This is a genomic window from Streptococcus australis (assembly GCF_040226615.1).
In the GTDB taxonomy this organism is placed as follows: domain Bacteria; phylum Bacillota; class Bacilli; order Lactobacillales; family Streptococcaceae; genus Streptococcus; species Streptococcus australis_E.
Map to the genome: position 1 here is coordinate 404,485 of NZ_JBCOAT010000001.1, position 57,671 is coordinate 462,155.

The 57,671-nt window shown below is 42.3% G+C and carries 53 protein-coding genes and 1 pseudogene (2 of these 54 only partly in view); 12 read left to right on the forward strand and 42 right to left on the reverse strand.

Annotated features, from left to right (window positions below; translation table 11 throughout):
- Positions 1-215, reverse strand: the start of a protein-coding gene (locus ABT997_RS01935) for an ABC transporter ATP-binding protein (protein WP_023023871.1). It extends 481 nt beyond the left edge of the window; 215 of the gene's 696 nt are visible here — the first part of the coding sequence; the start codon lies at positions 213-215; the stop codon falls past the left edge of the window.
- Positions 199-1,356: an efflux RND transporter periplasmic adaptor subunit gene (locus tag ABT997_RS01940; RefSeq protein WP_270285295.1), complete on the reverse strand. Its 1,158-nt coding sequence runs from the start codon at positions 1,354-1,356 to the stop codon at positions 199-201. Before ABT997_RS01940 ends, ABT997_RS01935 begins: the two co-directional genes overlap by 17 nt.
- A gap of 200 nt (positions 1,357-1,556) precedes the next feature.
- On the opposite strand from ABT997_RS01940, the gene gorA reads away from it, so the two are divergent.
- On the forward strand, positions 1,557-2,906 hold the full coding sequence (gene gorA / locus ABT997_RS01945) for a glutathione-disulfide reductase (protein WP_306474679.1): 1,350 nt from the start codon (positions 1,557-1,559) through the stop codon (positions 2,904-2,906).
- A gap of 211 nt (positions 2,907-3,117) precedes the next feature.
- Here gorA and ABT997_RS01950 read toward each other — a convergent pair whose 3' ends face one another.
- Both ABT997_RS01950 and ABT997_RS01955 read right to left on the reverse strand, forming a co-directional pair.
- Entirely contained in the window at positions 3,118-3,849 is a 732-nt protein-coding gene (locus ABT997_RS01950) for a cyclase family protein (protein WP_195550009.1), read from the reverse strand.
- A 338-nt stretch (positions 3,850-4,187) separates the two neighbouring features.
- Positions 4,188-4,400, reverse strand: coding sequence for a YdbC family protein (locus tag ABT997_RS01955; RefSeq protein ID WP_006597402.1), 213 nt, complete (start codon positions 4,398-4,400; stop codon positions 4,188-4,190).
- A gap of 91 nt (positions 4,401-4,491) precedes the next feature.
- Between ABT997_RS01955 and ABT997_RS01960 the strand changes: the two genes are divergently transcribed.
- Complete coding sequence (locus ABT997_RS01960) at positions 4,492-4,821, forward strand: hypothetical protein (RefSeq protein ID WP_270285291.1); 330 nt, start codon at positions 4,492-4,494, stop codon at positions 4,819-4,821.
- 41 nt (positions 4,822-4,862) lie between these two features.
- Here ABT997_RS01960 and ABT997_RS01965 read toward each other — a convergent pair whose 3' ends face one another.
- Complete coding sequence (locus ABT997_RS01965) at positions 4,863-6,149, reverse strand: peptidase U32 family protein (protein ID WP_023023881.1); 1,287 nt, start codon at positions 6,147-6,149, stop codon at positions 4,863-4,865.
- A 162-nt stretch (positions 6,150-6,311) separates the two neighbouring features.
- A complete protein-coding gene (locus ABT997_RS01970) occupies positions 6,312-7,241 on the reverse strand; it encodes a peptidase U32 family protein (RefSeq protein ID WP_006597381.1) in 930 nt (309 codons plus the stop codon).
- Positions 7,242-7,372: 131 nt separating this feature from the next.
- Between ABT997_RS01970 and ABT997_RS01975 the strand changes: the two genes are divergently transcribed.
- Entirely contained in the window at positions 7,373-7,669 is a 297-nt protein-coding gene (locus ABT997_RS01975; protein ID WP_006595911.1) for a DUF3270 family protein, read from the forward strand.
- Positions 7,670-7,767: 98 nt separating this feature from the next.
- On the opposite strand, the gene ABT997_RS01980 is transcribed toward ABT997_RS01975, so the two are convergent.
- The 7 genes from ABT997_RS01980 to ABT997_RS02010 all read right to left on the reverse strand — a co-directional run bounded on the left by ABT997_RS01980 (position 7,768) and on the right by ABT997_RS02010 (position 13,650).
- Positions 7,768-8,238 carry a YtxH domain-containing protein gene (locus ABT997_RS01980; RefSeq protein WP_006595910.1) on the reverse strand — a complete coding sequence of 157 codons (471 nt, stop codon included), beginning with the start codon at positions 8,236-8,238 and terminating at the stop codon, positions 7,768-7,770.
- Positions 8,239-8,253: 15 nt separating this feature from the next.
- Positions 8,254-8,637 carry a DUF948 domain-containing protein gene (locus ABT997_RS01985; protein WP_006595909.1) on the reverse strand — a complete coding sequence of 128 codons (384 nt, stop codon included), beginning with the start codon at positions 8,635-8,637 and terminating at the stop codon, positions 8,254-8,256.
- A gap of 11 nt (positions 8,638-8,648) precedes the next feature.
- Entirely contained in the window at positions 8,649-9,431 is a 783-nt protein-coding gene (gene lgt / locus ABT997_RS01990; protein ID WP_006595908.1) for a prolipoprotein diacylglyceryl transferase, read from the reverse strand.
- Complete coding sequence (hprK, locus tag ABT997_RS01995) at positions 9,428-10,360, reverse strand: HPr(Ser) kinase/phosphatase (RefSeq protein ID WP_023027089.1); 933 nt, start codon at positions 10,358-10,360, stop codon at positions 9,428-9,430. Before hprK ends, lgt begins: the two co-directional genes overlap by 4 nt.
- A 388-nt stretch (positions 10,361-10,748) precedes the next feature.
- On the reverse strand, positions 10,749-11,024 hold the full coding sequence (locus ABT997_RS02000; RefSeq protein ID WP_126404577.1) for a PspC domain-containing protein: 276 nt from the start codon (positions 11,022-11,024) through the stop codon (positions 10,749-10,751).
- A 60-nt stretch (positions 11,025-11,084) separates the two neighbouring features.
- On the reverse strand, positions 11,085-11,537 hold the full coding sequence (locus ABT997_RS02005; protein WP_350018602.1) for a SprT family protein: 453 nt from the start codon (positions 11,535-11,537) through the stop codon (positions 11,085-11,087).
- Positions 11,524-13,650, reverse strand: a complete 2,127-nt coding sequence (locus tag ABT997_RS02010) for a Tex family protein (RefSeq protein ID WP_350018603.1) — start codon at positions 13,648-13,650, stop codon at positions 11,524-11,526. Before ABT997_RS02010 ends, ABT997_RS02005 begins: the two co-directional genes overlap by 14 nt.
- A 118-nt stretch (positions 13,651-13,768) precedes the next feature.
- On the opposite strand from ABT997_RS02010, the gene ABT997_RS02015 reads away from it, so the two are divergent.
- The 4 genes from ABT997_RS02015 to zwf all read left to right on the forward strand — a co-directional run bounded on the left by ABT997_RS02015 (position 13,769) and on the right by zwf (position 17,260).
- A complete protein-coding gene (locus tag ABT997_RS02015) occupies positions 13,769-13,915 on the forward strand; it encodes an SPJ_0845 family protein (RefSeq protein WP_350018604.1) in 147 nt (48 codons plus the stop codon).
- Positions 13,912-14,817 carry a permease gene (locus tag ABT997_RS02020; RefSeq protein WP_350018605.1) on the forward strand — a complete coding sequence of 302 codons (906 nt, stop codon included), beginning with the start codon at positions 13,912-13,914 and terminating at the stop codon, positions 14,815-14,817. Before ABT997_RS02015 ends, ABT997_RS02020 begins: the two co-directional genes overlap by 4 nt.
- Positions 14,814-15,629 carry a TIGR03943 family putative permease subunit gene (locus tag ABT997_RS02025; RefSeq protein WP_126404582.1) on the forward strand — a complete coding sequence of 272 codons (816 nt, stop codon included), beginning with the start codon at positions 14,814-14,816 and terminating at the stop codon, positions 15,627-15,629. Before ABT997_RS02020 ends, ABT997_RS02025 begins: the two co-directional genes overlap by 4 nt.
- A gap of 164 nt (positions 15,630-15,793) precedes the next feature.
- Positions 15,794-17,260 (forward strand): glucose-6-phosphate dehydrogenase, encoded by a 1,467-nt coding sequence (gene zwf, locus ABT997_RS02030; protein ID WP_126404584.1) that lies wholly within the window; start codon positions 15,794-15,796, stop codon positions 17,258-17,260.
- A gap of 64 nt (positions 17,261-17,324) precedes the next feature.
- Here the strand turns inward: zwf and ftsY are convergent, their stop codons facing one another.
- The 9 genes from ftsY to yycF all read right to left on the reverse strand — a co-directional run bounded on the left by ftsY (position 17,325) and on the right by yycF (position 28,452).
- On the reverse strand, positions 17,325-18,992 hold the full coding sequence (ftsY, locus tag ABT997_RS02035) for a signal recognition particle-docking protein FtsY (RefSeq protein WP_350018606.1): 1,668 nt from the start codon (positions 18,990-18,992) through the stop codon (positions 17,325-17,327).
- Positions 18,992-19,813 (reverse strand): Cof-type HAD-IIB family hydrolase, encoded by an 822-nt coding sequence (locus ABT997_RS02040; RefSeq protein WP_350018607.1) that lies wholly within the window; start codon positions 19,811-19,813, stop codon positions 18,992-18,994. Before ABT997_RS02040 ends, ftsY begins: the two co-directional genes overlap by 1 nt.
- Positions 19,810-20,607: a Cof-type HAD-IIB family hydrolase gene (locus ABT997_RS02045; protein ID WP_314368556.1), complete on the reverse strand. Its 798-nt coding sequence runs from the start codon at positions 20,605-20,607 to the stop codon at positions 19,810-19,812. The genes ABT997_RS02040 and ABT997_RS02045 overlap by 4 nt, the downstream gene beginning before the upstream one ends.
- Positions 20,597-24,142 (reverse strand): chromosome segregation protein SMC, encoded by a 3,546-nt coding sequence (gene smc, locus ABT997_RS02050; RefSeq protein ID WP_350018608.1) that lies wholly within the window; start codon positions 24,140-24,142, stop codon positions 20,597-20,599. The genes ABT997_RS02045 and smc overlap by 11 nt, the downstream gene beginning before the upstream one ends.
- On the reverse strand, positions 24,133-24,834 hold the full coding sequence (gene rnc, locus ABT997_RS02055) for a ribonuclease III (protein ID WP_126405060.1): 702 nt from the start codon (positions 24,832-24,834) through the stop codon (positions 24,133-24,135). The genes smc and rnc overlap by 10 nt, the downstream gene beginning before the upstream one ends.
- 158 nt (positions 24,835-24,992) lie before the next feature.
- Entirely contained in the window at positions 24,993-25,382 is a 390-nt protein-coding gene (locus ABT997_RS02060; RefSeq protein ID WP_414386485.1) for a YbaN family protein, read from the reverse strand.
- A gap of 211 nt (positions 25,383-25,593) precedes the next feature.
- Complete coding sequence (locus ABT997_RS02065) at positions 25,594-26,403, reverse strand: MBL fold metallo-hydrolase (RefSeq protein WP_023023917.1); 810 nt, start codon at positions 26,401-26,403, stop codon at positions 25,594-25,596.
- A gap of 8 nt (positions 26,404-26,411) precedes the next feature.
- On the reverse strand, positions 26,412-27,758 hold the full coding sequence (gene vicK, locus ABT997_RS02070; protein WP_350018609.1) for a cell wall metabolism sensor histidine kinase VicK: 1,347 nt from the start codon (positions 27,756-27,758) through the stop codon (positions 26,412-26,414).
- Positions 27,751-28,452 carry a response regulator YycF gene (yycF, locus tag ABT997_RS02075; protein WP_125374347.1) on the reverse strand — a complete coding sequence of 234 codons (702 nt, stop codon included), beginning with the start codon at positions 28,450-28,452 and terminating at the stop codon, positions 27,751-27,753. Before yycF ends, vicK begins: the two co-directional genes overlap by 8 nt.
- A gap of 574 nt (positions 28,453-29,026) precedes the next feature.
- Here yycF and ABT997_RS02080 point away from each other — a divergent pair.
- A complete protein-coding gene (locus ABT997_RS02080; RefSeq protein WP_350018610.1) occupies positions 29,027-30,076 on the forward strand; it encodes a DUF389 domain-containing protein in 1,050 nt (349 codons plus the stop codon).
- A 360-nt stretch (positions 30,077-30,436) separates the two neighbouring features.
- Here the strand turns inward: ABT997_RS02080 and thrS are convergent, their stop codons facing one another.
- The 5 genes and pseudogenes from thrS to ccpA all read right to left on the reverse strand — a co-directional run bounded on the left by thrS (position 30,437) and on the right by ccpA (position 36,185).
- On the reverse strand, positions 30,437-32,380 hold the full coding sequence (thrS, locus tag ABT997_RS02085; protein WP_350018611.1) for a threonine--tRNA ligase: 1,944 nt from the start codon (positions 32,378-32,380) through the stop codon (positions 30,437-30,439).
- A gap of 10 nt (positions 32,381-32,390) precedes the next feature.
- A pseudogene (locus tag ABT997_RS02090) lies at positions 32,391-32,578 on the reverse strand (hypothetical protein).
- A gap of 184 nt (positions 32,579-32,762) precedes the next feature.
- Positions 32,763-34,085, reverse strand: coding sequence for a glycosyltransferase family 4 protein (locus ABT997_RS02095; RefSeq protein WP_350018612.1), 1,323 nt, complete (start codon positions 34,083-34,085; stop codon positions 32,763-32,765).
- A 1-nt stretch (position 34,086) separates the two neighbouring features.
- The gene (locus tag ABT997_RS02100; protein WP_006597024.1) at positions 34,087-35,085 is read right to left on the reverse strand and encodes an LTA glycolipid anchor biosynthesis glycosyltransferase, IagA/BgsA family; all 999 of its coding nucleotides are present in this window, start codon (positions 35,083-35,085) and stop codon (positions 34,087-34,089) included.
- Positions 35,086-35,180: 95 nt separating this feature from the next.
- Entirely contained in the window at positions 35,181-36,185 is a 1,005-nt protein-coding gene (gene ccpA / locus ABT997_RS02105; protein ID WP_006595886.1) for a catabolite control protein A, read from the reverse strand.
- Between the two features lie 160 nt (positions 36,186-36,345).
- Between ccpA and ABT997_RS02110 the strand changes: the two genes are divergently transcribed.
- Together ABT997_RS02110 and ABT997_RS02115 are read left to right on the forward strand one after the other, a co-directional pair.
- Complete coding sequence (locus tag ABT997_RS02110; RefSeq protein WP_023023931.1) at positions 36,346-37,428, forward strand: M24 family metallopeptidase; 1,083 nt, start codon at positions 36,346-36,348, stop codon at positions 37,426-37,428.
- A 24-nt stretch (positions 37,429-37,452) separates the two neighbouring features.
- Positions 37,453-37,791, forward strand: coding sequence for a hypothetical protein (locus ABT997_RS02115; protein WP_350018613.1), 339 nt, complete (start codon positions 37,453-37,455; stop codon positions 37,789-37,791).
- Positions 37,792-37,888: 97 nt separating this feature from the next.
- Here ABT997_RS02115 and ABT997_RS02120 read toward each other — a convergent pair whose 3' ends face one another.
- The 4 genes from ABT997_RS02120 to ABT997_RS02135 form a co-directional block, all read right to left on the reverse strand.
- The gene (locus ABT997_RS02120) at positions 37,889-38,338 is read right to left on the reverse strand and encodes an Rrf2 family transcriptional regulator (protein WP_023023935.1); all 450 of its coding nucleotides are present in this window, start codon (positions 38,336-38,338) and stop codon (positions 37,889-37,891) included.
- 143 nt (positions 38,339-38,481) lie between these two features.
- Complete coding sequence (locus ABT997_RS02125) at positions 38,482-39,324, reverse strand: metallophosphoesterase family protein (protein WP_350018614.1); 843 nt, start codon at positions 39,322-39,324, stop codon at positions 38,482-38,484.
- A gap of 69 nt (positions 39,325-39,393) precedes the next feature.
- Positions 39,394-42,111 (reverse strand): FtsX-like permease family protein, encoded by a 2,718-nt coding sequence (locus ABT997_RS02130; protein WP_125334753.1) that lies wholly within the window; start codon positions 42,109-42,111, stop codon positions 39,394-39,396.
- Positions 42,112-42,122: 11 nt separating this feature from the next.
- Entirely contained in the window at positions 42,123-42,824 is a 702-nt protein-coding gene (locus ABT997_RS02135) for an ABC transporter ATP-binding protein (protein ID WP_048789595.1), read from the reverse strand.
- A 544-nt stretch (positions 42,825-43,368) separates the two neighbouring features.
- Between ABT997_RS02135 and ABT997_RS02140 the strand changes: the two genes are divergently transcribed.
- Together ABT997_RS02140 and nt5e are read left to right on the forward strand one after the other, a co-directional pair.
- Complete coding sequence (locus ABT997_RS02140) at positions 43,369-43,929, forward strand: TetR/AcrR family transcriptional regulator (protein WP_048789594.1); 561 nt, start codon at positions 43,369-43,371, stop codon at positions 43,927-43,929.
- 165 nt (positions 43,930-44,094) lie between these two features.
- Positions 44,095-46,293 carry a cell surface ecto-5'-nucleotidase Nt5e gene (gene nt5e / locus ABT997_RS02145; protein WP_350018615.1) on the forward strand — a complete coding sequence of 733 codons (2,199 nt, stop codon included), beginning with the start codon at positions 44,095-44,097 and terminating at the stop codon, positions 46,291-46,293.
- Between the two features lie 71 nt (positions 46,294-46,364).
- On the opposite strand, the gene ABT997_RS02150 is transcribed toward nt5e, so the two are convergent.
- The 11 genes from ABT997_RS02150 to ABT997_RS02200 all read right to left on the reverse strand — a co-directional run.
- The gene (locus tag ABT997_RS02150; RefSeq protein WP_350018616.1) at positions 46,365-47,195 is read right to left on the reverse strand and encodes a PrsW family glutamic-type intramembrane protease; all 831 of its coding nucleotides are present in this window, start codon (positions 47,193-47,195) and stop codon (positions 46,365-46,367) included.
- A complete protein-coding gene (locus ABT997_RS02155; protein ID WP_350018617.1) occupies positions 47,188-48,849 on the reverse strand; it encodes a C69 family dipeptidase in 1,662 nt (553 codons plus the stop codon). Before ABT997_RS02155 ends, ABT997_RS02150 begins: the two co-directional genes overlap by 8 nt.
- 212 nt (positions 48,850-49,061) lie before the next feature.
- Complete coding sequence (locus tag ABT997_RS02160; protein WP_350018618.1) at positions 49,062-49,757, reverse strand: LrgB family protein; 696 nt, start codon at positions 49,755-49,757, stop codon at positions 49,062-49,064.
- Positions 49,757-50,128: a CidA/LrgA family protein gene (locus ABT997_RS02165; RefSeq protein WP_061564218.1), complete on the reverse strand. Its 372-nt coding sequence runs from the start codon at positions 50,126-50,128 to the stop codon at positions 49,757-49,759. Before ABT997_RS02165 ends, ABT997_RS02160 begins: the two co-directional genes overlap by 1 nt.
- Before the next feature lie 135 nt (positions 50,129-50,263).
- Positions 50,264-51,124 (reverse strand): SAM-dependent methyltransferase TehB, encoded by an 861-nt coding sequence (tehB, locus tag ABT997_RS02170; RefSeq protein WP_343093794.1) that lies wholly within the window; start codon positions 51,122-51,124, stop codon positions 50,264-50,266.
- A 159-nt stretch (positions 51,125-51,283) separates the two neighbouring features.
- Positions 51,284-53,029, reverse strand: coding sequence for a C69 family dipeptidase (locus ABT997_RS02175; RefSeq protein WP_350018619.1), 1,746 nt, complete (start codon positions 53,027-53,029; stop codon positions 51,284-51,286).
- 184 nt (positions 53,030-53,213) lie between these two features.
- Entirely contained in the window at positions 53,214-53,681 is a 468-nt protein-coding gene (gene smpB / locus ABT997_RS02180; protein ID WP_006595871.1) for an SsrA-binding protein SmpB, read from the reverse strand.
- Complete coding sequence (gene rnr, locus ABT997_RS02185; RefSeq protein ID WP_350018620.1) at positions 53,644-56,001, reverse strand: ribonuclease R; 2,358 nt, start codon at positions 55,999-56,001, stop codon at positions 53,644-53,646. The genes smpB and rnr overlap by 38 nt, the downstream gene beginning before the upstream one ends.
- 126 nt (positions 56,002-56,127) lie before the next feature.
- Positions 56,128-56,361, reverse strand: coding sequence for a preprotein translocase subunit SecG (gene secG, locus ABT997_RS02190; protein ID WP_006595869.1), 234 nt, complete (start codon positions 56,359-56,361; stop codon positions 56,128-56,130).
- A 43-nt stretch (positions 56,362-56,404) separates the two neighbouring features.
- The gene (rpmG, locus tag ABT997_RS02195) at positions 56,405-56,554 is read right to left on the reverse strand and encodes a 50S ribosomal protein L33 (RefSeq protein ID WP_081453577.1); all 150 of its coding nucleotides are present in this window, start codon (positions 56,552-56,554) and stop codon (positions 56,405-56,407) included.
- Positions 56,544-57,671, reverse strand: partial view of a multidrug efflux MFS transporter gene (locus ABT997_RS02200; protein WP_350018644.1) — the 3' portion only. It continues 72 nt past the right edge of the window; 1,128 of the gene's 1,200 nt are visible here — the last part of the coding sequence; the start codon falls outside the window, past its right edge — the gene reads right to left on this strand; its stop codon occupies positions 56,544-56,546. Before ABT997_RS02200 ends, rpmG begins: the two co-directional genes overlap by 11 nt.

The following is a 57,671-nucleotide window of genomic DNA, read 5'->3' on the forward strand; positions in this document are numbered from 1 at the left end:
ACCTCTTCCCCTTCTAATCTGTACTCACCACTAGTCGGACGATCGAGAAGGCCAATAATATTCATTAGAGTAGATTTCCCAGAACCAGAAGGTCCCATAATGGCTAGAAATTCTCCCTCTTCTACTTCTAAATGGATATCCTTTAATACCTGTAAGGTTTGATCTCCATTTTTATAACTTTTATTGATATTTTTCAGCTCAATCAATTTTGTCATATTTTCCGACCTCTTTCCCATCTTCCAAATCTCCAGAAGGGTTGATGATCACTTGCGCATCTTTCTTCAAGCCAGATAAGACTTCCTGATTTTCTGCATCTGCATTTCCTAAGGTAACCATAACTTTTTTAGCCTTACCAGCTTCAATGGTCCAAACATAGCTTTGCTCGCCATCCGATAGGACACTTGTCACAGGAACTAAGGGATGGATGGTTGAACTTTTTACTTCAATATTGACAGAGAAACCTTGTTTCAAATCGCCGATCTCACTCGTAATATCTACAGTAAACGGATATTTGGCTCCTCCTGTTCCTTGTCCAGAACCTGCAGCACTTGCACCTGCCTGACCTGCATCCGTCGGATAGTTAGCTACATAGCTAATCTTTCCAGTCCATTTTTTCCCAGGATAGACCTTGGAGGTTAAGGTCACTTCCTGGCCAACTGAAATGTTGGCTAGATTATATTCAGACAACTCTCCTTTTACTTGAAGGTTTCCATTGCTGACGATATGAACAAGAGTTTGGTTGGTTCCTGTTGTTGATTTTGAAACATCTTTATTGACTTCTACAACCGTTCCATCTGTACTACTTTTTACGGTTGTAGCATCCAACAAGGCCTTGGCTTTTTCCATATTGGCTACTGCATCCGCACGAGCATCGCGCAAATCTCCCACTTGTGTATCCAAGGAGCGTTGGGCTTGAGAGGCCGAACTGCTATCTGCTTCCTCATCCCCTGTTGTATCAATGGTCACTCCATTGGTCAAGAGATCGTTCAATTGACGATCTGCCTTATTGACCGCACGTACCGCCGCGTCATAGGCAGATTGCGCTTCTGTACTACTATATTGAACAATAGCTTGGCCAGCGGTTACTTGATCCCCGACATTCACTAAGATCGATTGCAAATCTCCTTTGGTTCCGTCAAAGTAAATATATTGTTCTTGATTGGCTGTGACCTTACCTGTCAATAGAACAGAGGAAGCAATCGAACCTTCTTTCACGGTTTGTACCATAGGTGTTATATCGACCATTTCTTCAGGGCCACTACTTGATTTTCCAAAAGCAAGCCAGCTCCCCATTCCTACAACTGCTATTGCAGCACCTGTCGCTGTAATAATTTGCCATTTTTTAAATTTCTTCATTTCTTTCCTCCAGTATTCGAAAGCGTTTCAATTTATAAGTTTAGTATATCATATTTCCTCATTTTTCAATTCAGAATCATCTGTTTTGCACGTTTTTTTTGCTATCTTGTTTTCTCCTCCTATTCAACGATGGTAATTTCTTGATTTTTGTAACCTTTGTTGTTACAATGAAAGTGTAAATCAACAAAGGAGTACTGACCATGAAAGAATTTGATATTATCTCCATTGGTGGAGGTAGCGGAGGGATTGCTACCATGAACCGAGCTGGAGAACATGGAGCCCGCGCTGCTGTTATTGAAGAAAAGCAGCTAGGTGGGACCTGTGTCAACAAAGGATGTGTCCCTAAAAAAATTATGTGGTATGGCGCCCAAATTGCTGAAGCCATTCGTGATTACGGTCCAGATTATGGGTATACTTCTAAACAGACCAATTTTGATTTTGCTACCCTAAGGAAAAATCGCGAAGCCTATATTGATCGGGCTCGTTCTTCTTATGATGGTAGTTTTAAACGAAATGGTGTGGAGTATATCCAAGGTCGCGCACGCTTTGTCGACGCCCATACAGTTGAAGTCAACGGGGAAACCATCAAGGCTAAACACATTGTGATCGCTACAGGGGCTCATGCTTATATCCCAGATTTACCTGGAGCAGATTTAGGAGAAACCTCTGACGATGTCTTTGCTTGGGAAGAACTACCAAAATCAGTTGCCATTATTGGCGCTGGCTACATTGCGGTAGAACTAGCCGGTGTTCTTCATGCCCTTGGTGTTAAGACAGACCTCTTCGTTCGAGGGGATCGTCCCTTAAGAAAGTTTGATTCTTACATTGTCGATGGCTTAATGGAGGAGATGGATAAACAAGGATTGCCTCTCCATCCTCACAAGGTTCCTGTCCGACTCACGAAGGAAGAAAATAGTCAAATCCGAGTCTATTTCGAAGACCAAACATCTTTTGTTGCTGATCATGTGATCTGGGCGACTGGGCGCAAACCAAACGTCCAAGACCTCAATCTAGAAGCTGCAGGCATCATCTTAAATGAAAAAGGATTCATTGCAGTGGATGAATACCAGAATACGGTTGTTCCTGGCATCTATGCTCTTGGAGATGTCACGGGCGAAAAAGAATTAACTCCTGTCGCTATCAAGGCAGGGCGTACCCTATCCGAACGTCTCTTTAATGGAAAAACCGATGCTAAAATGGACTACGCAACCATTCCGACCGTTGTCTTTTCTCATCCAGCGATTGGTACAGTCGGTCTCACTCAAGAAGAAGCCGAAAAACAATATGGAAAAGACGCTATCAAGGTCTATACTTCAAGTTTCGCCTCTATGTATTCAGCAGTGACCCAGCATCGTCAGTTGGCTAAATTTAAACTCATCACTGTAGGACCGGAAGAAACCGTTGTCGGTCTCCATGGTCTTGGGTATGGGGTGGACGAAATGATCCAAGGATTTGCTGTTGCTATCAAGATGGGAGCCACAAAAGCCGATTTCGATGCGACCGTCGCTATTCATCCAACTGGATCCGAAGAATTCGTTACCATGCGCTAATATCAGAAAAGGTTTGTTTGACAAGCCTTTTTCTTCTGTTTTTATTTTAATGGATTATCATTGGAGCTACCATAGTCTAATCTTTCATTTTAACTTTCTTTCCTTACATTTTTGTAAGATAACAAGGTTTGATAAGATAACCATCAGATTCACTAATAGATTTCAACATCCATATAAAAGAGCCCGAAGATACGCTTCAGGCTCTGTTTTTTTAAGGCAAGATAGCAATGGCACGAACAGGTGAACCTGTTGCCTTGTCCCAGTGAGGGAAGGAAATTGAAATCAAGGCACCTACTGCTGGCACTTGATCCAAGTGGTTCAAGACTTCTACTTGGTAGATATTTTGCTCCAAAAGGTAGTATTCATTGACCAAGCCGTGTTCTGCTGCTGGAATACCAGCATCTGTGTCAAAGGTTTCATGACCCACAGCCTTAACATGACGTTCATGAATCAAGAATTCTAGAGCTTCACGGCTCCATCCTGGACTTTGTTGAACCCCATTTTCATCGAGGTTACGCATAGCATCTTGATCTGGCCAACGTTTTGACCAATCACTACGGAAGGCAACAAAAGCTCCTTCTACAATTTGTCCATGTTCAGCTTCAAAATCTAAGATATCTTGTTTGCTCAAGATAAAGTTTGGATTGGCTGCTACTTCTTTAGACTTGTCGATAACATAGAGTGGCAAGAGGAGATCTTTTAGGTCAATCTCATCCAACCAACGCCCCCCTTCTACAAAGTGAATCGGTGCATCAATATGTGTTCCGTATTGACCAACTACTGTAAATTTTTGGACATGGAAACCGTCTTTTAATGTGAAAAGGTCTTCTTGTTGCAAGGCAGGAAGAGCTGGGAAGTGTGGGCTTTCTGCATTGATTTGGTGACTCAAGTCCACCCATTTTTTAGCTTGCAATTCTTTATAAATACTTAGTAAATCTGACATATGGATTCCTTTCCTATAAGTGCTACATGGCATAAATGAATAAGGTTATTATAACAGTCCATCCCATCATCCACAATGATTTGCGTTAATCTTGTTTTCTTGAATGGGATATAGTTTCAAACTATAATTATAGAAAGCATCAAAAAAGAGGCTGGGACAAAAGTCCTAGCCTCTCAATTGTCTTTGGATTATCGAGCAAGACGCAGTGGTTGAGTGGGCTCTACCACGCTGATTTCATCAGCTTTTACAGCCCTACTCAACTGTGCGGAGGTGGAACGACGAAATCGAATTCTAACGAATTACCGATTTCTGTCCCACTCTCTTTCTTACTCATCCTATTACTGTTTAAATGCATCTAGCAAAACTTGGAATTCTTCGTTGGTCAAAGTGATCCCCTTGCCCATCTTCGTATGGTCAGGGCTCCAAGTTCGGATATCATACTTGGCAGGTGCTCCATTAAAGCTAACCCGGTTTAACTCCTTGGTCCATCCTTTTTCATTTTCAGATAAGACCAAGAGTTGTTCTTCAATTTCAAAACTAAAATCTGCCATTTCATACTCCTTTTCAATGTCTTTCACCTTAATAATTCGTAAAAAATTTTACAAAATGAATGAAATTTTCTATAATATATTGTATCAACTTATGGAGAATTATGCTATGAAAAGATTTCTTGAGCTTCTCAAGGACAGAGCCAATGAATTTTTCAACGATAAAACCTCTCAACCAGCTCCTTTAAAGGATGGTAAAACGATTCAGATTATTGAACTGGCCCTTCGAAAAAAACAAGGAGTCCATGTCATCTTCCAAAATAAGAGTTTTACAGGCGATATCGTGAAATATGATCAGGAACGAAAACAACTCATTGTCAAGAATTTTAAAAAGAGTATGTCAACCATCATTCGAATTTCTGACATTCAAAAGATTAGTCTCGTTCCACATACGATTCGAATCGCACAACAAAAAACACCGTAAACTTCCAAGCTTGGGAAGCATGCGGTGTTTTTTTTTACGTTTTAGGCACGAACCGTTTGGCTGGTTCCATCTTCTTTATAGAGGTTGATCAAGCCTTCTTTAAGAGCACGGATCATATCACCTGGTTCAACTGGTGTTGGCATATGAATGGTCAATAACTCCATCGGATTTGGAGCCCGATCAATTTTATTGCCCTTGGCATCATGCAAATCTTCAATCACCGTTTCAAAATGACGGAACCCAGGTCCATAAAATTCCACTTGGTCTCCTTCATTGATGACATTCCGTTGTCGAATGGTCGCAATTTGCTTGTCCGCATCATAGGCTACCACTTCTCCGACAAACTTGTACTCTGGAATCTTCCGACGAGCCCCAAACAGTTGCTCGTTTTCAGATGGTGTTCCGTAATAGAATCCGGTAGCTAACTCACGTTGGGCTACCTTCCACATCTCATCAATCAAGTCTTGCTTAATCGCTTCAAACTTCTCAGGACTTTCCAAATAAGCATCAACAGCCGCCTTGTAGCAATTCGTTACGGTAGAGACATAGTGAATGGACTTCATCCGACCTTCAATCTTAAGGCTGTCCACTCCATTTTCAATCATATCAGGGATATGGTCAATCATCGACATGTCCACAGCTGACATCGAGAATTCTTCAGGGATTTCCCCTTTGAGACTCTTGCGTTCTTGGCCAAATGGCATATCGTAGAGATCGTACTTCCAACGACAAGATTGGGAACATCCTCCACGGTTGGCATCCCGCATACTCATATGATTGGACAAAGTACAACGGCCAGAGTAGGAAATACACATTGCTCCGTGAACAAAGGCTTCAATTTCAACATCTGTCCGCTTACGAATTTCAGCTAGTTCTGCCATCGAAACTTCCCGAGCCAAAACGACCCGTGTCAAGCCCAAGTCTTTCCAAAACTCGAGAGTTTCATAGTTAGTCGCACTAGCTTGAGTAGAGAGGTGAATTTCCAAGCCAGGTGCTTCTGTCGCTGCGATGGTAATCAAGGCAGGGTCTGAAACAATGACCGCTGCGATTCCGATATCCCGTAAGCGACGAAACCATTCACCAGCTCCAACTTCATTTCCTTCATGCATGACCATATTGGCTGCAACATAGACCTTGGCTCCATACTTGGCCGCAAATTGGACTCCTTCTTCCATTTGCTCGAAAGTGAAGTTCCCTGCACGGCTACGAAGACCATAGGCCTGACCACCGATGAAGACAGCATCCGCACCATAGCGCACAGCAACCTTTAGTTTTTCAAGTGTTCCCGCAGGTGATAGAACCTCAGGACGTTTCAATTGTTTTGTCATCATATCTCCTAGTATATTACAAGTATATTAGTTAGATTATCAATCTTGTCTATTTTATAGCAAATCCAGTCGAAAGGCAATGGTTTGGGAATTGTTTTGACAATTCTCATTCTTTACCATCACTAAAAAGGAAGGCCCGCACTCCTGGCAGGCTTTTCTCCTTTATTTAACCATGTCTGGATCGTAATCATAAAATCCAGTGTCAAGGAAACGATTCTTAGGATGCAATTGGTGAATCTGCTCATCCAATAAGAAGGCTTGATCAGATGTGAAAGTCCCAGCTTCTAGAAGCTCACGTGCTTTCACAAAACACTTGGCAATTTCCACAAAGTTTTGACCAGGTGTATAAATCCCCTCTAACTTCCAGTGGGTGAAACCATGCTCCACTAACTCAGAGAGTTTGGTCATCAAATCCAGGTCATTATTGGCAAAAATATGAGTTCCATGCTTGTCCTCAAAGATAGAATAGTGGCTTTCTGGATCTCCTGGTTCTGCCAAAAAGAGATCGCGCTCTCTCGTCTTTTCGTCATCGATGTGCGTAAAATTGTAGTAATTCTGCAAAAGAGGGCGTTTGGAATGATGAATCACACTGGCCCCATAAACCAATACTTCAGCAGGAATCTCTAAGATTTCTGGCATCTTGAAAAGCTCTGCAGATGGGATTTCTCGAGCAAGAACTGCTTCTGAAGCACCAGCCTTTTGTCCCCAGAAATTGATCTGACGGCTACTTGTCACCATGGTAGAAGCATCATAAATGGTTTTAAAGCTGTAGCCATCCCGCTTCAATACATAAAAGACGCCTGCATCTCCTACCGTGATATAATCGACGTTAATCGAAGCAAGGAAATCTAAAAATGGTTTGATACGATCCATCATGTCTTGGTGCATCAAGGCATTGACAGCCACTGTCATTTCCTTACCTGCCGCATGGACTAGATCAGAAATTCGACTTAATTCGTCATACGAGAAAGTGTGAGGAAGTCGTAATCCAAATTCCTTTTCTCCGACATAAATACGGTCCACACCTACTTCTAGAAGGGCTTGAACCTGTTCAATACTTTCAGCTGTAGCTGTAATAATTATCTTTTTCATGAAAACTATTATACCAAAAAAGTCATTTTGCTCTCTAAATTTCTTAATTTTGTAAAAATTGTAACAGTTTTGTAACATTTCTATGCTTGAAAACGTGTTAAAATAATAGAGTACTGTTAGGAGAGAGAAATATGCCCGCAAGAAAACTTAGAGTTGTTGAAGAATACGACTATGTCGAAGTCCCTCTTCAACAAGAGAATACAACAACTAATTATGATTTTAACCTTGATACTGAACCAGCTCCGCAATTAAGTGAGCTACTATTTTTCCTTAATATTGCTGTGTTTTGTGTCTTAACTGTTTTATTTAGTTTCGTCTTTTTATCAATGAAGATGAATACCTTTTTTGCTTTTGCCTCAGCAATTGCTTGTAGTTTGGGAAGTATCCAAGCTTTCCGCATTTTCCAGTTAAAACGGAAAAAGGACTAAGATGAATTTTTTAGCCTCCTTCGGGAGGCTTTTTGGCATTTCCCATCCACGTTTGTCATTGTATAAGAGAAATCCCTCACCAATGGTGAGGGATTATTTTATTCTTCTTCTACAGCTGTTTCTTTGATCTCTTCTTCCACTTCTGGAAGAGCTGTTTCTTCTTCCAATTCAAGGACAATCTCTTCACTTTCTTTTTCCTGTTTAGGCTGGAAAGGACTTGCTTGATTGCCGGTCTTTTGCTGGATTTTTTCCTTAATCGTTTGGATAGCATCTTGTGAAAATTCTACCACATCCTGCGTCTTATCTTTCACTGTCTCGATAACAGTGTCTTTGTTGATCTCGCCACTTTCAACTTTTTCCTTGGTTTGCTGAATAGCGTCTGATGCTTGCTTGGATAGTTCCATTGCAGATTGTTTCACAGAATCATGAACTTCTTGTGGATTCTCTTGGTATTCTTTTACAAAACCTTTGACTTTACCAGTCAACTCTTTCCCTTTTTTGGTTGTCAGGAAGTAGGCTGCGGATGCGCCAGTGATCGTTCCAATTAATAATGATGATAAACGTCCCATAAGGTACCTCTTTTCTTATTTAAATAATTTCATAGCCATGCGAGCTGCTTTTAATCCGACGGATGTTTTAACAGTCTTTCCACCAACAACGACAGCTTTTTTGCTAATCTGACGTGCTTGATCATTCAGATCCGACACAGATACAGATAAATCTGCCACTGCTGTGAAGAGTGGATCAATGGTTGCAACTTTTTGATTCAAATCTTCTGTCAAAACATTCACTTTTGCTAACAACTCATTGGTTTGGTGTAAGGTTACATTTACATCTGATGTCAAGGTCTTAATCGTTACTTGAGTCTCATCTACAACTTTTCCAATCTTTGAAAACAAGATAATCAAGTAGATGACCAAAACTACTAAAGCTAACCCTAAAAGCCCATAGGCAATTTCAATAAACATTTCTTTTCTCCTTAATCTATTTCCGTTCTATAAAATGGTGCATTCTTTTTTCGTTGATAGATCATGATGCTGATTCCAAGCAGGATGAGGACCAGGGAAAGCCATTGTGAAACTCGAATTCCCAAAAACATCAAGCTATCTGTCCGCATTCCTTCAATAATCATTCGACCAAAGCCATACCAGATTAGATAGAAAGCAGTAATTTCGCCCTTTCTCAACAGTTTCGGACGACGACGCAAGTAAAGAATCAGCACAAAACCAAGCAAGTTCCAACAAGATTCATATAAGAAGGTCGGTTGACGGTAATGTCCATCAATAAACATCTGATTCCGAATGAAAGAAGGTAAATAATCTAAATTCTTAACAATGGCTCCGTAGGCTTCTTGGTTAACAAAATTGCCCCAACGGCCAATACTTTGAGCAATCATGACACTCGGTGCAGCGATATCTAAAAAATCAACTGGGTCAATCAAACGACTGCGTGAAAATAGGTAGAGGACTAGAGCCCCTGCCAGGAGTCCACCATAGATAGCAATCCCACCGTTCCATACGGCAAAAATCTCTCCTGGGTGTTCCCTGTAATAAGACCATTGAAAAATAACATAGTAAAGACGGGCCCCTATGATCGCTACTGGAAAAGCAATCAGAATGAAATCAATAATATCGTCTGACTCTATCCCTTTACGAGGGGCTTCTTTCATAGACAGGATAACCGCCAAAAGGAGACCGAGGACGATACAAATCGCATACCAGCGAATGCTAAAGGGACCAAGTTGAATGGCTACTGGATTCATACTTTCACCTCATTCTGATCAATCAACTGGGTCAATCGATCTTCAAAGGTTTTAGTAGCATCATATCCCATTTCTTTGGCGCGGTAGTTCATTGCTGCTGCCTCAATGACAACGGAAATATTGCGACCTGTCTTAACAGGGATGCGAATTCTTGGAATAGTCACTCCACAGAACTCAATTTCTTCTGCATTATTGCCAAGACGATCGTAGGTTTGTTCCTTGGTGTAGTTTTCTAAATAGACCGCGATTTGAACCTGTGAAGAATCTTTCACAGCACTGGCACCATAGAGACTCATAACATCAATGATCCCTACTCCCCGAATCTCTAGCATATGACGTAGAATTTCAGCAGGCTCACCCCACAAGGTCATCTCATCACGGGCGAAGACATCTACCCGGTCATCTGCTACCAAACGATGCCCTCGTTTGACGAGCTCTAAACCAGTCTCACTCTTCCCGATTCCACTATCTCCTTGGATCAGAACCCCCATGCCATAGATATCCATCAAGACACCATGGACACTAGTTCTTTCCGCAAGGAGAGAATCTAGGTAGCTTGATAGTTCACCAGATAGGCGACTAGTTGGAACGCGACTGCTTAAAATCGCGATTTGCTTTTCCTCTGCAGCACGGAGCATTTCTTCAGGAACCTCTAGATCCCGCGCGATGATGAGTACCGGTGTTTCCGGCTGGAACATCTTTCTCAAAACTTGGTGACGATTGTGGGAGGTCATCTTGATGAGGTAAGACCACTCTTTCATCCCAACCAATTGAATTCGTTCTGGAGTATAGTAATCAAAATATCCTGTCATTTCAAGTCCAGGACGTGAAATATCTGCCGTTGTGATTTCTTTTTCAAATAGGCTTTCATTGCCGTACACAACCTTCAAACGAAGCTTATCAATTAAATCTCGGACTGTTATTGCCATAGGCTTCTCCCTTTTTGTTTTCTCTTACTATTATAGCAAATTATTCCCTGGTAAGACTTGCTCAAGCATCATTTTTTAGTATCGAAACTGAGGCTATTATTCTCACACGCATTCCAGTACCCTTTGATTTCCCTATTTATCCTTTTTTCCCATTTTTCAATCGTTTCTTCTTTTGAAAAAAAGATGAGAGTGGGACAGAAATCGGTAATTCGTTAGAATTCGATTTCGACGTCCCACCTCCGCACAGTTGAGTAGGGCTGTAAAAGCTGATGAAATCAGCATAGTAGAGCTCACTCAACCACTGGGTCTTGCTCGATAATCAAAAGAAAATTGAGAGGCTAGGACTTTTGTCCCAGCCTCACTTTCTTATTCGATTCATGAAAATTCTTTAAAAGAATGGATCGTCATCTTTGATCACTTGAGCATCCTTACGTTTGCGAGGTCCGAGGCCGTACTTTTCTCTTTCAAGATCTTCTTTATAAGGCAAGGAGAAGGCACACAGGCAATAAATAGCTAAGCCTACAAGCCCATAAAAATGAAAGATACTAAAAAGCACAAAGAGAAAACGCAATAGGTTTGCATCGAGCCCAAATCGATCCGCTAGTCCAGCAAATACTCCAAAAACGATTCTGCCTCGACGTACTTTATAAAATGTTGGATTCAAGGGCCTACCTCCTATTATTTTAGAACAGTATATCCCGAAATCAAGTCACTGTCATCAGACTCAAGGCCGATTTCCTAGTTTAGTTGGACCTTGATACCTGAGTAGTCCTCTGCACCGGCCACAGCGGTACTTTTGAAGATTAATCTGCCGATTTCTTCTGAATTCTTGCCCACAGTTCGTACAAACATAAATCTTATAGTTTTCCTTACCAACTGAAGGGGCATAACGCAAGCCATCTACCTCTTTGAGCAAGGCCTTGAAATCTTGATCCTGATGACGATACCCCTTTTTCATATAGTAGAGATGATAGTGACACAACTCATGACGGACAATCTTTCGAAAAATTTCCCAGCCAAATTCTTCTAGTATTCTAGGATTGAAATCTAGATGACCATCTTTAGGAAAGAAGCGACCACCGGTCGAACGCAGACGATTATTCCAGATGGCTTGATGAAGAAAGGGGCGGCCAAAATCTTCCAACGATACTTCTTGAACGTATTTAGTCAGATTCATGTGGTACCAAGAGGGAAAGATTTACTTTTTCCCGTTCTAAATCAATCTTGTAAACCCAAACGGTCACTAGGTCGCCAACTGAAACAACTTGACTTGGATGCTTGATAAATTGCTGGCTCATTTGTGAGATGTGGATCAAACCATCTTCATGAATCCCAATATCGACAAAGGCCCCAAAGTCAACAACATTGCGGACAACCCCTTCTAGTTTTTGACCAATCTTCAAGTCCTTCAAATCAAGAACATCCTGGCGAAGGACGGGAGCATCAAAAGAATCACGTAAATCACGACCAGGTTTGAGAAGATCTGCGACAATATCTTTCAAGGTCTCAGGACCAATTTCAAGCTCCTGGGCCATAGAAACTATGTCAATTTGTTTTAATTTGGCTTGGGCTTCTTCATCCATCTCTCTAATCCCTAGTAAGGTAAAGAGCTTCTTCACTGCAGGGTAGCTTTCTGGATGGACCCCTGTCCGATCAAGAAAATTCTCACTTTCTGGAATCCGTAAGAAACCAGCTGCTTGTTCAAAGGCCTTGGCTCCCAGACGAGGTACTTTTTTAATTTGCGCCCGAGAGGTGATTAACCCTTCTTCTTCCCGATATTTCACGATGTTCTCAGAAATGGTTTTATTGAGACCAGCCACGTGAGACAAGAGGGCTGGACTAGCAGTGTTTATATTAACACCGACTTGGTTCACCACAGTATCGACAACAAAATCAAGGCTTTCAGATAATTTCTTCTGGCTGACATCGTGCTGGTACTGGCCGACTCCGATTGATTTCGGATCAATCTTGACCAACTCAGCCAATGGATCCTGCAAACGACGGGCAATGGAGATGGCTGAACGCTTTTCAACCGTCAGTTCCGGAAACTCATGGCGAGCCAATTCACTAGCTGAATAAACAGATGCACCACTTTCATTCACAATGACATAACTCACATTTGGAACTTCCTTGAGGACTTCCGCAACAAAAGCTTCGCTTTCTCGACTTGCCGTTCCATTCCCAATCGCAATGATTTCCACGCTGTATTGACGAATCAACCGTTTCAGTTCTTCTTTGGCAGCTTCAATTTGTGCTGCTTTAGCCGGTGCAACAGGATAAATCACCTGAGTGGTTAACATCTTTCCTGTTTGATCGACAACAGCCAATTTGGCTCCTGTACGGAAAGCTGGGTCAAAACCTAAGACCACGCGCCCCTTGAGGGGAGCAATCAGCAAGAGGTGACGAAGATTTTCAGAGAAAAGCTGGATGGCCCCATCTTCTGCCACTTCTGTCAATTCTGTCCGAATTCGACGCTCCATAGCTGGTAGCATTTTCTTTTTTAGAGCTTGGTTAATAACTTCTTCGATGTAGCTATTCTTCGATTTAAATCGAGCTTCAAAGTGACGAATCAAACGATCTACAGGATGCTCAAATCCAACCTTTAATACCCCCAATTTTTCTCCACGGTTTAAGGCAAGTGTTCGGTAGCCCTGCATGTTTGCAATCTTCTCAGAAAAATCATAATAGATTTGGAAGACTTGCTTCTCGTCTTTGCTCTCATCCTTCAAGCTAGAAGTGATCAAGGAGTGTTTGCGAATCTCCTGGTAGGTAAGGTTGCGCAATTGCGGATCTTCTGCAATCGCTTCGACCAACATATCGATTGCTCCAGAAATGGCATCCTTTACAGTTGGAAATCCTTCAGATAGGAATCCTTCCGCAGCTGTTTCCAAGTTCTTTTGATCTTGCAGAATCATCCGTGCAAGTGGGAAGAGTCCTGCCTCACGCGCAATGGTTGCCTTGGTCCGGCGTTTTTCCTTGTAGGGAAGATACAATTCTTCCACATCCGCCAATTTTTCAGCTTGCTCAATTGCTTCTTTTAAGGCTGGGGTCAGTTTCCCAAGCTCTTCAATCTTAGCAAGAACCGTTTCTTTCCGATCGGCTAAGGCTGTTAAAGACTTGTCCATGTCGATAATAGATTTGATAGCTACTTCATCTAAATTACCCGTAGCATCTTTCCGATACCGAGCGATAAAGGGGATGGTGGATCCCTCTGCTGTCAAGGTCAAAACAGTATCAATTTGTTTGAGACTGACGCCCAATTCTTGGGCTATTTTTTCATATTTTTCCATAGCTTCTATTATACCATAGAAGGCCTTCTATACTGCTTTTTCATCTTACTTTTGGACTTGATTTTCCCCTCTTTTTTGAGAATTTGATATAATGAGAAAAAAGAAAAGGAGACCTATCATGGCTATTAAATTTTCAAAAACAGACGATTTAGACAAACTCTTTGAGGAATTTGCTGTCTTTCCAGATTCCCCTCAAGTTCCTTTACCAGAAGCTAAGAAGAAAGTAACAGCAGGGGAAAAAGAGCAGAAGGATTCTGACAAATGAGTTTCTTCCAACAGCTGCCAACCAGTGTCCTTCAAGCTGGAGCAATTTTTCTTTCAATTATAATTGAAGCCCTTCCCTTTGTTTTGATTGGAAGTCTCATTTCAGGGGCAATCGATGTCTATATCACCCCCGAAAAAGTCTACCGAGCTCTTCCCAAAAATAAATGGGGGAGAATTCTGTTTGGGACCTTGATTGGCTTTATTTTTCCTTCCTGTGAGTGTGGTATCGTCCCCATTATCAATCGCTTTTTAGAGAAGAAGGTCCCTAGCTATACAGCTGTGCCCTTCCTAGTGACAGCTCCTGTTATTAACCCCATTGTTCTCTTTGCTACTTATTCTGCCTTTGGGAATTCCATTCAAATGGCTCTCCTACGGGCCATCGGATCGATACTGGTGGCAACTGTTCTGGGGATTTTCCTAGGATTTTTCCAAACAGCTTCTATCCAACGGGCCAACCGCAAGGAAGTCCATGTTCATGACTTTTCAAAACTATCCGCCGGTCAACGCTTCTTTCAAGTATTTGTGCAGGCCATTGATGAGTTTTTCGATACTGGACGCTATCTGGTCTTCGGTTGTTTATTTGCCAGCGTGGTTCAGGTTTATGTGCCAACTCGCGTGCTGACTTCTATCTCCGCGACGCCACTCCTAGCCATTCTTCTCCTTATGCTTCTCTCCTTCCTCCTCTCTTTATGTAGTGAGGCTGACGCCTTTATTGGCTCTTCCCTCCTCTCAAGTTTTGGCTTGGCTCCTGTCCTAGCCTTCTTGGTTATCGGACCTATGCTAGATGTCAAGAACCTCTTGATGATGAAAAATTATCTGACCAATCGCTTTATTGTCCAATTCATTAGCATCGTTAGCCTAGTTGTCTTGGTTTATGCTTGGTTTGTGGGGGTGGTCCTATGATTCGATTTCTCATTTTAGCAGGCTATTTCGAAATTACTATGTATTTGCAGCTTTCTGGTAAGCTCAACCAATACATCAATATGCATTATTCCTATTTAGCCTATATCTCTATGATTCTTTCCTTCATTCTGGCTGTCGTCCAGCTCTATATTTGGATGAAGAATCTGCCCGTTCATAGTCATCTTACCAGTAAAAAAGCCAAAGTCATGAGTATTCTTCTGCTCCTGATTCCCTTAATTGTAGGGATTGGCTTCCCGACTGTGACCTTAGATTCCCAAACGGTATCAGCCAAGGGCTATCATTTCCCCATTGCGGCTGGCTCTTCTAAGGATATTCAAAATGACGAGGGAACAACCAACCAATATCTCAAACCTGATACCAGCAGTTATTTCACCAAATCCGCTTATGAATCTGAGATGAGGGCTGCAGCTAAGAAGTACCTCAAGCAGGATCATATCCAGATCACGACAGAAAACTATATGGAAGTCATGGAAGTCATCTACGACTATCCAGATGAATTTGCAGGGAAAACCTTTACCTTAACCGGCTTCATTTATAAGGATCCCCAGGATCCGGGTAGCCAGTTCCTTTTCCGTTTTGGGATTATCCACTGTATCGCCGACTCAGGTGTCTATGGTTTGTTAACCAAAGGGGCCTCTCAAACCTATGAAGACAATACCTGGGTCCAAGCGACTGGAACTCTCAAGATCCAATACCATAAACAACTTGGCCAAAGCCTTCCTGTCTTAGACATAGAGGAAGCTCACTCAGTAGAAAAACCTACGAATCCCTATGTCTATCGAGTCTTCTAAAGGCTACTAAACATTACTCGGTTGTGACCTTTCGGTCCAACCTTTTTTCGTGGCTCCTTCTCTCATCCTTCTCTACGAAACTCAGAATCCTTTTACTTTCAAAGAGAAATTTTCTGAATTTTATGGTAGAATATGGTTTATCAAGTTAGAAAATAGGTATGAATATGTCCTCAAAAGTAATTGTAACCATTTTCGGGGCCAGTGGAGATTTAGCCCACCGCAAGCTCTACCCTTCCCTTTTTAGACTCTATAAAACTGGAAATCTTTCAGAGCATTTTGCAGTGATTGGAACTGCTCGTCGTCCTTGGAGCAAAGAATACTTTGAATCCGTTGTCGTTGAATCCATTTCGGATTTAGCAGACAGTCCTGAACAGGCGCAGGAATTTGCCAGTCATTTTTACTATCAAAGTCACGATGTTAATGACACGGAACACTACATCAAGCTTCGTGAACTTCAAAATCAGCTCAATGACACCTACCAAGCTGAGCATAATAAACTCTTCTTCCTATCCATGGCACCTCAATTCTTTGGTACAATAGCCAAACATTTGAAATCTGAAGGCATTGTGGATGGAAAAGGCTTTGAACGTTTGATCGTTGAAAAACCATTTGGAACGGATTTAGAAACAGCTAGTCAGCTCAACAAAGAACTGGAAGAAACCTTTGAAGAAGAGCAAATTTTCCGGATTGACCATTACCTCGGTAAAGAAATGATCCAGTCCATTTTTGCCCTCCGTTTTGCCAACCTAATCTTTGAAAACGTCTGGAACCGTGACTATATCGATAATGTTCAAATCACTTTCGCAGAACGACTAGGAGTCGAAGAACGTGGTGGCTACTATGATGAATCTGGTGCCCTCCGCGACATGGTCCAAAACCATACCCTCCAATTGCTTTCTCTCTTAGCTATGGACAAACCAGCCTCCTTCACCAAGGAAGACATCCGTAAAGAGAAGGTGAAAGTTTTTGAACAATTGGTTAACCCTTCTGATGAAGAATTAAAGAAACAATTCATCCGAGGCCAGTACCGTTCAGGAAAAATCCAAGGAAAAAAAGACATCTCTTATCGCAGTGAACCAAATGTCAATCCTGAGTCCATGACCGAGACCTTTGCCTCTGGTGCCTTCTTTGTGGACAGCGATCGCTTCCGTGGAGTACCTTTCTTCTTCCGTACAGGAAAACGTCTGACAAAAAAGGGAACCCATGTGAATGTGGTCTTCAAACAGATGGACTCTATTTTTGGTCAAGAAATTGCACCAAATGTGCTGACCATCTACATTCAACCGAATGAAGGTTTCTCTCTCAGTGTCAACGGGAAAGAAGTCGGCGAACAATTCCAGATTGCTCCGATATCTTTTGACTATGAAACGGATGCGACAGCGACCGGTGCTTCTCCAGAGCCTTACGAAAAGTTGATCTATGATGTCTTAAATAATGACTCTACCAACTTTAGCCATTGGAATGAAGTAAAAGCATCTTGGAGCTTGATTGACCGAATCGAACACATGTGGTCTGAAAATCAAGTACCTCTTCATGAATATAAATCTGGAACCATGGGACCTCAAGCTTCCTTCGACCTCTTGAAGGATTACAATGCGGAATGGGTCTGGCAACCAGCAATTGAAGAATAAATCGTTCAACTGACTAAAGGTGCAACATAAAAACTCATCTCTTTCTAGAGATGAGTTTTTTTGTTTATATCAAGCCTTCTAACAAGCCACGCATAAAGTTTTCAGAATTAAATTCACCGATATCATCGATTTTTTCACCAAAACCGATTAATTTCACTGGAATATCCAATTCTTCTCGAATGGCAAGAACCACTCCTCCTCGAGCTGTTCCATCAATCTTCGTGAGAACGATACCAGTAATCGGAGTAATCTTTGAGAATTCCTTGGCTTGAACTAGGGCATTTTGTCCTGTGGAAGCATCTAGGGCCAAGAAGGTTTCATGAGGGGCTGTAGGATCCACCCGTTTGATAATGCGACCGATTTTTTCTAATTCGGCCATCAGATTGTCTTTGTTCTGCAGGCGACCAGCTGTATCAATCATCAAAACATCGACTTGCTCTGCCACGGCCCGTTCCATTCCATCAAAGACTACACTTGCAGGATCTGACTTTTCTGGACCGGTGACAACAGGTACATCCACACGGCGTCCCCATTCAGCCAACTGAGCAACGGCGCCTGCTCGGAAGGTATCTGCTGCGACTAGCATCACTTTTTTCCCTTCCTTCTTGTATTTATGAGCTATTTTTCCGATAGAAGTGGTTTTTCCAACGCCGTTCACTCCCACAAAGAGCATGACGGTCAAGCCGTCTTTAAAGTTGATTTGCTCATTGTATTGGCCATCTTTTTCATAGAGATCCACCAATTTTTCAATAATCACGCGACGCAAAGCATCCGGTTTTTTGGCATTTTCCAAGCGTGCTTCATATCGGAGCTCTTCCGTCAGATTCGAAGCGACCTGGACTCCGACGTCACTCATAATCAAGAGTTCTTCTAACTCTTCAAAGAATTCTTCATCGACAGAACGGAAGTTGGCAAAGAAGGCATTAAGAGCTGCTCCAAAGCCGGTCCGAGTTTTCTTCAAGCTCCGATTGTATTTTTCTTGAACCGTTTCTGTTGGTTCAGCAATCTCTGGATCACTTGTCGTTTCTTCTACTACAGACTCTTCTTCAATCCCTTCTGAAAAATCGGATTCGTTAGTAGGGGCCTCTACTGGTGATTCTACTTCAAGCTCTTCGGTTACTGCCTCTGAACTTTCAGCTGTTTCTTCTTCAAGGATTGGTGCTTCCTTTATCACTTCCAATTCTGGCACAACTTCAGACTCTTCTTCAACTACCTCCTCAGGTTCTTTGGAAGAGCTTGAAGTCTCAGCTTCTGTATCTGGCCTTTCAAGAACTTCTTCTTCAAGGGTTTCTTGGGCAAGATCTGATGAAGAATCCAGCTGCTCCTCATTCACACTCACTTCTTGTGAAGCTTCTAGTTCTAAAGTCTGGTCTTCAGTCACAGGAGCTGGCTCAGCTACTTCCTCAGGAGAGACATCTTGCTCTAGTTGAGAAGTCATCTCTTCCTCAACAGCTGTATCCTGTTTGACAGGCTCTTCTGTAGGTGCTTCTTCACTAAATTCTTTCGACTCTTGAGCTGATCGCGCTGATTCGGCAGCCATTCGCTCTTTCAATTCCGCATAGTAGGCTTCCATTGCCGAAATCTTAGCATCATCACTTTGTGAAGCCTTACTTGTTTCTGGCTCAACTAAGGAACTTGCTTCCTCAGGACTTTCCACAAGCTCTTCTGTATGATCTTGGGCTTGTGGTTTTGCTTCTTCTTTTCTTCCAAATAGTCGGTCAAATAATCCCATTATTGACCCTCCTTCAATACATATTCTTCAATCGCTCTTCCGACTGCATCTTCATCATTGGTGTAGTCCGAAACAAGGGTAGCGATTTTCTTCACCTCATCCACCGCATTGGCCATGGCGATTCCTAGTCCTGCCCATTTTAACATGCTGGCATCGTTGGCCTCATCACCACAAGCCATGACTTGACTAGCATCGATTCCTAAATACGCAACCAAGGCCTCCAAGCCTCGATCTTTTTGAACCCCTTTGGGGCACCATTCCAAGAGCATGTCTCTGGATTTAAAAATCTCAAAACGCTCCCCTAAGTCAGGAGAAATCTTTGAAATAGCTCCATCCAAATAGTCCTGTTGAAAGGCTGTCACACACTTATTATAAGCTATCTGACTGGACAAATCCTCAATAGAAACAGGAATAAAGTTCAAGTAAGGATTATAGAGAGGGTAAAGAGATTCTTGATCAGATGCCAGTGTATAAACATCCCCCTCACTAATGGCGTCTAAGGGCAAACCAAGGGCCTCTGTCTCTTCATAAATGCGGACGACATCATCTCGAGAGAAAACTGTTTTCGCAATGATCTCTCCTGTATTCTTTTGTACCAAGCCTCCATTAAAGGTAATGGTGTATTCATCCGACAAGCCGGCTGTTCCAATCTCTTGGAGCAGAAAATCCATGGCCTTGAGAGGACGTCCCGTCGTCAAAACCACCTTGACCCCTTTTTCTTGTGCTGCACGAATGGCAGCCAGATTCCGAGGGGAGATTTTCTTTTCTGAATTTAAGAGAGTACCGTCCAAGTCTAGTGCGATAACCTTAATCTGACTCATAATTCTTCCTCCATATAGCGCAGGACAGATCCTGTCGAATGATGGGGCAATATGGTTTCAGCCAATTCCAAAATCTCTGGACGGGCATTTTCTGGTGCAATTGGATGGCCAACAACCTGCATCATATGAAGATCATTGAGATTATCTCCAAAAGCTAGGACTTGGTTTCGACTAATGCCCAACTGATCCATGAGGGCTTGAATGGCGACTCCCTTGTCCACATAATCCAAGACAATATCAATACACTCATAACCCGTCGTCATGGCCTTAACACCCTCAACATTTTGGGTAACCCAGGCCTCACCTTCCGCTAATACTTCTTGGTCAAAATTGGTGGTCATCTTAAAGACAAGATCATCAATTTCTGAAAAATCTGACACCATTTGAATGTTTTCATTGTAATTTTGCGAAGTAGTTAGATAGTCTGGATCAACGGTCTTTAAAACATAGCTCCCGCGTTTTCCCGTTAACAAGCACTTATTTTTATCAAAATAGGGACTTTCCTGCAACTTAGCAAACATGGCTTGATAAAAATCTGGACTCATGGTCGCTTCATAGACATCTTCACCATGAAACTCAACAACACTGCCGTTTTCAGCTATGAAAATAATCTGATCCTGGACCTCTTTAAAGATTGTCTTCAAAGAGAGGAGAGGCCGACCACTTGCTGCCGCAAAGTAGGTCCCTTTTTCTTGAAACTTCTTTAGTACCTTTAGGAATAAAGCTTGATCAAATTCATGATTTTCATCCAAAAAGGTCCCATCCATGTCTGTTGCGACTAATTTAATTTCCATTATCCATTCCTTCTATATCTTTCAGCTTCACAGATACAATCTTAGAGACTCCGGATTCTTGCATGGTCACTCCATAGATGGAATCTGCTGCAGCCATGGTTCCCTTACGGTGGGTAACCACGATAAACTGACTTTCCTTATCAAAACGATTAAGATAATCTCCAAACCGTTTTACATTGGCTTCGTCTAGAGCCGCTTCTACCTCATCCAAGATGACAAATGGAATAGTCTTGACACGAATGATTGAGAAGAGTAACGCCAATGCTGACAAAGCTTTCTCCCCACCACTCATCAAATTCAAGGATTGAATTTTCTTACCAGGCGGTTGGACAGAAATCTCGACCCCAGCTGACAAGAGATCTCCATCCGTCAAGATAAGATCAGCTGATCCTCCCCCAAACATTTGTTTAAAGGTGACTCGGAAGGATTCACGAATCGCTTCGAATGTAGATTTAAAGCGTTCCTTCACCTCATCATTCATGTCATTAATGGTTTCGAGAAGAAGATTCTTGGCTGCCAAGACATCTTCTCGTTGTCCGGAAAGGAAATCAAATCGCGTCTTGACCTCATCGTATTGTTCGATAGCATCAATATTGACAGGTCCTAAGGCTTTAATCGCTTTCTCCAAGTCTTTTAAGGCTTGCTCAGACTGGGCTAGATTTTCTAGCTCATTGGCCTGTTTAGACGCTTCCTCAAAACTCATCTTAAATTCATCGGTCAGAGCTAACATCAGTTTATTTAGCTTATCTGCCAGGCGATCACGATTAGATTCTGCTTTAGCCTGGAGGCGAATCCACTCCTCATTTTGACGACGGGCTTGTTCCATATGACCCGCTACATCTTCAGACTGGCCTTCCAAATCCTCTAATTCAAATTGCTTACGAATCACAGCTTGCTCCAGAGCGGTTTTCTCTTGAAGGGTTGCTTGCAGTTGTTTTTCAAGGATAGAAACATCGATTTGCTCATGTCGATCTTCTCCCTGCTCAATCGCATATTGGAGAGCTTGGATTTCCCGTTCAGTAGTAGCCAACTCTTGCTGCAAGCGTTCGGCATCTGTCTGGTCATAGGTCAATCGACTCTTCAACTCTGTTTTCTGTAATTGGAGCTTGGCAATGGCTGCTCGTAAATTTTCAATTTTCTCGACAACGACATCTTTATTGAGCTTAACTTCTTCAATCTCAGCAGTGACTTGCTCTTTTTCCGCCTCAATTTCTTTCAGTCGCGCTTGCAAGTCATCCCGTTTTTGGAGAAGCTCTTGGTCGCTACCTTCATCTAGCTCTGTACGGATAACTTCTAACAGTTCTTGGGCATCCAAGAGTTGCTGGTGAGCTTGCTCAAAAACCAGTTGAAGGCGTTGCTCTTCTAGTCGAGCCCCTTCTCCTTGGCCTTTCAAAGATTCTAGTTTTTCTTGTGATTGGGTCACTTGGTCCTGTTGCTCTTTAACTTGCCCTTCTACTTCTCGCAAATTCTTCTGAATAGAGGCCAATTCTTGGTGCAAGCGATCCAATTCTGGCTTGATAAAAATCGAATTATTGCTTCGATTCGCTCCCCCTGCATAGGAACCACCCGTGCGCAGTTCAGTTCCATCGAGCGTTACAATACGAACTTGATAGGCAACCTTGCGGGCAGCCACCTTGGCGTGCTCAATCGTATCAAAAATAGCCGTGACCCCCAAAAGGTTTTGGAAAATCGACTCGAGGGAAGGATCATAGTCCACCAAACTGCTAGCCATCCCTAGGAATCCTGGACAGGATTCAATCAGTTCTTGATTCTTTCCTGCAAGGTAGCGTGGTTTAATAGTTGTCAAAGGAAGGAAGGTTGCCCGACCCGAGCGATTCTTCTTCAGATGTTCGATTGCCCGTGTTGCTGCTCCTTCGTCTTCTACGATAATATGCTGACTGCTGGCTCCCAGAGCAATCTCTAAGGCAGTCTGATACTCTGGTGAGAAGGAAAGTTTTTCACTGACAGCTCCCACGATTCCACCTAAGCGAGTCGCTTCTTGCAAGACACTCTTCACGCCCGCATAAAAATTACTATGATTTTTTTGAATCGCCTCTAAACTGTTAATGCGAGCCTGTTTTTCCTTACTTTGATCAAGTAAATCAAACATCTTGGCTTGCGCTTCTTGATAAGCCTGGCGAGCTTCCTCAAACCGTTTTGCCTCTGATTGATAGGTCTCAAGCAAGTGTTTCAGATGCTCTTGAGCTCCTTGATAAGCTTCTTGAGCAACCTGCTCTTTTTCCTGCAACTCTGTCACCATTTGGATTTGATTTTGGTAATCTTCCTTTTTACTTTGTGACAATTGAGCTGAGGCTTCCAATTGATTTTCAATGGTTGTTAATTCGTTTGATCGCTCCGCTTCATCCTGCATCAAGGCCACGTATTTTTCACGTAAATAATCAATCACCTGGTCTGGATCTTCTGAGAAGCTGGCCAACTCTTTCTCCAGACCTTCAAGAGCTTCTTGACTCTTTTGCAATTCTTCTTGAAGACTCTTTGTATTGGCTTGTTTTTCTTCCAACTGATTCCGAAGAACTTGTAGGCGTTCTTCCAGACTATTGACCCGCTCTTGATTCTCCTGACGGCTTCGGGCCACCTGTTGCGACTCCAAGCGTGCCAATTCGATTTGTTTCTCCAAATCACTTAAGAGGCGAGTCAATTCCAAGAGGCTAGCTTGATCATCCGATAATTGGTGCTGAAGGGCCTGACGACTCTGTTTCAATCGGAGACTTTCCGCCTCATACTCTTCTCTTTTCTGGTAATAAGCCTTTAATTGTTCCTGAATGGAAGCTTCTTCTTGGACAGCTTGATCATAGTCTTTTTTATTGACTTCAATTTGTGCGATCAAAACATCCAAATAAAGAACTTGGCGTTGTTGATCCAATTCTAAGAAACGTTTGGCCACAAGCGCTTGCTTTTCAAGAGGTTTGATTTGCCCTTCTAATTCAAAAATAATGTCTTCCAGACGGTCCAAATTATCCTGGGTCTGAACCAGCTTAGCTTCCGTTTCCTTGCGACGAGTCTTAAATTTAAGAACCCCAGCGGCTTCCTCAAAAATTGCCCGTCTCTCTTCTGGTTTGGAGTTAAAGATTTCTTCAACCTTCCCTTGGGAAATAATAGAGAAAGAATCTCTACCAAGTCCAGTATCCATAAAGAGATCATGGACATCTCTCAAACGAACTTTCTTACCATCAATCTTGTACTCACTATCACCCGAGCGATAAATATGACGCTCCACTCGGATTTCCTTAGCAGCATGTTTGATAAAAGCGTCCCGGTTATCCAGTACTACCGTTACGCAGGCGTAGTTCAAGGGTTTCCTAGTTTCAGTCCCTGCAAAAATCACGTCCGGCATCTTGCCACCACGTAGGCTCTTGACACTCGATTCCCCTAAGGCCCAGCGCAGACTTTCTGTAATGTTTGATTTTCCAGATCCATTAGGGCCAACCACTGCGGTGACCCCTTGGTCAAAGATAACTCGGGTCTTATCTGCAAAAGACTTAAATCCTTGAATCTCAATTTCCTTTAAATACATGAGGGATCCACCTTATTTTCCACTGCTTTTTTTGCTGCTTCTTGCTCTGCAGCCTTTTTAGACCGGCCGCGTCCTTGACCGATTATTTTCCCATTGACAGACACTTGCACTTCAAATTCTTTGGCATGAGCTGGTCCTGACTCACTCGTCACCTCATAGGTAATCAAGACATCCCCATGGATTTGAAGAATTTCTTGCAAGCGCGTCTTATAGTCAATCACTTGCTCAAATTGACCTGCCTCGACTTTAGGAATCATGACTTGCTGAATGAAATCCCGAACAGTCTCCACGCCCTTATCCAAGAGCAAGGCTCCTAAAAAAGCTTCAAACAAATCTCCTAAGATGGTGTCGCGGTTCCGTCCACCAGATTTTTCCTCTCCCTTGCCAAGTTTGATAAATTGATCGAAACCACAATCACGGGAAAAACCTGCCAGGCTTTCCTCACGAACAATCATGGAACGCATTTTTGACAAATCACCCTCTGGCTTACTTGGATAGAGGGCAAATAAATATTCGGAAATCACTAACTGGAGAACAGCGTCTCCTAAAAATTCCAAACGTTCATTATGTGAAATTTTTAAGAGGCGATGCTCATTCGCATATGAGGTATGTGTAAAAGCTGTTTCCAACAATTCTGTATCGTCAAAAGTCAGACGAAATTTCTCAGCAAGGAGGTTATATAAGGCTTGCATCACGTTACTACTTTCTTTCTTCATTTATGCATCTGGATCGAATCCTGTAACCTATTCTGTCCAAAAGATACACCCCTCTATTATACCAAAAAAGAGTGCGTCTCGCACTCCTTTCCCTTGTTTTCACGATAGGATTTAGGACCTATTCTGTCCTTATATCATTCTTCTTTATCCGGAATCACTTTGAACAAATAATAACTGATAAAAATAGTTAATCCCACTAGACCCAATTTCACAAACCAGAGTGGTGCCAGGTAAATGGAAATCCCCATCAAAAGATAAATTTGTAGAATAATTCTTTTTTTCCGCTTTTTAGAGATCGACTTTGTTTCCCGATAATCCGCTACATAAGTTTGGTACAACTTGGTCCCATGTAACCAGTCTTCAAACCGTTGAGAACTCTTGGCAAAACAAGCCATGGCTAATAAAAGAAACGGGGTCGTAGGTAAAATAGGTAAAGGAATCCCAATAATCCCTAATCCTAAGGAAATAAACCCTACTGTTATATACACATATTTCAAACTAACTGCTCCTATCCTTCCACTCATTTCAAGCCTACAACACTGACCTAAAAGAGGCTGAGACAAAACTCCTAGCCTCTCAATTGTCTTTGGATTTCCGAGCAAGACGCAGTGGTTGAGTGGGCTCTACTACGCTGATTTCATCAGCTTTACAGCCCTACTCAACTGTGCGGAGGTGGGACGACGAAATCGAAGTCTAACGAATTACCGATTTCTGTCCCACTCTCTTTTTAATCATTTAGATATCTACTAATGGAGTCGCTGTATCTGGAGATGTATCCAAGACGTCAAAATCATGCCCCACTGCTAGATCTGCTCGAGCCAGTTGATTGACCATGGTCATATGGGCCAATTCCTTGATATTGTTTTCCTTGGATAAGTGGCCCAGATAAATCTTTTTGGTCTTATTGCCTAGAGTCCGAATCATGGCATCTGCACCATCTTCATTAGAGAGGTGGCCCAAATCAGATAAAATCCGCTGCTTTAATCGCCAAGCATAAGAGCCAGCTCGTAGGATTTCCACATCGTGGTTGGACTCGATCAAATAGCCATCTGCATTTTCAACAATCCCTGCCATTCGATCACTGACATAACCTGTATCCGTCAGCATGACAAAACTCTTCCCATCCTTCATGAAACGATAGAACTGGGGAGCTGCAGCATCATGACTGACACCAAAACTTTCCACATCCAAATCCCCGAAGGTTACGGTCTTGCCCATTTCAAAAAGATGTTTCTGGGAGTCATCAACCTTCCCAAGGTACTTGCTTCCCTCCATGGCCTTCCATGTAGCTTCATTGGCGTATAGGTCCATCCCGTATTTACGAGCTAGTACACCAACACCATGAATGTGATCTGAATGTTCATGTGTAATCAAAATAGCGTCAAGATCTTCGGGTTTTCGATCAATTTCTGCAAGCAAACCTGTAATCTTCTTCCCGGACAAGCCTGCATCTACTAGAATTTTTTTCTTAGGTGTCTCTAGGTAAAATGAATTACCACTCGAACCCGAAGCTAAAATACTATACTTAAACCCTTTTTCATCCATTTGTTTTCTTATTCACCTTCATTATCCCATCCATCATCCAGGATAGCATCTTTATCATATGGTAGAACAATCGTGAAAGTAGAACCTTTTCCATATTCACTCTTGGCCCAAATAAATCCTTTGTGCTGCTTGATAATTTCCTTCGCAATGGCAAGTCCTAAACCAGTCCCACCCTGGGCGCGACTACGTGCCTTATCCACGCGATAAAAGCGGTCAAAAATACGAGGAAGGTCCTTTTTAGGAATCCCTAATCCCTCATCTGAAATCGAAATAATCAACTGGGCATCCGTTGTTTTCATCCCCACACGAATTTCCCCACCATCTGGGGAATATTTAATAGCGTTATTTAAGATATTGTCTAAAACCTGCGTCATCTTATCTGTGTCAATTTCAACCCAGACAGGAGAAATAGGATAATCACGAACAATATCATATTTCTTCTCTCCAGCCTGGTTCTTCATCTTATCGAAGCGATTCAAAATGAAGGTGATAAAGGCTGTAAAGTTGGTCAATTCAACATCCAATTGACTGGTTTCATTATCGATCCGTGAAAGACTCAATAAATCCGTCACCATCCGCATCATCCGGTTGGTCTCTGTCAAAGATACTTTGACAAAATCCGGTGCAACTGGCTCGGAAATCGCTCCGTCATCCAAGGCCTCCAAGTAGGATTTGACACTGGTCAGTGGGGTTCGGAGTTCATGACTAACGTTGGATACGAATAAACGACGTTCCCGCTCTTCCTTGTCCTGTTCGGTTGTGTCATGCAAAACGGCAACTAGACCAGAAATAAAACCAGATTCTCTCCGAATCAAGGCGAAGCGAACCCGTAAAGAGATGTACTCCCCATTTTCATCCTGCGAATCGATCGTCAATTCTGGAACATTGGTAATCAAGTCTCGCAGTTCATACTCTTCACTAATACCAAGCAAATCCAGAATACTGATGTTCATGACCTCTTCGACCACGACATTAAGTTGTTTGGCAGCCATTTCATTGACTAGGATAATCTGCCCACGACGATTGGTCGCTAAAACCCCATCTGTCATATAGGAAAGAATACTGGTCAAGCGCTTGGTTTCTTGCTCCAAATTTTCATGCGTCAAACGGATAACTTCTGATAAATCATTGATACTGTTGGAAATCTCTGTCAATTCAGGACCTCCTTGTAAATCAATAATATCTGAATATTCTCCAGCAATCAAACTCTTAATTTTATCATTCAACAGGCGTAGCTTCATGTTATCCCGACGATTTTCTAGAATCAGCAAGGCCACCACGATAATAAATCCAAGAGTGAGTAATATAAAAACAAAATTATAAGAGGTCATGACTTCTTTGATGTGATTAATCATTGTTTCTCATATAGTAACCGACACCGCGGCGCGTTAAAATATACTCCGGACGGCCTGGAATATCTTCGATTTTTTCACGCAAACGTCGAATCGTTACGTCCACTGTCCGAACATCTCCAAAATAATCGTAGCCCCAGACTGTTTCCAGCAAATGCTCACGGGTCATGACTTGGCCTACATGGGTTGCCAAGTGATAGAGCAGCTCAAATTCGCGATGGGTCAACTCGAGCTCTTTGCCTTTTTTCTGAGCAAGGAAGGCATCCGGAATGATTTTCAAATCACCAATCACAATATCTGAATCTGATGTAGACTCTGTCTGTGATTCTACCGTTAGTTCTGTCCGACGCAATAAAGCTTTTACGCGAGCTTGAAGCTCACGATTTGAGAATGGCTTAGTCACATAGTCATCCGCACCAATTTCAAGACCGATGACCTTATCAAATTCTGTATCTTTTGCAGATAAGACAATAATCGGCACATTACTGGTCTTTCGAATGGTACGTGCTACTTCCAAACCATCAATTTCAGGAAGCATGAGGTCCAAGATCAAAATATCTGGGCTCTCAGCTTCAAAAATAGCCAGTGCTTCTTTTCCATCGAAGGCAGTCAAGACTTCATAGCCTTCTTTGGCCATATTGAATTTTATAATATCCGAAATCGGCTTTTCATCATCTACAACAAGAATTTTCTTCATACATGTACCTACTTCTATTTTTTCTTTGCTTCTTCAAATCTCTGTCCTTTCATTATAGCAAATTTCTTTGAAAAATGGGAGTTATACTTTGATTTGTAAAGAAAGAGAAAGAAAAAGGTTGTGCAATAGAAAAAATGATAATAACAACATAGAAGTCACTAAAATAGTGCTTGAATAATTATTTTCAATCCACAAAAAAGCTAGGTTTGAAGCCTAGCTTTTCTATCTGTTATTTTTCAACACGGGATTTGTTGGCGATATCACCTAGGATTGTTGCAACACACTCATCATGTTTAATCATTAAAACGGTATCTTCTTTCAGAGGACATACCGTTCTTCCTTCTTTGAATAAGGAATCTAAAATTTCTGACTTTCTCTATCTGTTCAATTGATAGATTTCTTCAGAAAAGGCTGTAAAATTTTTGATATAATGTTAAGGATGGATTGATGGATATTTAAAAGATAATGTTCAAAAGAATTACAAATGAGAACTAAAAATATGTCAAATTGGACATAAGTCTCTCTACCATCATCCAGGCAGAAACAAGATTATATGAAATAAAAGGAGTAACCAATGACCAGAAACTATTCAACACGTGAATTCCGCGAGAAACTATATGATGACCTTCATGTTCGATTAAGAGATACAGTGATTTTAATGTGTGCGATTTTTATTGCCTCTATAGGTCTAAATATGAATTCAACAGCTGTCGTTATTGGAGCTATGCTGATTTCCCCTCTTATGACACCGATTATTGGACTGGGGTTTGGTTTAGCTATTTTTGATACGCGTTTAATCAAGCAATCTCTAGGGGTTTTATTTACTCAAGTATTGGTCAGTTTGCTTGTCTCGACTCTATATTTCTGGATTTCTCCCTTATCTTATGCAAGTAGCGAATTGATTGCACGAACCTCTCCAACCATTTGGGATGTTCTCATTGCTATTGCTGGTGGGATAGCAGGCTTTATTGGTTCAAGAAAAAAAGAAGCAAACAATATCGTGCCAGGAGTAGCCATTGCAACTGCTCTAATGCCACCTATCTGTACTGCAGGTTATGGTTTAGCTAATGGAAATGTACGGTTCTTATTTGGAGCTCTCTATCTTTTCTTGATCAACTGTGTCTTTATCATGCTAATCAACATTGTTGGAACAAGAATTTTGATGAGAAAATCTCCCTTAAGTTCATTTAATGAGCTAAACATTAAAATGAAAATTGGGTTGATATCCTTGATTGTATTATTGGTCCTTCCAGCCTGCTATTCAGCAGTCACTCTGACGATGGATCAAGCGCGAAAAGAAGGGATCAAACAGTTTGTAGGAAAAGAGTTCGCTAATCATACGGTCATTAATCAAGTCTACAAGTCAAGGAATAATGAATTGGTCTTGACAGTTGTTGGAGATCCGATTTCAGAAGAAGAATTAGAAACCATTCGCCAAAAACAAGCCTCTTACGGTATTGAATCTGTTCAATTGAAAGTCAATCAAGTCCATAATTCGATAAAATTAGATAGTGAGGCGACCAAGGAATTTTACGAAAACATTGACAAGTATATCGATCAAAAACTCTCTGAAAAAGATTCACAAAACGATCTCGTAAAAGAAAATGAGGCAGACAAGGATTGAGGATAATCAACTCATCTAACTCATGGAAGCAAATCTTGGGAGGATATCCTATATCCAAAAGTTAATGGATAGAAAGGATTATTGATGAGGATACTATTTGTGGTGGTTTGACCAATCACTACTAGCTCAGGTTAAACAAAATATAAAAATGCGGTGGGACAGAAATCGATAGACAAAGTCTCGATTTCGTAGTCCCAGCCCCGCGAGGATGATTAGGAGCTTTTTGGAGTCTAAAAGACGAACAAAAAGTTCAATCAGCTACCTCGTCAAACTTTGATTGCTAATAAAAAGTGAGGTCGGGATCTTTTGTCCCAACCTCTTTTTTAGGTAGCTGGAATTTTTATCCCAGGTTTTATCGTTTTATTTCTCAACACGAGATTTGTTGGCGATATCAGCTAGGATAGTTGCTACAAACTCATCTACTGACACAGTGTTTGTTTCTTTTTGTCCATAGCGACGAACGTTGACAGTTCCATCTTCCATTTCCTTGTCACCAACGATCAATTGGTAAGGAATCTTGCTAGTTTGTGATGAACGGATCTTGAATTGCATTTTTTCATTACGTTCATCCACATCAGCACGGACACCACGGTCACGGAGTTTCTTAGCTACTTCCCAAGCGTAGTCCACGTGTTTTTCGTTAGATACTGGGATGAGGGTTACTTGATGTGGTGCAAGCCATGTTGGGAAGGCACCCTTGTAGTTTTCAATCAAGATAGCTGTGAAGCGTTCCATTGTTGAGATAACCCCACGGTGGATCATAACTGGGCGATGTTCTTCACCATCAGCTCCGATGTATTTAAGGTCGAAGCGTTCTGGAAGCAAGAAGTCAAGCTGGATAGTGGAGAGGGTTTCTTCTTTTCCAAGGGCAGTCTTCACCTGGATATCCAATTTTGGTCCGTAGAAGGCAGCTTCACCTTCAGCTTCAAAGTAGTCAACGCCCATTTCATCAAGGGCAGCACGAAGCATGGTTTGGGCATTTTCCCACATTTCATCGTTATCAAAGTACTTGTGAGTATCTTGAGGGTCACGAAGAGAGAGGCGGAAACGGTATTCATTCAAGTTGAAGTCTTCATAAACATCGATAATCAACTGAAGAGCACGTTGGAATTCTTCTTGAATTTGTTCTGGAGTCACAAAGAGGTGACCGTCGTTGAGAGACATTTCACGCACCCGTTGAAGACCAGTCAAAGCACCTGATTTCTCATAGCGGTGCATCATTCCGATTTCAGCGATACGGATTGGCAATTCACGGTATGAGTGAACATGGTGTTTGAAGACTTGAATGTGGTGTGGGCAGTTCATTGGACGAAGGACAAATTCTTCACCGTCTCCCATATCCATAGTTGGGAACATATCTTCTTGGTAATGATCCCAGTGACCAGAAGTCTTGTAAAGTTCTACAGAAGCAAGTGGTGGAGTGTAAACGTGTTGGTAGCCAGAAGCCAACTCCTTGTCGACGATGTAGCGTTCCAATTCACGACGGATAGTAGCACCGTTTGGCAACCAGAATGGCAAACCTTGTCCAACCTCTTGAGAAATCATGAAGAGGTCAAGCTCTTTACCAAGTTTACGGTGGTCACGTTCTTTAGCTTCTTCACGCATTTGAAGGTAGTTCTTCAAGTCTTTCTTGTCAAACCAAGCTGTACCGTAGATCCGTTGCATCATAGCATTGTCGCTATTTCCACGCCAGTAAGCACCTGCTACATTGAGAAGGTGGAAGATTTGGATACGGCCTGTTGATGGGACGTGAGGGCCACGACAGAGGTCTACATACTCACCTTGACGGTAGATGGTTAAGCCACCCTCGTCTTCTGAGTGCTCTTCGATCAATTCCAATTTATATGGGTCGTTCTTAAAGATTTCACGCGCCTCGTCTTTTGTCACTTCCTCACGAATAGATGGGAAGTTTTCTTTAACGATTTTTTGCATTTCTTCTTCGATACGAGGAAGGTCTTCGTTAGAGATTTGACCGGCTTGGTTGTCTGTATCGTAGTAGAAACCATCTTCGATAGCTGGACCGACACCCAAGTGAATATCTGGGAAGAGACGACGAGCGGCTTGGGCAAACAAGTGTGCTGCTGAGTGGCGCAAGATTGGAAGAGCATCTTCGTGATCAGGTGTCACGATTTCGATGCTTCCATCTTCAGTGATAGCACGAGTGGTGTCAATCAATTTGCCGTTAAATTTACCAGCAAGGGCTTTCTTAGCCAAAGAGTTGCTGATAGATTGGGCAATTTCAAAAGTTGTAACGCCAGATTCGAATTCACGAACAGCGCCATCTGGGAAAGTAATCTTAATCATGATCTTCTCCTTATAAATATTTAAAAATCTTAGTTATGGTAAAACTCTTTTTGATTTCTTCATCAAAAAACAAAAAAGCGACCTCCTCGAAAGGACGTCGCAACGTGGTTCCACCTTCATTTATGTTCCTCAAAAAAGAGGAACACCTCTGATTGGCTCTAACGTGGCCACCGTTTTATGTTTGCATAAAAAGTTCACCGAGTAGTCCCAAACCTATCCTCTACGCGATTTCCAGCTCCACGCGCTCTCTATCAGATTTCCTAGATTTGATATGTCTCTGACTAGTATTATAGCACGATTGAAATATTTTGCAAGAGGAAAAAGCTTCCTATCCCCTATGCCAGGAGCATTTCTTTAGGACCCCTAGCTTTTGAGATGAACTCTAATCCAATAGCTTGGTAATGTTGCGTATCTTTTTCACCTGTTTAAAGGAGCCCTTCATGATTCTCACAGACCCATTCACAGGCATAGCGATAACCTTTTGCGGAATTTTCACAATAGACTTGGTCACCCGTTTGGTACGGCTTTCCTCAGGATGACGTTCATTGTAAAAATCTTTCGATATAATAGCGTCTAGATAGAACTCATAGACCCTGCGACCAAAATTTGTCGAAGAAATTTCATAAAGCTTCTCCTCCCACTTAGCCTCATCCTTCTCTGGTGTGGCTAAGGTCGCTTCTAAAATAGCTACTGCCAAATCTTCTTCCTGGTCATACAAGATTCCGAACATCCGATCATTGATCACATTATCTAAGTAAGGATTACTCTGAGCAATTAGGGGTGTCCCACTAGCGATACTCTCTAAATAGGTCAAGCCTTGCGTCTCACTAGTCGAAGCTGAAATGAAGAAATCTGCTGCTTTATAGTACAGAGCTGTTTCGTTTGGTGGAATCATCCCTGTGAAAACAACCGTATCTGATACACCAAGCTTGGCCGCTTGTTTTTTTAAATCATCCAGATAAGGCCCATCTCCAGCCACAATCAATTTAATATGCGTATTTTCTTCTAGCACTTTAGGCAAAGCCGCAATAACGGCTTGGATATTTTTCTCGTAAGAAACCCGTGACAAGCTCAAGAGCATAATTTCACCCTCTTGAATCCCTAATTTTTCACGAAGGGCTTGCGTCTCCACTTGTGTGATTTCAGGTCGTTCAAACTTCGCCAGCTCGATTCCTGTTGGAATAATCCGTTTTTCAGCCTTGACCTTGTATTTCAGCAAGAGATCATAGACAATCTCACTCGGACAGATGACCCCATCCAAGTCATTCATATAACCACGAACAATGTATTTGACCATACTTGGTCGGATAACCATCCCCTTGGCAATATAACGCACATAATCTTCATACTGGGTATGATAGGTATGAATTACTGGAATCCGAAGCTCCTTAGCAATCCAAACCCCGAGTAGTCCTAAAGAAAACTCCGTCTGTGTATGGATCATATCCAGTTTGTATTGTTTGGCAATGGCCAAAGCCTTGGTAAAGCCGCGATAAGCAATCCGCCGATCCTTAAAAGCAAAGAAAGGGATACTTGGAATGCGGATAATTTGCCAGTCTTCATAGCGGTTGACATCCTTATCCGTCGTCGTAAAGATAAAAACAGTATGTCCCAATTTCTCCAATTCTGTTTTAAGGGTTCGAATACTGGTCGCAACCCCCGATACCTGTGGAAAATAAGTATCTGTAAATAATCCAATACGCATATTACATCTCCAATACTTGCTGGTAGGCTTTCACTAGTTGATCCGCTACCAAATCAATTGAGCGACTTTGAGCTACTCGATCCCCTGCGTCGCGCTTGTCCACTTGACCAGACAAGACTTTTTCAAGAGAGTCCACAAACTCATCCACTGAATGACACAATTCTGCTGACTCTTGGTCCACCCAACCATGATAAACTGGAATATCCCGGAGGACGACATGCTGGTGACCCGCTAAGGCCTCTAGGACAACAATTCCTTCCGTTTCCTCGTAAGACGGGAAGAAGAAGGCATCCGCACCTGTCATGGCCCCTTGGAATACAGCTCCCTTAAAATAGCCAGGGAATTCAACATTGCTCGGATGATCTTTCTCGACCAGACGACGAATAGCCCGAGGAATCAACCATTTATTAATCGACCCCAACCAAATAAAGCGGACATCTGGCATCCGCCGAGCCACTTCTACAAAGTCTTCAATCCCTTTTCGTCTAAAGTAGAGACCCGCACATAAAACGACCTTCTCTCCTTCTTGGATATTAAAGTGCTTCCGAAAAACCTCTTCTTTTTTGGGATCTTTTTTATATTTTGACAAATCAATCCCATTGGAAACAGCGACTATTGGAGTCTTGACCCCATAGGACTGAATCAGCTGCTTAGAATATTCTGAAGGGGTGATAATAAAATCGGCTTTTTTATACATATGAGCCAAATATTTGCCAAATAAGGGAGCAAATAAATTGGACCCGATAAATGAATTTTGGAAATCTTCCCGTGTGGAATGCCCATGCATGATGACCTTTTTCCCCCGACGTTTGGCAGCATGTAAAAGCAACAAACTCCGAGGACCATAGGTATTAATATGGACCACATCGTAATCTCCTAAAATATCCGTAGTATAGGGGATTCCAGCCAAATCCAAGGCATGCATCTGGTGTTGGAGGGCACGACCAATCCCTGATTTTTGTAAAACGGATTTTCCTTCAAGATACAGTAAAACTTTCATACCCTCTATTATACCTGATTTAGCAGACCCCTTCAAGTTTTACCGGAGATTCATACAGAGATAAGAAAAAAGGAAGCCTTGGCTTCCTTTTGTTTTTACTTCTTCGTAGTCCCACGATGATTGATGGTATGGGCAAGAAGAACTTCTCTTTCTTCCAATTCTTCCTTATGCATAATTTTTGTCAACATCCGCATACTGATAGCCCCCAAATCATAAAGTGGTTGGCCTACAGTTGAAAGATTTGGACGAGTGTAGCGTGTAATTTGTGAATCATCACTGGTAATCAACTCAAAATCTTCCGGTACGTTCACACCTTGATCAGCTAGACCATTAAGCAAACCTGCTGCCAATTCATCCCCAGTTACAAAGGCTGCTGTCGCTTTAGATGCAATGATGCGTTCAGCCAAGTTATAGCCTTCTTCATAGCGGTACTTAGACTCAAAGACCAAGCCTTCACTGTAAGACAATTTTTTTGCTTTCAAAGCATCTTTGTAGCCAGCCAAGCGAATCTTACCGTTGATATCATCTACTAATGGTCCACTTACAAAAGCAATCTTTTTATTTCGTTTAGCCAATAGTGTAACCGCGTCTACTGTCGCTTGCTTGTAATCAATATTGACACTTGGCAATTGATGTTCGACATCAACTGTCCCAGCAAGGACCACCGGTGTCCGAGAACGAGAGAATTCTGAACGAATCTTTTCTGTCAAGTGATAACCCATGAAGATAATCCCATCGACCTGTTTTGAGAAAAGAGTATTGACAACAGAAACTTCTTTATCATCGTCTTCATCGCTGTTGGCAAGGACGATGTTGTACTTATACATTTCAGCAATGTCATCGATCCCCTTTGCCAGAGTAGAGAAATAACTATTGGTAATATTTGGAATCACAACACCTACGGTTGTGGTTTTCTTACTCGCAAGTCCACGAGCTACTGCATTCGGACGATAGTCCAAACGTTCAATGACTTCCAATACTTTCTTACGAGTATTTTCCTTAACGTTCTTATTTCCGTTCACGACACGGCTAACAGTCGCCATTGAGACACCCGCCTCTCGGGCAACGTCGTAAATGGTTACAGTATCGTCTGTATTCATAATACTTCCTTTCTTTATTGAAAATTTCGTTTTCAGTCTTCTATAACAACTATTCTATCACTTATTGTAAACACTTTCAAGCATTTTAACATCTTTTTGCAAACTCTTGATTTTTTAGGGAAAATCTGACAAAATATTATCAATAGAAAGAAGGTAGCTTATGTCTAAATTAGATCAAATTGTAGCATTTCTTGAAACCGAAAAAACGGATGTTGCTGTTGTATCCGATCCTGTCACCATCAATTACCTAACTGGATTTTACAGTGATCCTCACGAGCGTCAGCTCTTCTTGTTCGTTTATCCAGACCATGAACCACTTCTTTTTGTCCCCGCTCTTGAGGTAGAACGGGCGACTGCAGTTGTGGATTTCCAAGTGGTAGGGTACGTGGATTCTGAAAATCCTTGGGAAAAAATCAAAGGGGCTAGCGCTAATCCAGAAGCCAAAAAAGTCGCTTTGGAATTTGATAATTTGATTTTGACCAAGTACCATGGGCTTCGTTCAGTCTTTGAACAAGCAACATTTACCAATCTCAGCCCTCGGATTAACCGCATGCGCTTGATTAAATCTGCTGATGAGATCCAAAAGATGTTAGTTGCTGGTCAATATGCGGATAAGGCTGTCAATATGGGATTTGACGCCATCTCACTGGATAAAACAGAAACTGATATCGTCGCAGAAATCGACTTTGGCATCAAACGCTTGGGCTATGAAATGAGCTTTGAAACTATGGTCTTGACTGGTAATAATGCAGCCAACCCACACGGCATCCCAGGAAGCAACAAAATTGAAAAAGATGCTCTTCTTCTCTTCGACTTGGGCTGTATGGTGAATGGCTATGCTTCAGATATGACGCGAACCGTTGCGGTTGGAAAACCCGATGACTTTAAAAAAGAAATCTACCACTTGACTTTAGAAGCTCAACAAGCTGCTCTAGATATGATCAAACCAGGTGTAACGGCGCATGAAATAGACCGTGCTGCCCGAAGCGTCATTGAAAAAGCAGGATACGGCGAATACTTCAACCACCGCCTCGGACACGGTATCGGAATGGATGTGCATGAATTCCCTTCTATCATGGAAGGAAATGACATGGTCATCGAAGAAGGCATGTGCTTCTCAGTCGAACCAGGCATCTACATCCCTGGAAAAGTCGGAGTTCGGATTGAAGACTGTGGCTATGTCACAAAAGATGGCTTTGGTCTCTTTACCGAAACCAGCAAAGACTTGCTCTATTTTGATTAAGTTAGATAATAAGGAGATTGTTGTATGATTGTTTGGCGTGGTAAAGGCTTGCTCGTTCCCCTTGCTCTTATGATTGGAGGAGCTTTGGCGAATATGATTTATTCCTTCCTGCATCTTAATGTAAATAAGAGTACAGATAGTATCATCTTAGGATGTATGTTGGGAATTCTTGCTGCAGCAGTCAATTATTTGCTAACAAAGAAATTTGTTTCCGATCAAGTTCGATATATGATTGATGAGGAAACAGGGCAACGCATTGCTTTCCGCGATCGTTCTTCCTTCATGTTCATTCCTAATCGTTACTGGACATGGATTTTTGCAATGGGATTTATTCTAGTCAGCTTCGTAGCCCTAGTGAAGTAAAGCTAGAAGGAGTGTTGCTATTTTACTCAATGAACACAAAAAGCCTTTCAGTCTATACTGAAAGGCTTTTTTATTTCAAGTTTCTTACAGACTCAAATCAAGAAACGGTTGCTAGCTCCATCTGTTTCTTGGTTTGCTCCACCACTTCTTTGAGGCTGGTCTGAGCCATTTCCTTTTCCATGGCCAATTGAATCTTTTCCAGCTTCCCATCTAGGACGCCATGGATGCTATTTCCAATCGGACAAGCTGGATTTGGATGCTCGTGGAAACCAAATAATTGACCAGTCTTCCCAAGGCATTCAACCGCCTGGTAGATATCTAACAAACTAATAGCTTCCAATTCTTTGGCCATCTCGGCCCCACCTGTTCCACGCGCTACATGGATCAAGCCTGCCTTTTTTAATTGAGACAAGGTCTTTCGAATAATGACAGGGTTCACCCCAACACTGCCAGCAATCATATCACTGGTCACCTTGGTGCAATCTCCTTTTAAAGCAATCATGACTAATACATGGGTTCCAATGGTGAAACGACTTGAAATTTGCATGGATACTCCTCTCTTCCATCTAGATAGGGATGTCTTAAACTGGATCTAAAGCCATCAGTAACTAGACACATTTACTCTTCAGACGTTAAAATTCTTTCTTTTAGTCTATTATACCCTTATTTGTTGTAATGTCAACTGTTACACTAATTGAAAAAGTCTCTCAACCATGCGTCTACTTCTACATTGTGTCCCTCTCGCTGGGCTATTTCATGTAGAAGCTCATGATTATGGGTATGGTGGATTCCATTGACTAAACTTTCATAGTAAACTTGGAAGTAAGGGAGTTTCAGATCCTTAGCGAGTTGGAGTTCTTTCTCAATGTCATAGGACACCCGCCGAAAGTCAACATCTTTCAAACCCGATTCATCAAACTCTAGAATAGCATACATGGCCCGGAGATCCTTTCGAAGATTGGCTTGCAAAAAGAAGGGTTGGCCGATAGACCCCGGATTCAAGATGAGCTCTCCACCACTTCCATATCGGAAAAATTGTTGGTGGATATGACCATAGACTGCTAGATCACAAGGGGGATTGGTTACGAGGCGATCAAAATCTTTCTGGTCTCCTATATGGATCAATTCGCGTCCCCAGTTTTTGTCTGGCAGATGATGGGTAATGCCCACTCTTAAGCCGGAAACTTCCCGATGCACTTGCATGGGCAGACTTTGCATGGCCTCTATCTCTTCTGGACTAATTTCTTCTAAGATATATTGACAATGGCGCATCAAATAACGGTGACTAGCCCTTGATGGATCCAGCATCCCCTTCATCGCTCGCCACAAGCTATCTTCCCAATTTCCTAAAATCTGTACGGTAATGGGCAATTCTTCAAGTAGGTTCAAAAGATGTCGTCTACCAGTCCCCGGCATAAGGACATCTCCTAATAACCAGTATTCTTCTACACCTGCCCGCTTGGCATCTCCAAGCACAGCCTCTAAAGCAGTTGTATTCCCATGTATATCCGAAAGCAAAGCAATTTTTGTCATGTCTCTTCTCCTTCTCTCATTATACCAAAGCTCTAAAAAACTTCCACCCTAGGGTAGAAGTTTCTTTTTTTATTCAACAGATTTCAAAGCCTCCAGCATGTCTACCTTACGAAGATGATGATTAACCAAGATTCCTAAGCTAGCTAGGATCAGAATGACGCCAGCGATAGGATAAAGATAGACACCAAGGGCTACCCGCGGATAGAAGAGAATGGCATCTGGGGCGATCATGGCAATCAAGAAGCGATGGAGATAAAAACCTCCTAGCAAACCCAATCCTATCCCTACAAGAGACAAGAGGATGGTTTCTCGATAAATATAAAGGGTGACTTCTTGATGATGAAAACCTAATACCTTAATGGTGGATAACTCACGGATTCGTTCTGCCACATTGATATTGGTCAAATTATACAAAATAACCATCGCTAGCAAAATAGATACCAGAACTAAAATCATCATGGTCTTATTCAATGATTGTGCCACAGAACTGAAGAGAGAAATCAAGGAAGTATTTTGCGTAACAGCAAGCACCGCCCCTTCTTCCATCATGTCCCGACTGACCTTCTGGACGAACTGCTGAGAAGAAGACTGTAATCGGACCAAATAGGCATTCATATTAGCGCTTTTTCCATAGGTTTTCTGATAGGTCGCTTGATTCATATAGACAAAATGGCCTACATAATTTTCGGTAATCGCAGCCACTCTAATCTTATGGCCATCTATCCACAAATCATCCCCAACTCCCACCTTGGCCAGCTGCGCTAATTTACTGGTAATCACCGCCCCATTGGATAGGTCGATTCTTCCCTCTTCTGAGCGAAGACTGATAAAGGGTTCCAAGCTGTCTTTAGAGGACACCATCAAGGTCATGCTTTGTTTTCCACGTCCTGATGGATAAGAAGCCTCCACTTGTTTTGTAAAAATGGCTTCTGTCTCTTTAATATCTGCTTGCTTCAAGCGCTTCTTCAAGGATTCTTCCTCTTCGTCTGTCAGACTGGATTTGGTCGAGAGAATCATATCATACTTGAGGATTTCCCCAAACTGACGTTGGGGCACACCACCGACTGAGGATTGAATACCAAGACCCGCAAAGAGAAGAGCAACCGAACCAGCAACACCAAATATGGTCATCACCATCCGCTGTTTGTAGCGAAAAATATTTCTAGCAGTCACCTTTTGGGTGAAACTCAAACGTTTCCACAAAAACGGAAGGCGTTCGAGCAAAATACTGGATCCGGAAACTGGCGGTTTTGGAAGAAGGAGGTGACTGGCTTCTTCCTTCAACTCTCTCTTAGCGACTAGATAAGCTGGAAAGACGCTAGAAAGAAGGGAGAGCCCCAAGGCTAATAAGCTATAGGACCCATAAAAATACTGTTGACTAGTACCCACGACCATCCCCTGAGTGATAATTTGTGAAATGGTTCCTGATAAAACATAATGACCGAGAAGAGTTCCGATGCCTGTCCCAACAGTTCCAGCAACCAAGCCATACAAGAGAAACTTTGCTAAGATATCTTTCGTTCGATAGCCCAAGGCTTTGAACAAGCCCGCATGGCTCCGTTCTTCATCAACAAAACGAGTCATGGTCGTGAACGTGACCATGGCAGCGACTGCGTAGAGTACCACAGGAAATAGATTGCCTACGGCGGAGATACTGGCACTGGCATTACTATACATGAGGTAACCCTGGCCACCTGGAATGGTTTTTCGATCATAGACATGATAGTTTGGTTGCTCTAGATTTTTCAGATCTTCCTTGGCCTTTTCCAGGTCCTTCTGTTTAGTTGCTAGTTCCGATTCACCTGTCTGAATGTTGACCAATTGATAATCTAGTTGCTTTTGAGCTTCTGCCAACTCGAGTCGTCTTGCTTCTAATTCTTCCTTGGGCAAGAGTGTAGATAGTTGATTCAGATTATTGGATTGCTCCGTCAATTGTGTCTGTGCTTGACCTGCCTTTTCGCGTGCGTCTGCTAACTGTTTATTTGCAGCATCAAGTTCTTCTCGCCCTTTTTGGATCTTTTGTTTCCCATCAGCCTGTAGCTTTCGATAGCGCTCCTGACCATTTCCAGCTAAGAGTTTTTTCAGGTCCTTTTGATGGGAGGCCAGACGATCTTGATAGCTGGTTGAGAATGGATTGAACCCCCTCAAATCATCAAACCGAATCCGAGCAAGGCTATAAACAGGACTAGTAAAGGCTTCTTTTGAGAGGACGCCATAGGCATCCAAGGAACCACTCCCACTCCTAGCTTGTCCCAAGTCTTTTTCGGACCACATCTCAGCAGACTTTACAAAGCCAACAATTCGATAGTTTTTTGTCTTTAAAACAGATGGACTTCCAGCTTTTTCATGTATCCTTAGCTGATCCCCAATCTGGTAACGATCTTTCCAAAACGCTGCTAGAGCGACCTCATCTTCCTTCTGCGGAAGCCGTCCTGAAGCCAGCTGAAAGCGTGAGATGGTTTCTGGAATGGAAAACAGTCGAACAGCTTCGTCCTTTCCGTCAAGCGTCACATCTGTCAGGTAGGAAAACTCCAAGCTGGCCCCCGTCAATCCTTGTAGCTCTTCTTGGTCAGTCTTATCCAAACCAAGATCTCCCATGACAGCTAGGTCCAACATTTCTTGTTTGTCTATAAAGCGCTGGGCAGTCCGATGCATATTTGGAGTCGTTACTTTTAAACCGACCAGGGCTAAGCTACCCAGCATCATCAGCGTTAAAATGGACAAAAAGCGCCCTTTGGAACTGGTAAAGGAATGACATAGATCTTTCCAATATACTTTTCGCTTCATGAACAACCTCCCTAATACTCTAGGCTATCAATATCTAGTGGAGTGTTATGGATGGTCACCGATTTTACTTGGGCATCATGCATCTGAATGACACGATCGGCTATTGGCGCTAAAGAAGCATTATGGGTGACGATAATCACTGTTGCCCCTTTTTTACGAGACATGTCCTGAAGAATCTTTAAAACCTGTTTACCGGTTTGGTAGTCTAAAGCCCCTGTTGGTTCATCACAAAGGAGAATCTTAGGGTTCTTCGCCACTGCGCGCGCAATGGCTACCCGTTGTTGTTCCCCACCAGATAGCTGGGCTGGGAAGTTGTTCAAACGCTCACCCAATCCAACCTCTCTCAAGACTTGTTCAGGGTCTAAGGCATCAGAAACAATTTCAGAAGCCAGCTCAACATTTTCCTTGGCTGTCAAATTAGGGATGAGATTATAAAACTGGAAGACAAAGCCAACATCATTTCTGCGATAATCCGTTCGTTGGTGCGAGGAGAAGCTTGAGATGGCTTTCCCATCCACTAGTACCTCCCCTTCATCATTGCTATCCATACCTCCCAAAATATTGAGGACTGTTGATTTTCCTGCGCCTGATGCCCCCAAAATGATGACCAATTCGCCTTTCTCAATTTCAAAAGTAACATCTTTATTGGCAATGATGTCAGTTTCTCCTGACGGATAGCGCTTGTAACTATGTTTCATCTCAATATAAGCCATATCTTATCTCCCACTTAAACACAAGTTCCTATCTTTATTATAGTCCTTTTTTACCGGAAGACCAAGTACAATCAATCCCTTAAAACGACTAAAAAACAAGAAATTTGTGAGGGATGCATTTCCTCTATTTTATGAATAAAGCCATCCAACAAACTAATACTTTTCTATGCAAAAATAGACAAGGAAAAAGCTTGATCTTATCTAGTTCCTGATATAGAAATCTCCAAGCATCATCTGCCCTCCTCTCCTTAGTTTGTGATATAATAACAAATAAGTATGAATTGTAATGATCGTTTAAATAACTGATATTTCAAGTTTTTCTTTCATTTTTATATAATAGCCCCTTTGAAAGTAGATCTGGGAAAAAATTTTATAATCCTTCCAAAATGGCTTTTATAGTATAAGAATAAGACCTGATTTCAAGCCATTTAGACTTATAGAATGATACTAAAATTTTATTCTGTTGATGAATAAATTTGATTTCTGTATAATATGATGATTAGTGAACAATCATTTATACCAAATACATGATAAAGGAGGAACTATGACCCGAAAAAAGAGAAAAACGAATTCTAAAAATGCTATCCGAAGCGCCCTATCACGCCTGCTTCTTGAACAATCACTTGAAAGCCTTACAATTAGCCAACTAACAAAGGAAGCCGGCATTAATCGAGGTACCTTTTACCTTCATTATGTAGACAAACAAGATATGTTCAACCAGCTTAAATCTGAACTCTTAGGCGAGTTGGGAGAACTTTTCGCTACAAGCACCGTCAATCGAGCAAATTTTCTTGCCTCACTTCAATATATTCAAGATAATTATGACTTTATCTATGCCTTGATGCAGATGGATTACCAAGAATTTCATTTTCTAATGAAAAATTTCACCCTGCAACTTCTTGACGATACTCCACACGCCAAAGACCACTTGGTTAATAAATTCCAAGTTCCTTATAAGTATGCTGTTGAGATTTTTGCAGCTACGATTGAAGCCGTAATCACAAAATGGTTGTCAACTGGTGCAAAAGAAGAGCCGATCGAAATCGCGACAGTCGTGTTAAGTGTGACTGACTTTACCACTTGGAACCAACCCATAACAGAATAAGAAAATGAGAAAACGAAAGTTTTCTTTTTTTATGGATAAGAGCAACTAGCTGGAACCTCAACGCACTCACAAGATTATTTGCCCAACTATCAGAAAACGTTTTCCTTTTCTTTCCTTTTTAGCTATAATATTTAGTATGGAATAAAATAGAAAAGAGGACCGTTTATGAAAAAGAAGAAACTTCTTTTACCAATCTTATTGCTTGCTCCTGCCTTCCTAGCTTCCCAGGTAGCTGCAGATGAGCAAACAGCTCCTGAAACTAACCTTGAAGTAGCTGCTACTTCAACAAATGCTACGGATGCTACTCCTGCTTCAACAGAAGGCAGTACAACTACTTCAGAAGGTGCTACAGAGAGTTCAGCTGACTTGCCTGAAGCAAATATCCTACATACCAACGACGTTCATGGTCGGATCGTCGAAGAAAAGGGTGTGATTGGAGATGCTAAATTAGCAGCAGTCATCGATGAAGAACGGGCGAAAAATCCATCTACATTGGTCGTAGATGCTGGGGATGCCTTCCAAGGACTACCGATTTCAAATAGTTCAAAAGGGGAAGAACGAGCTAAAATTTTGAACGAAATTGGCTACGATGCCATGGCAGTCGGAAACCATGAGTTCGATTTTGGTTTGGATGAGGCTAAGAAATACAAAGAAATCTTGAACTTCCCACTTCTCAGTTCCAACACCTACATCAACGGGGCTCGCTTATTTGAAGCTTCCACCATTGTCGATAAAGATAAGAATGTGGTTGGCGATGAGTTTGTGGTCATCGGAGTGACAACGCCTGAAACAGCCACTAAAACCCACCCTAAGAATGTCCAAGGTGTTACTTTCACAGATCCTATTTCAGAAGTAAACAAGGTCATTGATGAGATTGAAGCACGCGCTACTGCTGAGGGCAAGACTTACAAAAACTACGTTGTCCTTGCTCACTTAGGTGTGGATACAACCACTCCAGTCGAATGGCGGGGCTCTACTTTAGCTGAGGAACTTTCTAAAAATGCAAAACTGAAAGGTAAACGCGTCACCGTTATTGACGGGCATTCCCATACTGTTCAATCAACCACTTACGGAGACAACGTAACCTATAACCAAACCGGTAGCTACCTGAACAATATCGGTAAAATCACCTACCAGGCCAACCAATTGCTTGGAAATCCTCAACAAATTTCAGCAGCTTCAACTAAAAATGTAGTGCCAAATGCCAAAGTAGCTGCCATGGTCCAAAAGATCAAAGAACAATACGATGCTGAGAATGCTAAAGTCGTTCGTGACAATAGTCCTGTAGAACTAAATGGTCAACGGGAAAATGTCCGTGTCCGCGAGACCAACCTTGGAAATGTCGTAGCGGATGCCCTCTATGAATACGGACAAACCGGATTTAGTCATAAGACTGACCTCGCTGTAACCAACGGTGGCGGCTTGCGTGAGACCATTGCCAAAGACAAGCCAATCACCAAAGGAAGCGTCATTGCTGTTCTTCCATTTGGGAATACCATCTCTCAAATTAAAGTAACCGGTCAGAATATTGCTGATATGTTTGCTAAATCTCTTGGATCTATTTTACAAGAAAAAGATGGCAAAACTGTTCTTGACGAAAACGGACAACCCCTTCTTGAACCAAGCGGAGGCTTCCTCCAAGTTTCTGGAGCAAAAGTTTATTACGATACAACCCTACCAGCTGAAAAACGCATCCTCTATGTCGAAATTAAAAATCCAGAAACCGGCCAATACGAACCTCTTAACTTAGCTAAAGATTACTACTTGACTACCAATGACTTCTTAGCAGCAGGAGGGGATGGCTACACCATGTTAGGTGGAGCTCGTGAGGAAGGTCCTTCCATGGACGTTGCCTTTGCAGATTACCTTGCTAAGGCAGATCTCACAGCCTATGCAACCATCAATCCAAATTCTCGTACCATTTCTATTTCTGCTAACAAAGATACAGATGGAGATGGTGTGGCAGATATTGAGGAAATCAAACAAGGAACAGATCCTGCTAATCCAAAGTCCTACCCAGGAAGCAATGACCAACCAGTTATCCCATCTACCGGTAAAAATGCTCAACCAACTAATCCATCTACCGGTAAAATGGATCAAACATACATTCCAGCTCTAGTTGGTACGAATTCTCCTAATCAACTAGCTAGCCAAACAAAGAATACTTTAACATCTGCTAAAGACGATACACAGATCAAGGCCAACAACCATCACTTGTCAGTGACAGTCGCTAAAACATTCACAGCGGGCTCTGCTACCCTACCAGAAACAGGAACTTCCGACTCTCCTGCTATCTACATGCTCGCTCTGTTGACATCCGTCTTAGCCTTCTTTGGTCTAAAGAAAAAAGAAGAAAGCAAATAAAATCTAGAAAAAAAGCTTAGAAACAAAAGTTTCTAAGCTTTTTCATGTATGATACCTACTGAATCTTTTCCTTAGTTTTTCTTTAAAAGGTTTAGATTCGGATTTTTATGAGCAAAGAGAACGACCTCAATAAAGGTTCCTACTTGAAAGGCAAAGAGCAAGCCTACCAAAATATTAACCCGATGATCTGTTTCATAGAATGGGGAATTCCATAAGAAGTGATTGGCCACCGTGGAAACCACACACCAAAGACCAAAGAGCTTTTCTTTTTGCTTGGTGCATTGAGATAAGATGAGAAAAGCACCAACAGATACAACAGCTGTGTAGACTGCATGAGATGCTAAGCCACCAGAAATGCGGTTCACCGCCTCCGTTACTGCCGAGAGGTCTCCAGATCGCGTTTGACGCGCCACATAACCAAGGTCTTCAATGATTTGGAAACCAAGACCAGATCCAAAACCAGCGATTAAAACTGATTTCAAATCTTTACGACCCAAAATCAAGAGGATCCAAAAGGCCACTAGAGCTTTAAAAAATTCTTCAGCAAATGGGGCTGTCAAAGCATCTGTCCATTTATTAAAGGTACTAACATCCTGAATGAGATGACTATTGAGATGGTCAATGAGGCTGTTCCCTGAAAAGCTGAGCCAGCCAGCAACAAAAGCACCGCCAAACATGGTAGCCCACAAAACAAGCAGGGGAACCTCAAATCTTTTTGCAAGTCGTTTAATAAAGAGATAAAGAGGAACGACAATCACCGCTAAAACGAGCAGGTTTAAAACCAAATCTCTTCCTGCTACTTGGCTAAACTCTTCTTGAGAGAGAGAGCCTAGCTCAAACTCCATCCCAATCCCTGCTAAGACCAGAAATAGGAAGAGCAATATTCGTTGAAACTTATTCATCCTTCTTACCTCCCTTTGCTTTCTTTGATTGAATAAAGTAGACACCTAGTCCTAACACTGTCACAAGGGCTAAGCCAATCGTGATGACGAAGTCATAATCAAATGGTACCAAATTGATCTCTTCTTCTTGGTTTGCATCTTCTTCATCTGTTAAATCGTCAATAGCACCTTGTCCATATTGAGCAATCACCTTTTCTTCTGCTTCTTGACGAATTTCTTGCAGACGATCGAAGGTCTTTTGAGCCCGAGTCATGCTCGTTTCTGTCGCTTTTAGGCTCGCCTGCTCTGGCTGTGAAGCGAGGGCAATTTGTTCTTGATCACTGATTTCTTGCTCAGCCATCCATTGAGATTCTAGGCGTTCCATTTCAGTACGGATGGCTCCATCTCCAAACAAATCAGGATATTTGGCAACTAAATCATTAATGCGAGACATGGTCCAATACCAAGATTGGGGATTATAGGCTGTCCCTAATTCTTGATAGGCTTGGTAGGTATTGGTGATATTGCCATAGTAAGGCAGGTAAGGAGCATTTCGTGGGCTTCCCATCGCTAACCACATGGTTCCCCCACCAGCACTATCCGGAACATTGTCCTTTAATTGGAAAATATGGGCTTCCATGACATTCGGGTTCGAAATCGGGTATTTATAGACTTCATCAAATTTCCCTTTTTCTGGGATCCCTTTTCCATCTAACTCCATTTGATCTTGAGGTTTGAAGTCTGTTCCTTCTAACCGATTGCGTTGGAGATTCATCGCATCTCGAAGCGTCAATTTCCGATCCGTTGTATGCATCAAGTCAAAATACTCGTCATCGTAGTTCACATCTGCATCTGGATCCAGTGACTTAATACCAGACCAAACACGAGAACGATCTGCCTCATGCAAAGGAGGGTTGTAGGATTGAGATACATGGAACTGGCCATCGATTTCTTTATAGGTTCCTGCATCACGGGCCACTTTTTCAACATCCTTGGAGGCAATAGTCCGTTCCTTATTTGAAAAATCGACATGCCCTAAGAAGAAGGTATTTGGAAAGACTGCATAGCGATCTTCTGGGAAGAGAATTGCTACATATTGGTGACCTGAAAGAATCTCCATGTACCAGATTCCTTCCTTATCCGCAATCGTCACAATATTTCCTTCTGCCGCCCCTTTTTCTTCCACAATTTTCGCAATAAGCTCGACTCCTTCACGAGCCGTTTTGACACTCGGAAGAACGACAGTGGTGAGAGCAGACTCAGCCAAGCCATCTTCTACATAAGGATCAACCTTTTGAATGTTCTCATTCGCAGAAGCTGAGACTGTCGCTGAGATGGACACACCATGCTCATTAAAACCAGCTTCATCAAATACACCCTGTTCTGGGGTAACATCTGGGACAGCTGTATATTTATAACTTACTTCCGGAAGCTCATATTTAAAGCCATTGGTAGCATCTTCAAAAACATCTCCCTTTTTGTTATAAGTTCGTTCTCGAACCACAAAGTTCTTATTGTGGTTCGGTTCTAAGTCCTCCGTACGTCCGTACAAAGCATTCCCATCTGCTGTTAACTTCTTACCGATGATAAAACCTGTACAAGCCTCTACCGGTTGGGCAAAGAGGAAGAGAGCAGTGATCAAACCCAAAGCTGATCGAGCATAACGTTTCTTCATATTGAACTCCTTTAACTAGATATTAACCGTATAACCTCTTTTAGTATACCTTTTGAACCAAACTTTAGCAAGCGCTTACAAGGACTGTAATCAATTAGTAATCTATCTGAAAATTATTTGATCTTCAAATTATCAAACAACCTTCTCTATCTAAGTGTACACTAAAAAGCTCGGAACTTCTTCCAAGCTTTTTCTGAATACTATCTACCTTTTTAGGAAAGAATCAGGCTCGCGACAAGGGGACTTATAAAGACGTAGAAAACGCCAGTTATCCCAATTGCTAAGCCTCCCATAGCTCCGGCTACTTGACCATACTGAAAGGCTGTACCAGTCCCTACCGCATGACCTGTACCCCCAAGAGCCAAACCAATGGCAACAGGATCCTCTACTTTTAGGCATTTAAGAATCGTTGGTCCTAGCACACTGGTTAGAATCCCTGTTGCCACAACGACGACCAAAGTAATCGTGGTAATCCCCTGCATTTTTTCCGTAATTCCTACTGCCATAGCTGTTGTAACAGATTTAGGAAAAAGGGAAATAGCTAGAAAGTACTTCATCCCATAAATCTTAGCCAAGACAGCTGTGAAAACTGTATTGACCACTACTGCTAGAAAACTACTAAGAAGAATACTCTTGGCATGGTGTTTCATCAGATGGAAACTCTTATACAAGGGGATTCCCAGGACAACCGTTGAAGGCACAATCAAATTACTGAGGTAGGTCCCGCCAATATTATAGGCCTTATAGGAAATCCCTGTCAGCTTTAGAAATCCAATGATTAAGACCGTAGCAACTAAGAGGGGGGTCGTGATCGGATGGGGAAAGCGACGAAAAATCATCATCCCAATCAGATAGGCAAAGACTGATAAAGAAATCCCAAAGAGAGGATTTGACCACAAACTTTCCATTATTTCTTCCCTCCTTCATAATCCCCCTCATACCTTGTCTTGATAAAGCCAACAACAAGCGCAATGAGGGTTACATTGATGATGATAGCCCCTAAAATAATCAATACGATGGGCAATAAATAGGGCTGGATGACATCAAACTTATCCATAATCCCAACCGCTGGAGGTAAAAATAAAATCGTCATATTGGCTAAGAGAAAAGATCCGACCAGATTCACATGGCGGATACGAAGCCATTTCAACTGCAAGCAAAGAAATAGAATCAGTAGACCAATAATACTACCTGGAATTGGCAAATGAAAGAGGGTCGATATCCCTTCCCCAATCAAAGAGATGGTAAAGATAATCATCAGTTGAACATAGAGTTTCACGCGCTTCTCCTCAAAATTCTTGAAAGATACACTAACAGTCTACTCCTTTTCTGTAAAAAATCAAGTATTTTCAGAAAGTTTTCAGATATAAAAAGACAAGGACGACTGCAAGGGTGTCCTTGTCTAGAGAGCTATTTATATTTTCTTGGCTAGCATGGTCGCAAAGCGTAAGGCAATTCGATTGCCATTTTCATCACGTCGGTGCAGATGCCCTGGATTTTCATTGTATTTAACGAGTTCCCAATCCTTGTAGTAGTCTGCTAGCTCGCCTTCCTTAAAGGTAAAGGAAAAAGGAACCTGGCAAGGATAGTCCTCTGTATCCATGGCACAAACGATCAAGTTATAGCCACCTGGATTGGTCTGGTCTTGCATATTTCGAATAATCGCAGGAATGCGATCCGCTTGCAAGAACATGAGGACAACTGTTGAAACAATCAAGTCATAACTTTGCTTTAAGTTCGCTGAATTGATATCATAGAGCCCCACAGTCATTTCCAAATCTTCTTGCTCTACAATACTTTGTAGGATCTCTAGGGCCAATTCATTTTGATCGACTGCTGTCACTTCAAAGCCATGCTGGGCTAAAAAGAGAGCATTTCGTCCTTGTCCACACCCCAAATCCAAGGCCTTGCCTGGAGAAAGGGACTCCATGGCTTCTAGCACTTCCGAATGGACGGGATTACTATTATATTTTTTGGGGAAGTAATCTTTGGGCTCACAGTAGAATTCCAAAAACCATTCCACATCATCTGTAAGGGCCTCTACACGGTGCCAAGCTTGAGGTTGTGCCATCGGGTTATCTGCACCTGCCTCAAAAATATGGCTGGCTACTTCTTCCCCATCTTCCGTCAGCTCAACAAACTTGAGTTTTCCTTTGAGGACGGTAATCTTTCCCCAAGTACCTACTTTGGTATTGTGTTTTCTTTGGACTGCTTCAGGCATGGTATCCTTGGTCCACAAAGGCATCCGTTTATAGGCAATTAATTTTTCAGGCATCCGTTTCTTCTCCTTCTTTCTATCTATCCCTATCATACAAAAATTGCATGCAAATAACAATAAAAAGAGTGGAATTACAAGCTCCTTTTGTGAAGACTTCTATTCCACTCTCTTAGAATCCAGTTGAGGCAGGATGCTGATTTAACAGTCTCTGTCTACTTATTCTTCATTTTCATTCTTTTTTGATTTTTTAAAGTAGAAACCTGCCAAGCCAAATCCTGCAAGAGCCAAAACTCCTAAGACGGCAGATAAACTGCTGTTTGAATCACTTGCCTTGCTAGATGATTGACTAGAAGCTGTTTCTTCCTTCTTATCAGTTTCTTTCGATGCGTCTTTTTCAGCTTGAGCTGCTGCTACCAGATTGGCCTTGTTATAGCCATCATAAACAAAGTCTGCTTCCAAACCTTTTTCTGTACGAATCTTATCTTCCATCTCGCTTTCAACTTGCTTGATTTGTTTGAAGATCGTTTCCGCACGTTTAAGTGAGTCACTTGTTACTTCGTCTGCAGTAGCTTTCGCTTGGTCATCAGTGAGTCCACTATATTTTTGATCCAAAGCCGCTTGTTCCTTGATCCAGCCTTTTTCCAATTCTTTCCACTTCTCTTGGATGCTGTTGCCAAAGAGGTCTGGGTATTTCATGACCATTTGGTCAATATGCCAAACAGCCCAATACCAAGAAGTTGGATCGTATTTGGCAGAGCGAACTTTGAATGGTGCATAGGTATCGTTGACAATACCATAGAATGGCACATAAGGCGTGTTCCGGCTTTGAGCGAGACCTAACCAAACGACACCACCAAATGGAGTTGGCAAGTCCTTCTTAATTTGGTAGACGTGGGCGTTAATGACGTTTTCATTTCCCAAAGCATATTTGTATTTATTGGTATCGACTTCTTTACCTGGTTCCACCAAGTCATCTGGTGTGTATTGTTTAAGGTGTTCGAACCGGTTCCGTTGTTCAGCGAAAACATCTTCTAGACTATACTTTTTAGAAGGATCCGTTGGTTTGCGCAAGAGGTCAAAGTGCTTATCATCATATTTGATGTCCGCCTTCGGATCCATCAAGGTAATCCCTGCATAGGTCCGTGAGCGGTTGCGTTCGGTATATTCATCTGGACCATAAGAGTCTGCAATATGGAAGTTACCATCTTTATCAGTCTTGTAGTGGTCTGCCTTTTTAGCAACTGCTTCCACATCTTTCGAAGCAATGACGTTGTCCTTGTCCTTGAAATCCACATGTCCTAGATAGTAGGTATTGGCAAAGATGGCATAGCGGTCTTGAGGGAATTTAATGGCTACATATTGGTGACCAGAGAGGATTTCCATGTACCAGAGTTCATTCTTATCTGCTACGACAATGATGTTTCCTTCGGCAGATCCTTTTTCATCAAGTACCTTAGCAACCAACTCAATTCCTTCACGTGCTGTTTTGGCACGTGGAAGAACCAAGTCTACCATAGCAGCTTCAGCCAAGCCATTTTTCACAAGTGGATCTGCTTCCAAAATCTTATCGTGTGGGGTTGCAGATACGGTAGAAGTCATGGAAACGCCCGCTTCGTTAAAGCCGTGTGCTCCGAAGTTCCCATTGGAACCATCTCCATGGGCTGCATCATAAGTTGCGGTATATTTCATTTCATGACTCAAGTGGGGATAAGCAAAGCCGTTGGATTCATCCTCCAACATATCCCCATCCTTATAGTCTTTGGCAGGTACCACTTCATAGGTTTTATTGTGGCGACCACCATCGGGCGCATAAGGATAGTCTTCAGTCCGCCCAAAGAGCATGGAACCATCTGTCGTGAGTTCCTTCCCAACAATGAAGGCTGAGCAGGCCTGCGCAACTTGAACTGGAATCAAGGCAAAGGCCATCAAAGCAATCATCAGTTTGACCAGTAGTTTTCTCATAGTCGATCTCCTTTATGACTACAAAAGAGGCTAGAAAATCAATTTCAAGCCGACGAAAAACAACTATACCAACGCTACCTTCAGTATACCCCTATCCAGATAAAAATGCAAGCGGTTTCAAGAAGAGAAATTTAAAAATAGGAACAGTTTTCAGCCCTTGCTTCAGCTGTTCCTATTTCTTACTTTAACGCGTATTGTATTGTTTCATGACACGAGCAATGTCACGATTTTGTTCCCGCCGTTTGATGGATTCACGTTTGTCATAATCGTGCTTCCCTTTGGCTAAGCCTAACAAGAGCTTAGCATAACCATCCTTAAGGTAAACCTTAAGGGGAACTAGAGTCATCCCAGTCCCTTTAGTTTCCTGCTCCAGTTTTTGAATCTGTTTCTTATGCAGCAAGAGTTTGCGACGGCGTTCTGGATCTTGGTTCCAGATATTGCCTTCCTCATAGGGAGCAATATGAACATTGCTGAGCCAGACTTCCCCATTTTTGACTTGGGCAAATCCATCCTTGAGGTTGATACGAGCTGCTCGAACACTCTTGATTTCTGTACCAGTCAGGACCATTCCTGCTTCAATGGTATCAACAATTGTATAATCGTGGCTTGCTTTCTTATTTTGTGCGACGACCTTTCCCTCGCCCTTTGCCATGCTTAGCTCCTTTCTTAGCTACTTCCTTGTAAAAAGGTTTCTTACTCTTTTTCTTCTTGTCTTTTGAAGAATGCTTGCGCTTGTTCTCTCTAAAGCCCCCTTGCTTTCGTTCTTCTTTCTTAGAAGAAGGGCGCTTAGAGTGTCCATTTCGATCTTTACGCCCCGATGCTTTAGTGACTTTTTCAATCAAATCCAGCTCACTTGGGATATAAGAAAAATCAATCTCACCAGTCATCTTATCCGCTCTTTCGACCCTGATTCGGATTTCCTGACCGACACGGAAAGTCACGCCTGATTTTTCCCCGCGCAAGGTCAAATCGCGCTCGTTAAAATGATAAAAACCAGGTAAGGTGGTGATGTGGATCAAACCTTCTACAGTATTTGGCAATTCAACAAAGAGACCAAACTTGACGACACTGGACACCAAAGCATCGTACTCTTCGCCAACATAGTCCTCCATGTACTCTGCCTTCTTCATGGCTTCTATTTCCCGTTCCGCATCAATGGCGCGGCGTTCCCGACTAGAGGATTGGCTAGCAATATCTGGAATGACCTGTTCAAAATGACTAGCCACTTCAGAATCTTTTCCATACTCTCGCACCATGCGGTGGACTAATAAGTCTGGATACCGGCGAATCGGACTGGTGAAGTGAGTATAGAAATCGGCTGCTAGCCCATAGTGGCCGTGGTTGTGCTCGGAATAACGCGCTTGTTGCATGGAACGGAGCAACATCATAGACAAGACATCAGCATAGGGTTCCCCTTCTACCTTCTTCATAATATCCTGCAAGGTTTCCTGACTCATGGAACTAGCTGTCCCATAAATTGGTAGGCCAAAGCTAGAAGCATAATCGATAAACTTTTGCACTTTCTCTGCTTTGGGTTCTTCGTGAATCCGGTAAATAAAGGGAAGTTTTCGTTTGGCAAAATGCTCTGCTACTGTCTCATTGGCAATCAGCATGAAGGATTCAATCATCCGTTCTGCAACCCCACGTTGGCGCAAGACGATGTCTACTGGTTTTCCTTGAGGATTGACTAGGATTTTTGCTTCACTGGTATCAAAGTTCAGGGCTCCTCGTTTTTCCCGCATTCCTTCTAAGATCTGATGAAGACCAACCATGGCTTCGATACTTGGCACAATAGCTTGGTATTCCTCACGCTTCTCCTGGTCCCCAGCAATGATCTCATTGACATCGCTATAGGTCATACGGAAAGTCGTTTTAATGACCGTTTGGGTGATCTGGTAGCGAAGGACCCGACCACGCTGGTCGATCTCCATAATGGCTGACTGGGTCAAGCGATCCACTTGAGGGTTTAAGGAACAAATCCCGTTTGATAGACGCTCAGGTAACATGGGCACGACCCGGTCTGTCACATAGACAGAGGTCGCGCGGTTGAGGGCTTCCTTGTCCAAGGCAGAACCTTCGGTTACATAATAAGAGACATCGGCTATGTGAACGCCAAGCTCAAAATTCCCACCTTCCAAGCGCTTGATGTGAACCGCATCATCCAAGTCCTTGGCATCGGCACCATCAATGGTAAAGATGATTTCATCTCGAAGGTCCAAACGTCCCTCCATATCCTTCTCACTAGGCTGGTCTGGGATGCTTTCTGCTTCTTTGAGGACTGCTTCTGGAAATTCTGAGACGATATCCATAGACTCTAAAACTTCCAAGACATCGATCCCAGGATCTGTCACATGCCCAACCACATCTTGTACTGAGGCTACAAAGTAATTGTGCTTCCGACTTGGATACTGTTCAATAGCTACCTTGAGAACTTCCGTTCCCTCTAATTGTAGGGCAGGTTTTTTCACGTAAATGCGTTGGCTAATCTTTTGATTCTTTGAAAGGATGTAGCCTGCATATTTGGGTTTTTCCTCATCCAAAACGATTTGGCCGACGACTGTTTGGAGGCTGTGCTCCAAGACATCAATGATTTTCCCCTCTGCCGCGGTCCCCTTTTGCCGATCGGCGACCTTGGTGATTACAACCTCAACTGTATCCCCATCAATGGCATGGTTGACATCATTTCGTCCAATAAAAAGGTCCTCTTCTTCCCCCTCTAGGCTAACAAAGCCAAAGCCACTCTTATGAGCATGGAAAATCCCTTTCACAGTAATGACGTCTTTTGGCTTGGCATCAAGGAGACTTAAAAAACCATTTTCTTCAAAGGTTAGTTGACGACGTCGCTCCATCAGCGAAATGGTCTTAATCAGTTCACGAAAACCTTTGGCGTCTGTACTCCCAATGGCTTGAGCCAACTGATCAACCTGAGCTTTTCCCTCCTGTTTTAAATAATCAATAATTTTACTTTTCATATCTTGTGCTGGATACCCAGCCTCCTTTATTTTCTTTCTTTCAGAGAGATTTCTTTGCTAGTGACAATCTCCCTATCCAACGACCCATAGATGAAAAAATAGGCAAAGACAATGTCTAAGCCTATCTTATTTACTGGATAATACCATTAGAATCATCGCAATGAGTAACCAAAGGAAAATCATTACTCCTGTCAATCGTTGCATCACTGCTTCGAATCCACGAGCTTTTGAACGTTCAAACAAGTCATTTGAGCTTGCATCGAATACGTTGCTAGATTGATTTTTAGTTGGTTGCATGAAGATAGCGATAATAATTAATACAGATAGTACCAATAAAATAGTAATCAACGGTTTAGTCATAATTTAAAAACTCCTTAAAATCCTATCTATTTTACCATAAAAATCATTTCGTTTCAAGATGTAATGTCACTTTTCTCTCTTTAGGACAATACTTCAAAACTTCAATTTTTTCAGGGTGGGTCTTCATATTTTTACTTGTCAAATAATTCTGACTACCACAGCTCGTGCAGGTTAGTTGTACTTTAATGCGCACTGATTTCTCTCACTTTCAAATACTTTCTAAAGATGAATAAAAGGAAGGCCAAATCTATAAAGGCTAGGATAGCAGTCCCATAGAATACCCAATGGTAATTGACATGCATAGCAATACTAGAGCCCATCATGGGACCAAGAACTCCCCCTATATAAAAGAAGAGTTGGTTGTAACTAAAAATCCGAGAAATTCCTTCCTTGGGAGTCATGCGGTTTAAGAGAGCCGTCACTCCGGGCATTAAGGCTCCTGTCCCAATCCCAAATAGGAAACGAAGAAATCCTAATTGAAAAGGGGTCTGAGCAAGGGCACAGAAGATATAGAGGATCCCACTATAGAGAAGAGCTAAAAGTAAGAGGCGATGGTTGCCAATTTTATCTCCGAGCTTCCCCATCCATCCCGATGTCAGGATACTGGAAATCCCCATCGCTGATACGATCAGCCCAGATACAAAAATAACATTGTCGCTCTGGCCAAGCTCTCTTACATAGAGTGGAAGAATGGGAGAAATGGACTGACCGATCATCTGAATGGTCATACTGGTCAAAAAGAGGCCCAGTAAAATGTCCTTATGCTGGATAGAAGCCAGTAATTCCCAGCTTGAAAGGTGATCCTCTTTCGATATTTGTTGGTAGTCTTCCTCGATGCCCCACCAAGTCAAGACAGAGACGAGAAAGAGGAAAAAACCAACGAGGAGAAAGACATTCCGCATACCAAATTGCTCTGCAATCAATCCCCCCAACAAGGGGCCCATCAAGGTACCGGCAACAGTTCCCGTCGATAAGGTTCCTAGAGCGTATCCAGATTGATTCTTTGGCACCTGACTGGCAATGAGAGCCGTACTGTTAGGGACAAAGCCTGAGAAGACACCATTTAATAAGCGTAGAAGTAGCAACCAAAAGACGGAAGGGACAAAAGCAATTCCTCCCATGGTCAAGGTCATAGCAATCGAGGCTCTCAACATCATGGGTTTCCGACCATAACGGTCCGCCAAACTCCCCCAGATTGGGGCCATTAGAGCGGAAGTCAAAGAGGAGGAGGCGACTGCAATCCCAGCATAAAAAGGAACTGCCGGACCTTTTACCCCCAACTCCTCCACAAATAGAGCCATAAAGGGAAC

Coding starts and splice junctions, on each gene's coding strand:
- ABT997_RS02110 (WP_023023931.1), top strand. CDS start 36,346: ATGTCTAAATTAGATCAAATTGTAGCATTTCTTGAAACCGAAAAAACG.
- smpB (WP_006595871.1), bottom strand. CDS start 53,681: ATGGCAAAGGGCGAGGGAAAGGTCGTCGCACAAAATAAGAAAGCAAGC.
- yycF (WP_125374347.1), bottom strand. CDS start 28,452: ATGAAGAAAATTCTTGTTGTAGATGATGAAAAGCCGATTTCGGATATT.
- ABT997_RS02140 (WP_048789594.1), top strand. CDS start 43,369: ATGACCCGAAAAAAGAGAAAAACGAATTCTAAAAATGCTATCCGAAGC.
- ABT997_RS02125 (WP_350018614.1), bottom strand. CDS start 39,324: ATGACAAAAATTGCTTTGCTTTCGGATATACATGGGAATACAACTGCT.
- ABT997_RS01980 (WP_006595910.1), bottom strand. CDS start 8,238: ATGGGACGTTTATCATCATTATTAATTGGAACGATCACTGGCGCATCC.
- nt5e (WP_350018615.1), top strand. CDS start 44,095: ATGAAAAAGAAGAAACTTCTTTTACCAATCTTATTGCTTGCTCCTGCC.
- ABT997_RS01955 (WP_006597402.1), bottom strand. CDS start 4,400: ATGGCAGATTTTAGTTTTGAAATTGAAGAACAACTCTTGGTCTTATCT.
- rnc (WP_126405060.1), bottom strand. CDS start 24,834: ATGCAAGCCTTATATAACCTCCTTGCTGAGAAATTTCGTCTGACTTTT.
- ABT997_RS02005 (WP_350018602.1), bottom strand. CDS start 11,537: ATGAATCTGACTAAATACGTTCAAGAAGTATCGTTGGAAGATTTTGGC.
- ABT997_RS02175 (WP_350018619.1), bottom strand. CDS start 53,029: ATGAGAAAACTACTGGTCAAACTGATGATTGCTTTGATGGCCTTTGCC.
- ABT997_RS02045 (WP_314368556.1), bottom strand. CDS start 20,607: ATGGAAATTAAATTAGTCGCAACAGACATGGATGGGACCTTTTTGGAT.
- ABT997_RS02060 (WP_414386485.1), bottom strand. CDS start 25,382: ATGAGTGGAAGGATAGGAGCAGTTAGTTTGAAATATGTGTATATAACA.
- ABT997_RS02100 (WP_006597024.1), bottom strand. CDS start 35,085: ATGAAAGTTTTACTGTATCTTGAAGGAAAATCCGTTTTACAAAAATCA.
- thrS (WP_350018611.1), bottom strand. CDS start 32,380: ATGATTAAGATTACTTTCCCAGATGGCGCTGTTCGTGAATTCGAATCT.
- rnr (WP_350018620.1), bottom strand. CDS start 56,001: ATGAAAAGTAAAATTATTGATTATTTAAAACAGGAGGGAAAAGCTCAG.
- ABT997_RS02040 (WP_350018607.1), bottom strand. CDS start 19,813: ATGAGTCAGATTAAGGTTATCGCACTAGACTTGGACGGTACTCTCTTA.
- ABT997_RS02015 (WP_350018604.1), top strand. CDS start 13,769: ATGGCTATTAAATTTTCAAAAACAGACGATTTAGACAAACTCTTTGAG.
- ABT997_RS02155 (WP_350018617.1), bottom strand. CDS start 48,849: ATGAAGAAACGTTATGCTCGATCAGCTTTGGGTTTGATCACTGCTCTC.
- ftsY (WP_350018606.1), bottom strand. CDS start 18,992: ATGGGATTATTTGACCGACTATTTGGAAGAAAAGAAGAAGCAAAACCA.
- ABT997_RS01985 (WP_006595909.1), bottom strand. CDS start 8,637: ATGTTTATTGAAATTGCCTATGGGCTTTTAGGGTTAGCTTTAGTAGTT.
- ABT997_RS02065 (WP_023023917.1), bottom strand. CDS start 26,403: ATGGATGAAAAAGGGTTTAAGTATAGTATTTTAGCTTCGGGTTCGAGT.
- gorA (WP_306474679.1), top strand. CDS start 1,557: ATGAAAGAATTTGATATTATCTCCATTGGTGGAGGTAGCGGAGGGATT.
- ABT997_RS02135 (WP_048789595.1), bottom strand. CDS start 42,824: ATGGCTTATATTGAGATGAAACATAGTTACAAGCGCTATCCGTCAGGA.
- ABT997_RS01940 (WP_270285295.1), bottom strand. CDS start 1,356: ATGAAGAAATTTAAAAAATGGCAAATTATTACAGCGACAGGTGCTGCA.
- ABT997_RS02095 (WP_350018612.1), bottom strand. CDS start 34,085: ATGCGTATTGGATTATTTACAGATACTTATTTTCCACAGGTATCGGGG.
- ABT997_RS02025 (WP_126404582.1), top strand. CDS start 14,814: ATGATTCGATTTCTCATTTTAGCAGGCTATTTCGAAATTACTATGTAT.
- ABT997_RS02020 (WP_350018605.1), top strand. CDS start 13,912: ATGAGTTTCTTCCAACAGCTGCCAACCAGTGTCCTTCAAGCTGGAGCA.
- ABT997_RS01950 (WP_195550009.1), bottom strand. CDS start 3,849: ATGTCAGATTTACTAAGTATTTATAAAGAATTGCAAGCTAAAAAATGG.
- lgt (WP_006595908.1), bottom strand. CDS start 9,431: ATGAATCCAGTAGCCATTCAACTTGGTCCCTTTAGCATTCGCTGGTAT.
- ABT997_RS01965 (WP_023023881.1), bottom strand. CDS start 6,149: ATGACAAAACAATTGAAACGTCCTGAGGTTCTATCACCTGCGGGAACA.
- ABT997_RS01970 (WP_006597381.1), bottom strand. CDS start 7,241: ATGAAAAAGATAATTATTACAGCTACAGCTGAAAGTATTGAACAGGTT.
- ABT997_RS02150 (WP_350018616.1), bottom strand. CDS start 47,195: ATGAATAAGTTTCAACGAATATTGCTCTTCCTATTTCTGGTCTTAGCA.
- smc (WP_350018608.1), bottom strand. CDS start 24,142: ATGTATTTAAAGGAAATTGAGATTCAAGGATTTAAGTCTTTTGCAGAT.
- ABT997_RS02010 (WP_350018603.1), bottom strand. CDS start 13,650: ATGGAAAAATATGAAAAAATAGCCCAAGAATTGGGCGTCAGTCTCAAA.
- ABT997_RS02120 (WP_023023935.1), bottom strand. CDS start 38,338: ATGCAAATTTCAAGTCGTTTCACCATTGGAACCCATGTATTAGTCATG.
- ABT997_RS01975 (WP_006595911.1), top strand. CDS start 7,373: ATGCCCGCAAGAAAACTTAGAGTTGTTGAAGAATACGACTATGTCGAA.
- secG (WP_006595869.1), bottom strand. CDS start 56,361: ATGACTAAACCGTTGATTACTATTTTATTGGTACTATCTGTATTAATT.
- hprK (WP_023027089.1), bottom strand. CDS start 10,360: ATGGCAATAACAGTCCGAGATTTAATTGATAAGCTTCGTTTGAAGGTT.
- zwf (WP_126404584.1), top strand. CDS start 15,794: ATGTCCTCAAAAGTAATTGTAACCATTTTCGGGGCCAGTGGAGATTTA.
- ABT997_RS02160 (WP_350018618.1), bottom strand. CDS start 49,757: ATGGAAAGTTTGTGGTCAAATCCTCTCTTTGGGATTTCTTTATCAGTC.
- ABT997_RS02130 (WP_125334753.1), bottom strand. CDS start 42,111: ATGAAGCGAAAAGTATATTGGAAAGATCTATGTCATTCCTTTACCAGT.
- ABT997_RS02080 (WP_350018610.1), top strand. CDS start 29,027: ATGACCAGAAACTATTCAACACGTGAATTCCGCGAGAAACTATATGAT.
- vicK (WP_350018609.1), bottom strand. CDS start 27,758: ATGATTAATCACATCAAAGAAGTCATGACCTCTTATAATTTTGTTTTT.
- ABT997_RS01960 (WP_270285291.1), top strand. CDS start 4,492: ATGGAGAATTATGCTATGAAAAGATTTCTTGAGCTTCTCAAGGACAGA.
- tehB (WP_343093794.1), bottom strand. CDS start 51,124: ATGCCTGAAAAATTAATTGCCTATAAACGGATGCCTTTGTGGACCAAG.
- ccpA (WP_006595886.1), bottom strand. CDS start 36,185: ATGAATACAGACGATACTGTAACCATTTACGACGTTGCCCGAGAGGCG.
- ABT997_RS02115 (WP_350018613.1), top strand. CDS start 37,453: ATGATTGTTTGGCGTGGTAAAGGCTTGCTCGTTCCCCTTGCTCTTATG.